General features: G+C 52.8%; 43 protein-coding genes and 2 pseudogenes (1 of these 45 running past the window's edge). 19 read left to right on the top strand and 26 right to left on the bottom strand.

Going from position 1 to position 57,671, the window contains the following annotated elements; genetic code table 11:
- The 5 genes from D8Y22_RS19970 to D8Y22_RS19950 all read right to left on the bottom strand — a co-directional run.
- Window positions 1-133 carry the 5' end (the start) of a hypothetical protein gene (locus D8Y22_RS19970; RefSeq protein ID WP_141466410.1) on the bottom strand. 341 nt of this gene lie to the left of the window's left edge, so the window shows 133 of its 474 coding nt (coding positions 1-133); the start codon lies at window positions 131-133; the stop codon falls past the left edge of the window.
- A 5-nt stretch (window positions 134-138) separates the two neighbouring features.
- The gene (locus D8Y22_RS19965) at window positions 139-663 is read right to left on the bottom strand and encodes a DUF7342 family protein (protein ID WP_246084532.1); all 525 of its coding nucleotides are present in this window, start codon (window positions 661-663) and stop codon (window positions 139-141) included.
- 299 nt (window positions 664-962) lie between these two features.
- Complete coding sequence (locus D8Y22_RS19960; protein WP_174811932.1) at window positions 963-1,403, bottom strand: hypothetical protein; 441 nt, start codon at window positions 1,401-1,403, stop codon at window positions 963-965.
- Between the two features lie 14 nt (window positions 1,404-1,417).
- A complete protein-coding gene (locus tag D8Y22_RS19955; protein ID WP_141466408.1) occupies window positions 1,418-2,329 on the bottom strand; it encodes a ParA family protein in 912 nt (303 codons plus the stop codon).
- A 459-nt stretch (window positions 2,330-2,788) separates the two neighbouring features.
- Entirely contained in the window at window positions 2,789-4,096 is a 1,308-nt protein-coding gene (locus D8Y22_RS19950; protein ID WP_141466407.1) for a tyrosine-type recombinase/integrase, read from the bottom strand.
- 352 nt (window positions 4,097-4,448) lie between these two features.
- Here D8Y22_RS19950 and D8Y22_RS19945 point away from each other — a divergent pair, with 352 nt between their 5' ends.
- The 3 genes from D8Y22_RS19945 (at window position 4,449) to D8Y22_RS19935 (ending at window position 7,845) form a co-directional block, all read left to right on the top strand.
- Window positions 4,449-5,471: a two-component system sensor histidine kinase NtrB gene (locus tag D8Y22_RS19945; protein WP_141466406.1), complete on the top strand. Its 1,023-nt coding sequence runs from the start codon at window positions 4,449-4,451 to the stop codon at window positions 5,469-5,471.
- Between the two features lie 82 nt (window positions 5,472-5,553).
- Window positions 5,554-7,353: a PAS domain-containing protein gene (locus D8Y22_RS19940; protein ID WP_141466405.1), complete on the top strand. Its 1,800-nt coding sequence runs from the start codon at window positions 5,554-5,556 to the stop codon at window positions 7,351-7,353.
- Between the two features lie 132 nt (window positions 7,354-7,485).
- Window positions 7,486-7,845 carry a hypothetical protein gene (locus tag D8Y22_RS19935; protein WP_141466404.1) on the top strand — a complete coding sequence of 120 codons (360 nt, stop codon included), beginning with the start codon at window positions 7,486-7,488 and terminating at the stop codon, window positions 7,843-7,845.
- 338 nt (window positions 7,846-8,183) lie between these two features.
- On the opposite strand, the gene D8Y22_RS19930 is transcribed toward D8Y22_RS19935, so the two are convergent.
- The 4 genes and pseudogenes from D8Y22_RS19930 to D8Y22_RS19915 all read right to left on the bottom strand — a co-directional run.
- Entirely contained in the window at window positions 8,184-9,353 is a 1,170-nt protein-coding gene (locus D8Y22_RS19930) for an ISH3 family transposase (RefSeq protein WP_141466403.1), read from the bottom strand.
- A 292-nt stretch (window positions 9,354-9,645) separates the two neighbouring features.
- The gene (locus D8Y22_RS19925; RefSeq protein WP_141466402.1) at window positions 9,646-9,933 is read right to left on the bottom strand and encodes a PadR family transcriptional regulator; all 288 of its coding nucleotides are present in this window, start codon (window positions 9,931-9,933) and stop codon (window positions 9,646-9,648) included.
- A gap of 56 nt (window positions 9,934-9,989) precedes the next feature.
- Entirely contained in the window at window positions 9,990-10,295 is a 306-nt protein-coding gene (locus D8Y22_RS19920) for a hypothetical protein (protein WP_141466401.1), read from the bottom strand.
- Window positions 10,296-10,520: 225 nt separating this feature from the next.
- A pseudogene (locus D8Y22_RS19915) lies at window positions 10,521-10,784 on the bottom strand (winged helix-turn-helix transcriptional regulator); the annotation flags it as partial.
- A 464-nt stretch (window positions 10,785-11,248) separates the two neighbouring features.
- Between D8Y22_RS19915 and D8Y22_RS19910 the strand changes: the two are divergent.
- Window positions 11,249-12,118: a hypothetical protein gene (locus tag D8Y22_RS19910; protein WP_141466399.1), complete on the top strand. Its 870-nt coding sequence runs from the start codon at window positions 11,249-11,251 to the stop codon at window positions 12,116-12,118.
- A 178-nt stretch (window positions 12,119-12,296) separates the two neighbouring features.
- Here D8Y22_RS19910 and D8Y22_RS19905 read toward each other — a convergent pair whose 3' ends face one another.
- The 3 genes from D8Y22_RS19905 to D8Y22_RS19895 form a co-directional block, all read right to left on the bottom strand.
- The gene (locus D8Y22_RS19905; RefSeq protein WP_160063644.1) at window positions 12,297-13,616 is read right to left on the bottom strand and encodes a homing endonuclease associated repeat-containing protein; all 1,320 of its coding nucleotides are present in this window, start codon (window positions 13,614-13,616) and stop codon (window positions 12,297-12,299) included.
- A gap of 4 nt (window positions 13,617-13,620) precedes the next feature.
- Window positions 13,621-14,451, bottom strand: coding sequence for a site-specific integrase (locus D8Y22_RS19900; protein ID WP_201293965.1), 831 nt, complete (start codon window positions 14,449-14,451; stop codon window positions 13,621-13,623).
- A gap of 392 nt (window positions 14,452-14,843) precedes the next feature.
- Window positions 14,844-18,263 (bottom strand): hypothetical protein, encoded by a 3,420-nt coding sequence (locus D8Y22_RS19895; RefSeq protein WP_141466396.1) that lies wholly within the window; start codon window positions 18,261-18,263, stop codon window positions 14,844-14,846.
- A gap of 444 nt (window positions 18,264-18,707) precedes the next feature.
- On the opposite strand from D8Y22_RS19895, the gene D8Y22_RS19890 reads away from it, so the two are divergent.
- Window positions 18,708-19,007 carry a phage repressor protein gene (locus D8Y22_RS19890; protein ID WP_141466395.1) on the top strand — a complete coding sequence of 100 codons (300 nt, stop codon included), beginning with the start codon at window positions 18,708-18,710 and terminating at the stop codon, window positions 19,005-19,007.
- 236 nt (window positions 19,008-19,243) lie between these two features.
- Window positions 19,244-19,567, top strand: a complete 324-nt coding sequence (locus D8Y22_RS19885) for a hypothetical protein (protein ID WP_141466394.1) — start codon at window positions 19,244-19,246, stop codon at window positions 19,565-19,567.
- 136 nt (window positions 19,568-19,703) lie between these two features.
- Here D8Y22_RS19885 and D8Y22_RS19880 read toward each other — a convergent pair whose 3' ends face one another.
- The 5 genes from D8Y22_RS19880 to D8Y22_RS19860 all read right to left on the bottom strand — a co-directional run bounded on the left by D8Y22_RS19880 (window position 19,704) and on the right by D8Y22_RS19860 (window position 22,179).
- The gene (locus D8Y22_RS19880) at window positions 19,704-19,925 is read right to left on the bottom strand and encodes a type II toxin-antitoxin system HicA family toxin (RefSeq protein WP_235920744.1); all 222 of its coding nucleotides are present in this window, start codon (window positions 19,923-19,925) and stop codon (window positions 19,704-19,706) included.
- Window positions 19,926-19,969: 44 nt separating this feature from the next.
- The gene (locus D8Y22_RS19875) at window positions 19,970-20,239 is read right to left on the bottom strand and encodes a type II toxin-antitoxin system HicB family antitoxin (RefSeq protein WP_160063640.1); all 270 of its coding nucleotides are present in this window, start codon (window positions 20,237-20,239) and stop codon (window positions 19,970-19,972) included.
- 477 nt (window positions 20,240-20,716) lie between these two features.
- Window positions 20,717-21,349: an HNH endonuclease gene (locus tag D8Y22_RS19870; RefSeq protein WP_141466392.1), complete on the bottom strand. Its 633-nt coding sequence runs from the start codon at window positions 21,347-21,349 to the stop codon at window positions 20,717-20,719.
- A complete protein-coding gene (locus tag D8Y22_RS23565; RefSeq protein WP_425438187.1) occupies window positions 21,346-21,489 on the bottom strand; it encodes a DUF7563 family protein in 144 nt (47 codons plus the stop codon). The genes D8Y22_RS19870 and D8Y22_RS23565 overlap by 4 nt, the downstream gene beginning before the upstream one ends.
- A gap of 432 nt (window positions 21,490-21,921) precedes the next feature.
- Window positions 21,922-22,179 carry a HalOD1 output domain-containing protein gene (locus D8Y22_RS19860; protein ID WP_141466390.1) on the bottom strand — a complete coding sequence of 86 codons (258 nt, stop codon included), beginning with the start codon at window positions 22,177-22,179 and terminating at the stop codon, window positions 21,922-21,924.
- A gap of 160 nt (window positions 22,180-22,339) precedes the next feature.
- On the opposite strand from D8Y22_RS19860, the gene D8Y22_RS19855 reads away from it, so the two are divergent.
- The 4 genes from D8Y22_RS19855 (at window position 22,340) to D8Y22_RS19840 (ending at window position 30,314) form a co-directional block, all read left to right on the top strand.
- Window positions 22,340-22,522: a hypothetical protein gene (locus D8Y22_RS19855; protein ID WP_141466389.1), complete on the top strand. Its 183-nt coding sequence runs from the start codon at window positions 22,340-22,342 to the stop codon at window positions 22,520-22,522.
- Between the two features lie 276 nt (window positions 22,523-22,798).
- Window positions 22,799-23,767 carry a DUF2800 domain-containing protein gene (locus D8Y22_RS19850; protein WP_141466388.1) on the top strand — a complete coding sequence of 323 codons (969 nt, stop codon included), beginning with the start codon at window positions 22,799-22,801 and terminating at the stop codon, window positions 23,765-23,767.
- Between the two features lie 652 nt (window positions 23,768-24,419).
- Window positions 24,420-26,465 (top strand): PD-(D/E)XK nuclease family protein, encoded by a 2,046-nt coding sequence (locus D8Y22_RS19845; RefSeq protein ID WP_141466387.1) that lies wholly within the window; start codon window positions 24,420-24,422, stop codon window positions 26,463-26,465.
- A 15-nt stretch (window positions 26,466-26,480) separates the two neighbouring features.
- Window positions 26,481-30,314: a UvrD-helicase domain-containing protein gene (locus tag D8Y22_RS19840; protein ID WP_342781904.1), complete on the top strand. Its 3,834-nt coding sequence runs from the start codon at window positions 26,481-26,483 to the stop codon at window positions 30,312-30,314.
- A 34-nt stretch (window positions 30,315-30,348) separates the two neighbouring features.
- On the opposite strand, the gene D8Y22_RS19835 is transcribed toward D8Y22_RS19840, so the two are convergent.
- From D8Y22_RS19835 to D8Y22_RS19815, 4 genes and pseudogenes are all read right to left on the bottom strand, one after another.
- Window positions 30,349-30,609 carry a hypothetical protein gene (locus D8Y22_RS19835; protein ID WP_141466385.1) on the bottom strand — a complete coding sequence of 87 codons (261 nt, stop codon included), beginning with the start codon at window positions 30,607-30,609 and terminating at the stop codon, window positions 30,349-30,351.
- A 968-nt stretch (window positions 30,610-31,577) separates the two neighbouring features.
- A pseudogene (locus D8Y22_RS23030) lies at window positions 31,578-32,344 on the bottom strand (IS1595 family transposase); the annotation flags it as partial.
- Between the two features lie 360 nt (window positions 32,345-32,704).
- The gene (locus tag D8Y22_RS19820; RefSeq protein ID WP_141466384.1) at window positions 32,705-35,074 is read right to left on the bottom strand and encodes an HsdM family class I SAM-dependent methyltransferase; all 2,370 of its coding nucleotides are present in this window, start codon (window positions 35,072-35,074) and stop codon (window positions 32,705-32,707) included.
- 132 nt (window positions 35,075-35,206) lie between these two features.
- The gene (locus D8Y22_RS19815; protein WP_217350912.1) at window positions 35,207-35,938 is read right to left on the bottom strand and encodes a M48 family metallopeptidase; all 732 of its coding nucleotides are present in this window, start codon (window positions 35,936-35,938) and stop codon (window positions 35,207-35,209) included.
- Window positions 35,939-35,995: 57 nt separating this feature from the next.
- On the opposite strand from D8Y22_RS19815, the gene D8Y22_RS19810 reads away from it, so the two are divergent.
- The 7 genes from D8Y22_RS19810 to D8Y22_RS19780 all read left to right on the top strand — a co-directional run bounded on the left by D8Y22_RS19810 (window position 35,996) and on the right by D8Y22_RS19780 (window position 48,846).
- Window positions 35,996-38,374 carry an ATP-binding protein gene (locus D8Y22_RS19810; protein WP_141466383.1) on the top strand — a complete coding sequence of 793 codons (2,379 nt, stop codon included), beginning with the start codon at window positions 35,996-35,998 and terminating at the stop codon, window positions 38,372-38,374.
- Window positions 38,367-39,383: a response regulator gene (locus tag D8Y22_RS19805; protein ID WP_141466382.1), complete on the top strand. Its 1,017-nt coding sequence runs from the start codon at window positions 38,367-38,369 to the stop codon at window positions 39,381-39,383. The genes D8Y22_RS19810 and D8Y22_RS19805 overlap by 8 nt, the downstream gene beginning before the upstream one ends.
- Window positions 39,383-40,168, top strand: coding sequence for a hypothetical protein (locus tag D8Y22_RS19800; protein ID WP_141466381.1), 786 nt, complete (start codon window positions 39,383-39,385; stop codon window positions 40,166-40,168). Before D8Y22_RS19805 ends, D8Y22_RS19800 begins: the two co-directional genes overlap by 1 nt.
- An 810-nt stretch (window positions 40,169-40,978) precedes the next feature.
- Window positions 40,979-41,125 (top strand): hypothetical protein, encoded by a 147-nt coding sequence (locus D8Y22_RS19795; RefSeq protein WP_246084531.1) that lies wholly within the window; start codon window positions 40,979-40,981, stop codon window positions 41,123-41,125.
- A gap of 2 nt (window positions 41,126-41,127) precedes the next feature.
- Window positions 41,128-45,348 carry an Eco57I restriction-modification methylase domain-containing protein gene (locus D8Y22_RS19790; protein ID WP_141466380.1) on the top strand — a complete coding sequence of 1,407 codons (4,221 nt, stop codon included), beginning with the start codon at window positions 41,128-41,130 and terminating at the stop codon, window positions 45,346-45,348.
- Window positions 45,341-48,304, top strand: a complete 2,964-nt coding sequence (locus D8Y22_RS19785; RefSeq protein WP_141466379.1) for a DEAD/DEAH box helicase — start codon at window positions 45,341-45,343, stop codon at window positions 48,302-48,304. Before D8Y22_RS19790 ends, D8Y22_RS19785 begins: the two co-directional genes overlap by 8 nt.
- The gene (locus D8Y22_RS19780; RefSeq protein ID WP_141466378.1) at window positions 48,304-48,846 is read left to right on the top strand and encodes a TATA-box-binding protein; all 543 of its coding nucleotides are present in this window, start codon (window positions 48,304-48,306) and stop codon (window positions 48,844-48,846) included. The genes D8Y22_RS19785 and D8Y22_RS19780 overlap by 1 nt, the downstream gene beginning before the upstream one ends.
- A 51-nt stretch (window positions 48,847-48,897) precedes the next feature.
- Here D8Y22_RS19780 and D8Y22_RS19775 read toward each other — a convergent pair whose 3' ends face one another.
- Together D8Y22_RS19775 and D8Y22_RS19770 are read right to left on the bottom strand one after the other, a co-directional pair.
- Window positions 48,898-49,248 (bottom strand): winged helix-turn-helix domain-containing protein, encoded by a 351-nt coding sequence (locus D8Y22_RS19775; protein ID WP_141466377.1) that lies wholly within the window; start codon window positions 49,246-49,248, stop codon window positions 48,898-48,900.
- A gap of 83 nt (window positions 49,249-49,331) precedes the next feature.
- Window positions 49,332-50,750 carry a hypothetical protein gene (locus D8Y22_RS19770; RefSeq protein ID WP_141466376.1) on the bottom strand — a complete coding sequence of 473 codons (1,419 nt, stop codon included), beginning with the start codon at window positions 50,748-50,750 and terminating at the stop codon, window positions 49,332-49,334.
- 566 nt (window positions 50,751-51,316) lie between these two features.
- Between D8Y22_RS19770 and D8Y22_RS19765 the strand changes: the two genes are divergently transcribed.
- Window positions 51,317-51,934 carry a hypothetical protein gene (locus D8Y22_RS19765; protein WP_141466375.1) on the top strand — a complete coding sequence of 206 codons (618 nt, stop codon included), beginning with the start codon at window positions 51,317-51,319 and terminating at the stop codon, window positions 51,932-51,934.
- A 161-nt stretch (window positions 51,935-52,095) separates the two neighbouring features.
- On the opposite strand, the gene D8Y22_RS19755 is transcribed toward D8Y22_RS19765, so the two are convergent.
- The 3 genes from D8Y22_RS19755 to D8Y22_RS19745 form a co-directional block, all read right to left on the bottom strand.
- Entirely contained in the window at window positions 52,096-52,461 is a 366-nt protein-coding gene (locus D8Y22_RS19755) for a hypothetical protein (RefSeq protein ID WP_246084530.1), read from the bottom strand.
- A 226-nt stretch (window positions 52,462-52,687) separates the two neighbouring features.
- Window positions 52,688-54,547, bottom strand: coding sequence for an MBL fold metallo-hydrolase (locus D8Y22_RS19750; RefSeq protein WP_141466374.1), 1,860 nt, complete (start codon window positions 54,545-54,547; stop codon window positions 52,688-52,690).
- A gap of 1,185 nt (window positions 54,548-55,732) precedes the next feature.
- On the bottom strand, window positions 55,733-56,641 hold the full coding sequence (locus D8Y22_RS19745; RefSeq protein WP_141466373.1) for an ADP-ribosylglycohydrolase family protein: 909 nt from the start codon (window positions 56,639-56,641) through the stop codon (window positions 55,733-55,735).
- A gap of 214 nt (window positions 56,642-56,855) precedes the next feature.
- Between D8Y22_RS19745 and D8Y22_RS19740 the strand changes: the two genes are divergently transcribed.
- The coding region (locus D8Y22_RS19740; RefSeq protein ID WP_217350911.1) for an endonuclease NucS domain-containing protein at window positions 56,856-57,671 on the top strand (816 nt) is incomplete at its 3' end.

Below are 57,671 nucleotides of genomic sequence, written 5' to 3'. Positions count from 1 at the left end.
TCAGCGGGTCATCTAGTTCTGCTGTTGCAAGTGGTTCTTCCTCCTGGAATATATCTCGGAAATCACATAGCGACTTTCGATCGATGCTCCCCCTCAGAGTATGTGATTCAGAATCTCCGTCTAGATCGCTCATAGAACCTATACCGCTGTTTTACGGATACTGTCTTCAGCCTGATCCAGCGCGAGTGCGACCTTCGCGAAGTTCAGGTTCCGTCGCGTTGTTCGCCACTGTAGCAGCGTCTCCTCGTCAATCTCCATGTCGTTCCAGGAGATATCCTCTGGGTCATCTAATCCAGTTTCTTCACGATATTCTTTGAGTTCGTCCTGCATCTTCTGTACCTGAGTGAGCAGTGTCTCCGAGTCCACGTTCTGTCTCATATCCTGTGCCTGTTCGAGAACCAACGACTCCCACGATCGCGAGTATAATGTCGCCCTGCTATCAGCGTCGGATACTGTTTCGACAAACCCGTCGTCGGCGAGTCCTTCCAAGTGACTTCGGGCTGTGGTCTCTGCCACCAGCGCTCGTTCAGCAATCTCCGTGGCTGGCTTCCCCTCGTATGTGCGACTCACTACAGACTTTACACGCTGATAGGGTGTCGTGTTGTCTCTCCATTCTTCACGGGCTGCCTCGTTAATATCGTCCACTGTTTGATCACCATCCATTTTAATAGCGACTACGGAAACAAGATATAATAATCTGTGGATTGCTATACTGAACTATGGGCTAGAATGGAAGCTCATGTTGGCCCTTATCCAGTTCGAGTTAGCAACTTGCTGGCTCACAGATACAACTCGCAGCAGAACACTCTTGATCCCGGTTAGCTGGAAAAGAGGGCGCTAAGCTCCCGTCCTCAAGGAGCCAGCTACTGCTGGCGAGTAGGTCGGAGTAGTCTGACCCCCTTATACTAATACGGGGGTAATCACACAGCATTCAAGATTCCGTGAATCAGTGAATCAGTGAATCACTGATCAGCGTCTTGCTTGGCGAGTTCGCGAATCATCTCCTTCGTTTCTTCCCGGTGCTCGCCGAACGCCACCTCGAAAACCCCGCGGTAGAAGTGCTTGTTTTTCTCCAGCGTGATATCCTCACGTTTGAGTTGCTTTTTCAGGCGAGTAAACGTGATCTCAATGTCCTCGCTTTGCTCCGGTTCAACATATATTGTGGCTGAATCCCAATCTTCGCGGATGTTCAGCGGTTCATCATCTGTCTCTCCTGCCTCACTGGTCGACGAATCAGTATCGGTCGTGGATGCGGTTCGCTGCTGATCTGATTGATCCTCGGTTGCTGCCGCAGTTTCACGACCCTGTTCTTCCGATTCTTCCGGTGTCTCTGTGGTCTCCTCATCTGCGACCGCGTCCTCCTCATCTACCTCGTCTGAGGGATCCTCGAACCGTTCGTCCATTCCCCGGGGCATTCTTATGCCTCCACCTGCGTTTTGTCAAACGCTCGTTCCATTGTCTCCGCAACCTCGAGGAAGAGGTCGTGCTCTACTTGCTGGTCGTTCGCGTCTTCCCATCCGAAAATATCTCGTCCGTTGTCCCACGCACGCTGGATTGCTACTCGCATCGGGAGTTTGAAAATCGGTGCCATCGACGCGAAGGATTCGTCGAAGGAGTTGAGGAACTTTTTCGACTGCCCGTCGTCCCGGTACATGTTCGCCAGGAGTCCAACGATTGCGATCTCGATCTGCTGGTTGTCCTCGATGGACTCCAGCTGGTCCCACAGATCGTCAAGTGCATCCCGTGATGTTGCTTGGGTCTGTGCAGCCAAGAAGACGTTCTGAGCCGCAATGAACGCCGCGTCCGTCAGGACTGAGAGGTCAGGGGGGCAATCGACTACGATAAAATCGTAGTTATATCCATCGTCAACCATCTCTTCGAGGGCGAGTTTCAGCGAGAGACGGGCATTTGCATCGTCCATCCAGTCTCGAGCAAGGCCCATGTCCTTGTGACTGGGAATCAGGTCGAAGTTCAGATGGTCGTACTCGTCGGCTTCGATCACGATCTCTGAAAGACTAGTATCGTGCGTGCGCGGATTGTCGACGAGTACGTCAAGCAGATTCTCGTCATCGGTGACTAGTGTGTTGGGGAGTTCGTTCTTTGGGCTTGATGGGTCGTTGTCGTCGCCCGGTCCCAGTCCAAGCCCTTTTGTCATGTCGGCTTGCGGATCCATATCGATCGCAAGCACATCGTGGTCGCGAGTGGCCAGCGCCGCGGCACTGTTGATCGTCGCGGTTGTCTTTCCCGTCCCGCCTTTCTGGTTGCCGAAGGCGATCGTAGGGATGCCAGTCGATGGTGTGACGCCCCATCCATGAGGTGATTCGGTCATAGTTAGATCATTGAATCAATGACTCATAAATCCATGTCAGACACTCAGTTGTATCTCTCCCAGTGTGATTTCATCGAATATTGGTGTTTGATGGACTGTATGTTGTGATTTGCTCTTTTTGAGTATCGTCTTTGAATCATTGATTCACTGACTCAATGATTCTTAACGTCAAAAATTCACTGATTCACAGATTCACTACCTCAATAATTTTGTGATTCAGAGGTAGTGTTTCTGAGTCCTCAATTCAATGCTTCAAGAACTCACTGATTCACTGACTCAATGATTCTCTGAGTTGGTGAATTAGCTCTCCTCGTAATGGCAGATAACGCTATAGCTCATTGACTCTTTAATTCTTGACTTCCAGAAATCGATACTTCATTGAATTTGTGACTCTGTGATTCAATGACTTAGTCACCAACCGAGGACAGACATTTGGAATGGCTCGATAGATGGGTAACATCAAGTTCTCTCTCCAAAGGCTGCGTTAAGTTGATCCTGCATGAACTCTCGTCGGACTTGACGAGAACGCGAGTCAGATAGGTAATTTTGCATCACTACCTGAGGATCGCTACTACCTTGCTCTGCAGCGATTTCGTTGATACCTTCGAGAACGCCTTCGAGGGCTACTGTATAGGTATCGTACCAGAATCGACGGCAGAGCTGTGGGCTTGGTCGTTTGCCCTCGATCCGCTCGGGAAGATCTGCCTCCGATGCAAGATTCTGGAACCAATTACGGATTGTATCTCGGGTCACGTACGGCATTTCTCCCTGCGAAGATGGGAACAAATATCTCGTCCACGTATCGTCTTCCGCTAGCTCGTCGATTCGGGAGTCGAGCACGTCCATTCCGTACAAGAGAGATACCTGGCCGGGCCCGTTCTTGCGACTTTCGAATGTGATGAAGGGGACGTCGTCTTCGGGAACGTCACGGTGGAACTGCGAGACGTGGAGTGCTGCGACCTCACTTGCTCGAAGTCCCCAGCCAGCTAGTGCTACTACGAGCAGCTGTTCTTGCGTTGTCTCCGACGCCTGCATTAGCTTCTGAATATGGTTTGCTGAAAGGGAAGGTGTCGGGGATTCTTCTACTTCCCACTTGAATTCGTCGTAGAGGCCGCTGGCAGGGTTCATCGAGGTAACTCGCCGACCGACCAGATGCTGATACCAGGCGTCGACGACGCGCCGCACACGCTGGAGAGTCTGGGCACTGTACTTGTCCTCGGTTCCCTCGTTCAACCAGTCGAACGCTGCATAGACCGCATCAACGGCTTCGTAGGCTGGATTCTCTTGACCTCGTAGAATTGGTGTAAGGAGGTCGCCCGTTCCATTTGCCTCTTGGTAAGCACGGACGTAGAGATTCAGCCGCGTTCGCATTGCTTCGATGGACGACGATGCCAGACTGTACCGTGATTTTCGTCGGTTGAGGAACTGTTCGAGGGCGTCGATTGTTGCCTCGTCCGTTGTTGCCCATGTGTAGCCTTCTTTATTGTCTCCAAGCCCGAGGTCTTTATTCCAGAACTCCCCGAATGAGCGGTCATGATGGCGGCGGAGAGCCGCAAGGAATGATCGTGCATCGTGATTCTGAAACCACTGGTGGGTCGGTTTCTCGCTTGTTGGATCGAAACCCTCTGTTTCGAGACAGGGTGCGATCTCGTCCCAGTACAGGTCCGCGAAGTCTTCGAGCGAACACGAGGTCCATCGAACACCATCGAATGATAGCGCCTGCTCAACGTTGCTCTCGCTCTCCTGTTCGGCATCTGATCGACTCATTGTAACGATCTCTGGGAGATTCGACCATCCGAAATTGGATTGATGTAGAATTCGGATAGGAGCCTGGTCACGGTCCAGTATGATTGTTCTAAGAGTGGCATTTTGGAGCAGTTCAGCAGTTCAGTTGGATTCTTTATTAGTTTGTGGGTTTTGCTGACCGGAAGAGTCTGCTAAACCCACGACAATTTGGGTGAGAAAATGCGCTAACCGAATAAACTGTATGGCGCAATACCTTTTTCGCAGGCTGATTCCCCAGATTCACCTGAATATATCTATAAACAAGAGGGGTTCAATAGAGCTGTTTCAGCATATCAGCAACGATTAACTGTCAGCCACTCTAATTAGATTGAAAATGAACTCTCCTCCCCCTACACTCTGCGAAGACGATTTCTATCAGACACTCGTTGAAAATGCTGCCGAGGGGATGTTGACTATCGACCAGGAGAGTAAAATCGTCTATTCGAATCCAGCGGTCGAAGAGATTCTTGGATACTCTCAAGAGGAGTTGATTGGGAGTTCGAAGATGAAGATTATCCCCGAGCGGCTAGAATCTGTCCACGCTGCGGCTCTTGACGCATATGTCGATACTGGCGAGCGCAATATTGACTGGGACGGAATGGAATTGCCTGCACTTCACAAAGAGGGACACGAAGTACCGACACTGATCAGCCTTCGCGAACATGAACACAACGGTGACCAGTATTTTACAGGCATTATACGGGATATTACCGAGCAACAAAGGCGAGAAGAACAACTCCAGGAACAACGGGATCGGCTGAACGAATTCGCAGATATTCTCACCCACGATATTCGTACCCCTCTCTCTGTCGCCCAAGGCTATACTGAGGTCGCACAAGAAAATCACAATAGTCCAGAACTCGACGAAGTTTCCGAGTCACTTGATCGAATTGATACCTTAGTCGATACTGTCCTTGAACTTTCGAAATCGGGGCAGTTAATTGGAGAAACTGAACCTATTGATATCGAAGCGTATATTCACAAATCCTGGGATAGCGTCGAAACTCAAGAGGATACGTTACAGATCGATGATGAACTGGGGCAAATAGTTGCTGATACAAGCAGGTTCCAAGAACTGTTGGAGAATTTGTTCCGGAACGCAGTTGACCACAGTGATGAGGCTGTCAGAATCTCTGTGGGGAGCCTTGCTGAAGAACCAGGAATATATGTTGCAGATGATGGCCCTGGAATTCCGAGTTCAGTTCATACAGACGTATTCGAACACGGATATTCGACAAATCAAGCGGGAACCGGCTATGGCCTCTCGATTGTACAACAAGTCGTGCAGGGTCACGGGTGGGAGATCGATATCACAGAGAGTGCTGAAGGTGGTGCCCGATTCGAGATTAAGTGGTAGCAATACTGGTCCCGATCGGCATTCACTGCTTAGCCGCACATGTGACGGATATTTATTGTGATTGAATTTCAATCAGGGAGACATGACCTCAACCTCGCCTCATCTAACACTCGAGGATGCCTTAGATGAGCATGCACTTCTCTCCGACATCGAAGACGGCGTGACAGTACTCCACATCGAAGATGATTCGAGCTTTGCTGATCTTGTTTCGACGTTCTTAGAGCGTGAGCGCGAGTTCTTCGATATCCACACAGAGACAAATCCAGTGGAGGGTGTGGAACTTGCCAAGGAGGGGGAAGCAGACTGTATTGTCTGTGATTACGACATGCCGGAGATGGATGGGTTGGACGTTCTCGAAGCCATCAGATCGGACATCCCTGAACTCCCGTTTATTCTGTTTACTGGGAAAGGGAGTGAAGAGATAGCAAGCGAAGCGATTTCCGCTGGCGTTACCGAATATCTTCAGAAAAGGGGTGGCACAGAGCAATACGAGGTCCTCGCCAATCGCATCGAACAGGCTGTTGCTCGACGCCGAGCAGAACGGCAGGTCACGCGAGGATTCCGTGCTATCGAAACGGCACACGACGGAATCAGTCTGCTCGATCCTGATGGTAAATTCATGTACGTTAACGAGGCGTACGCAGAGATTGTTGGGTACGAGCGAACAGAATTAGTCGGGCAACATTGGGATATTCTGTATCCAGAGAAAGAAGAGAAGCAAGTCCACGAAGAAATACTTCCCGGAGCAAGAGACGAGGAGTGGGTCGGCGAGACAGATTACATCCGCAAGGACGGGAAGGCGATCACTGTCGATCACCGACTGGTGTACACCAAAGAGGACACGCTGGTCTGTGCGATATCTGCGACCGATGATATCGAAACAGTCCGCGACGAACTCTCACTGAAAGAGCATTCAATGGACGAGGCACCGATCGGGATCACTATCACGAATCCAACACGGCCTGACAACCCAATCATTTACGCGAACAGTGGGTTCACCGAATTAACAGGCTATGCTAGAGAAGAGGTTCTTGGTCGCAACTGTCGATTCCTACAGGGAGACCGAACACAGCCGGGACCAATCACCGAGCTAGATCGGGCTATTGACGCTGAAGAGCCAGTGAGTGTGGAACTCCGGAACTACCGCCAGGATGGGGAGTTATTCTGGAATCGTGTCACGGTTGCTCCCTTGACAGACGAGGACGGGGACGTGGAGTATTTTGTGGGGTTCCAAGAAGATGTAACAGCCCGCCGAGGACTGTTAGAAGAGTTCGGCGCACTCGCGGACGTACTCTCACACGATATGCAAAACCCGCTTCAAACGGTTCGTGGACGAGTGAGGTTAGCGCTGGACACTGGAGATGTAGACCATGTCGAGGAAGCTCTCCCCTCCTTGGATCGAATGGAGCAACTGGTCGATGATGTCGCCAATGCACTAGAATCGGGTACAATCGTTGGCGAACACCATCCAATCGACCTAGAAGAACTTGTCGAGACGACGTGGGAGTCATTAGACCGACACGGTGAAACCGGGTCCCTCAAAATCGATGACGCGCCGATGGTCCACGGCAATCCGGAAGCAGTCCGGCGAATGTTCGATAATTTGCTCGGAAACTCGCTAGAACACGGAGAGGCACCGATCAACATTCGAGTTGGTGCCTCAGACGATGGAATCTTCCTCGAGGATAACGGGCCTGGTATCGCTGAGCCGAACCGAGAACAAGTGTTCGAGCAGGGCTTTTCAACGAAATCCCATAACGGTGGGACTGGAATGGGGATGGCGAGTGTCCGGCAGATCGTCTTAGCTCATGACTGGCGGATCGATATCACTGAGAGTGACGAACTCGGTGGTGTGAGGTTCGAAATTCAGACCCGCCAGTAATGATGTCCAACAGTACTTCAGGTGGGCTAGACGACGAGGCTTCCCAGCTGTACGGGCAGTAGGAAGCTGCCGACTTTCACAGATACGCTACTATGCCAACATCTATTGTGTCATCGACACAAAAATTCGGACATGGACGACGACAGTGATGAAGACACGCTACAAGAAGCGCTAGACCGGGCACAAGATGTAATGTTGCCAGCGGATGATTCTGATGAACTCCAGCCAAATTATCCAGCTGACTACACTCCCGAAGAGCGTGTTGAACACGTTCTTCGAGGAGAGTACCCCCGGTGGCGAAGTGTAGAATGGATTACAGCGGCTGCTGATACGGATTCGGACGTCTGCTGGTCTGTTATCCAGGATCGACTCGGTGAAGGGGAAGTCGAAATTTCTTCGGAGGGTGTCCGGCGGAACCGATATCACGTCTACTTTGAGAAGGTAGAAAAGGCCACAGAGCGTGCTCGTGAGCGTCCACGTCGGCTATTGTGAACTCGGTCGCTGGCACGACACGCCACCTCTCCGTCCAGTAAGGAGAACGTCTCATGGGTCCGTTCTCGAGGTCACTTCTCAGTGCTGCAGGGTCGCCAATATACCTTTCCGGAGGCGATCTGTTTTGATTCCAGTTCACCCAGAAAGACAAGATCAGTACCTCACAAATCAGCCTCAGCTAACTGGCGCTGAAGCGTGAGTTGCCGACGAATCAGAGCAGAATCTGTTCTCCATAGATCTACCCGACAACAAGAGACGAGAGGCTGTCGCAGTCGGCGGCAATTAGCCGCCGACGCGACGGTGTTGCCACTGGTCGATAGGGCGTCCCCGGTCACCGGTTACCGGTGAAACCGATCATCCGGTAGCCGGTTCGCGGGGACGGCCCGACGCACCGCGAGGGCCGTCCACGCTGCCCGAGTCACCATGTCGACGAACTCTTCGAATGGCCACCACCAGAGGCGACGCCCGCCTCGACGGGGCGTCGCCACATACTCCCAGTGCAAGTACCGCCAGACGTTCTGAATCAACAGGCTGAGTACGACGAACAACAGCCGTCTCGTGGGATCTTGCGTCGTCGTCGAGATGATCGTTGACTCGGAGAGACGGTAGCTCGCTTCGATCCCGAACCGCTTGCTGTAGTGGGATCGGGCCTGTCGAGGTTCATCGACGAACAGCGCGTCGACGGCGTAGCCGTGACGCGCCACCCCGTGCTCACCGTAGCGACCGTTCTTGTAGGTACAGTCGATCATCACTGGAAACTCGACGGTCCACTCGTTCTCGCCGTAGGACGTCGTGAGATCGTGAGTGATCTCACGACTCCAACCGGTGCTGAGTTCGTTCTTGATCGTGCTGCCCCACTTGATCACCGGAACGATGTACGCGAAATTGTGTGCCTGGAGCAACGTGAGACACTTCCCGTCGTAGAAGCCGCTGTCGAGATAGACCGCTTTGACGTCGAAGTCAAAGTTGCTGACCAGTCCGAGGAACTCAGAAAGGACATCGCTGGCGGTGTCGCCGTCGGTAAGACGGCGCACCGCCAAGGTGTAGCGTTTGTTGTTCACGCGGGCGTAGAGTGTGGCGTAGGCGTGGAACGCAGTCGTTCCTGCTTTGGCTTCGCTGTAGTAGAGGCCGTCAGTCTCGTCTTCGTCACCGTAGTAGGGCCGCAGGTGGAGGTCAGCGACGACCTCCACCTGCTGGGGAAGCGTGTCGAGGACATCTTGTTGGAGAAGCGCGTTCCCGGTTGATTCGACGGTTTCGAGGTCGAACTTGGTGCGTAGGTGATAGAGAACATCGTTCCCAGAAGGCGCATCCTCACTCTTCTCGCAGAGTGAGGAGATCGAGGTCCCGTCGGCGGTCGCGCCGACGAGGACCTCGAAGATGTCCTCTGGATCGATTTCTGCGTTCTCACCGAAGTCCAGCGTGAATGCGCCGGTGAGAACGTTGACGAGAAAGTTAAGGAGCTGGTCTTCGTGGATTTCACTGTCCGCTTGTGGCTGGTTGTTGGACACAACTCAGCAAGCGGACTTCTCAACTAACGGCTTTGTGAAGTACTGAACCTATATGTGTTTCAAGCAACTAATTCTGTTGCTGGGCTGAATGCCACCCTCCAGGCACGCCGAGCAAGTGTCAGAGGCACGGACGGAACGGCAGAAATATTCCTTTTGCTGAACGAAGAGTGTACCCGAGCCAGTGGCTACTTTGATGGGTCCTTGTTACTGGTCTCGGCGTCGGACGTCTTATCATCAGTATCAGTGTCTGACTGGTGTTCCAACAGCTCAAACGGGCCACGAATGAGGTCGATCATCCGTCGAGCAACTCACCAACGTACTGATTTTCCCACTCTCGTCGTGCTTCAATCTCGCGCTGGCCACGTCGGGTAACGCTGTAGAAGTTCGTCCGACGATCTGCTTCCCCTTTCTCGACGAGACCTTTATCGACGAGCGTATCGAGGTTCGGATAGAGTCGCCCATGGTGAATTTCTTTCTCGTAGTAATCCTCGAGTTCGTCTTTGATCGCGAGTCCATGGGGATCATCCTGTCCGGCAATTGTATAAAGAAGGTCCCGTTGAAACCCAGTAAGATCGTACATAGACACTAATTGAGGGTGTTAGTTGTTAAAAACGTCGATATTCCTAGGTGAATAGCTCAGGGCACCGGAGACAGATTACCCCCAGCCATTTCGTCGATCTGGTCGATAACTCTCGTGATCAGACCATATGGATCATTGATACCACCACTTGGATCGTGATCAAGGACGGTTACCTCGAGAGCATCAGCGCTCTGGATATCACCCGTATTCACGTCGACGTTGAGAATCGATCGGGCGTAGATGATGAGCACGCGCTGGTCAGAGACGGTCAAAAATTCGATATCGAGTGCTGACAATGCCGATAGAAGGTCGACACTTGACGCCGCATGGTATTGTTTCTCTGCCTGTTCGCTATCAGCCATTAGTCTTTCCACTACATGCTACCCGAAAATTCTACGGATCAGTCGCTCGTTAACCAACAGACACCTCCTTGCGGCCGTCTGTTGGTTAATTCTCTGCGCCGGTGTCGGTCAACGGGTGAGGACTGCCTCTCAACCTGGGGTCTTCATTGGGCTCACCAGATCTTTTCAAACACGGCATGTGAGATATTTCCGTCTTTTCGAGGATCGAACCGGTCAGGTGCTTGCAAGCAAATCCTCAAAATTTTCGTTCTCATCGTATTGTTCGCGGTAGCGAAGTGCCCGTTCCCCAAGCGATGTAATTTCATAAAGCCCAGAGCGATCGGCAGGACCAACTTTCTGGACGAGTCCATAGTCTGAGAGTACTGGAAGACGGGTATTGATATTTTGCCGTGATTTGTTTGTATGATGCGCAAGATTCGTTGCTACGTTTCGACCAGTCTCCTCGAGTGCTTCAAGGATAAGAAAATCTGTTGGCTGTCGCAGTTTCATTCCAATCCCCAGTCATGAGTTGCGATGGTGACAAAATATCTTTGTTGGCCATTGTATACGATGGCGGTTATTTCCACAGACGAATCTGTGTAGAATTGTGTTTTTATTTCCCGGAAGCAGTGAAGGAGAGTCAGTACAAAAAGAGCCGGCGTCGGCCTTGTAGTTGACAGCTGGTAGCCACTGACTGTTCTGTCTTCAGTTATGATCGAACCCCAAACCCATCATCCGACCAGTAACAGCACAGCAACCGAGACAGCATTCGTTGTGTCGTTTTCGGAAAGCACAAACAATCAGGAACGGCGCATCCGGTACGTTAAACGCCAAGACAACTCGCAGTTCTGGCGCGTCGACGAATCGCGCCACGATGGCAGCTGGCAGGTCGAGACTGTCGAGCCGATCGAGAACCTGCAGTGCCAGCAGCCAGACATCACGGATGCCCTAGCCCCTAAGGCGGAATCGGCAGTATGACACACGCAAGATCGTGTCCACCGCGTGACGACCTCGTAGCAACACCCCATCATCCGACGACTCCCAACCACCCATATGGCGATCGAGCGGCTGTCTTGCTCGAGGCAAACGACCAGCATGCCCTGGCCGAGACACCGACCGCGATCTGCTGTCCGAACTGTGGCGAGGCCGTCACCGTCTACGAGCAGGGGCTTCCAACAGTCGTCCCGCATCTCGACATTGCCTGTGGCCAATGCGACGTTGAGTTGCGCGTCTGGTGTGTTGTCGCGGTCGATGCTGCGTATCTCTCAATTGTCGAGCCCTCGACGCTGACAGCGATGGTCCAACGGTTCTGGGACGACTGGCTCTGGGGTGGCATTACGAACAGCAAAGGCGAGCCGCGCAACGACGAGTACACGAGCCGGTTAGCAGAGAAAGCCTCAGCCTTTGGCTGGGACTGGGACGTCTCCTGTCCGCTGTGTCGGCGCTCACTGACGACTCTCAACCACGACGGCGCGATTGCAAACGGGAGCCTCGACTACCACCATTGGTCCCATAATCCCGATCAGGGGATCTGTCTCTGCCGTGAATGTCACGACATCATCGGCTTCGATACCTACGATACCGAACTCGAGGATCGCGCTGAAGCCTGGGGGTTTGACTCGCGGCATGATCTCCAGATTATTCGGCTTGGGCTTCGCCACGCTGCTGTTACTGGGCGGCCACTCGAGTCGTGGCATGCCCCAGCGCTTGTCGACCGGTACAATCTCCCCCAGTCGGTCGAGCGAATCGACGGACTGATCCGATCCATCTGTACCGACGACCAACTCTGCGATGCGTTCATCGACTCGCGGCTTGTTGCTGGAATTGAGTCTTCTACTAAATAGCCAACTCTACAATTACGGCCGATATTAGTTGAGATTCAGTAGATATATTCTCACATGTAGGATTCATACGGCAAAATCGTCGGAATAGGGATGGATTTTAACTAATTTGAAAGCATACAACAGCTATGTTACTATCGGGTGATTCAGATCGTTGGTGAGAACAGCGGTGGAATCAGGACTAAACTGGATCAAGGACAACGTTTGGCGGGTCATACTGGTTGTGAGTGATGTCTTCGTGAACGTACAGCCACAGGAAGAAGTCCTCAATACTTGCATGCCAGTTGGTGTGCTTAATACCAAGATGGCGACGGATTCGATGAACAGGAACACTGTTGCGCGCCATTCTAATACCACCGGTTGCTCGCAGATCACTTGCTCGCACTAACGGGACTGGCTGATTGAAATTGGGATGCCCTGGAATAGTTTGTTCTCTTTCTGTAAGCTCGGCCTTCTCTGCTGTCTTCATTATTGCGCTTTGATATAGCATGGAACTTCTGCCAGAGAGTGATCGGTTCGACTGAAACCACAAGGTATGACCGGGGAGCTGTGTATCAATCTTTCTTCCACCACTAGACCACGACTCAGGAAGTCGAAACTCCCATCTCTTTCCTGATACTGTCTGTTCTGCTGGAACAGTGACGATGACATCGTGACGCCGCTCTTCAACCCACTCGCTTTCGAGATCATTGAATAACTGACCCGTGAGCCCAGTGAACATTGCGAGAAGCACAGCTAACTTCCAGGCCGAGTTCTGGAGCTCAGTAGCGGTAGTATGGAGCTTTTTGAATTCCGAGGAGCTGAGGGGTCTTCGGTTTCTTGGTAGAAGTCCAGCCTGAACGACAGCCCGCCACCAACTCCCAAATCTATATTGATATGTCGAAGCGCCAAAGCCGGTTTTACTGGCTGATTCTTGCGGTGGTGCGACATCATCACCATCCGAAGCCTCCCGGAGCGCAGTAAGTAGCTGTCTGTCAGAGACATTCTGTTCCCTGTTCGGGCTATAGCCCGCAGCTCTTACGGCAGCATTCCAGCTCCCGAATCGATCTTTGTAAGGACCTACACTGAATTTTCCGTTTGAGTTCATCTCTGACATTGTTGGTTGTTTGTCCCCACTGAGTCGGCGCATTTCGTCGAGGAGTTCATCTTCAGTGCAGTGGTCGTTTGGGGTGTAGCCGGCAGTCTTTAGAGCGGCATTCCAACTCCCGAAACGGCGCCGGTAGATACTAGGCCAGAATTGTCCATCTGACTTCATATCTGACGTTTCCGGTGCTGAGTCTCCACCTACCCGCTGCATCTCCTCAAGGAGTTCCTTCTCAGTAGGTGAGCTGTTCGGGATGTACCCGGCGGCCCTCACAGCGGCATTCCAGGATCCAAACCTGCTCTCGTAAGGAGTTCTACTAAATTTTCCGTCTGACTTCATATCTGTGATTGACGGTGCTGAGTCCCCACCGAGTCGGCGTAACTCATCGAGGAGTTCTTGTTCACTGATTCGTTTCATTGACTCAGTACATGTGTGTTTCTTCCTGTTTGTCGATCTCTCCATTTGCGAACGAAATGTAGGGGGCCATACTCTGAGCTGTTTTGTGGCCGGTTTTTTTGATGGCTTTGTCAGGATTCGTGTCGGTACGCATCAACTGTGTACAGAACGTTGCACGGAGATCGTGGGAGATAATATCCGGTATCTCGTTCCCCTTGTCATCTGTTCCAAAATTCTTGATTTGTACCGTTTCACGGTCATTGGAATTGTCGATAGGGTCTTTTATTTCCAATTCCTGGCGGAGCCGATCTTCGCGGAACTGGGCACTAATCTCGGTGTAAGCACCAATGTCACGGTACCATTTGTTGAGGGTACCCTTGGAAACGCCGTCCCCACCGATCATCTTTTCACCGTGCATGGCATCGTCAGGGGCGTGGGTTCCTGTATGTGCAAAATAACGTCTAACCATATCTTTGAGAGGGAAATATTCACGCTCCTTGGTGACTGGGTTCGTCCAAGTGTCGTCGATAAGGATTTCACGGCCTTCGCCAGCTGGAGTCTTCGGTTCAAACTCGCCGTGGCCTAGCATGTTGCAGTCGCCGCACGGTTCATGAGTTCCATACTTTCGACAGGGATCGCTAGCCGGCACTTTCAGGTAGAGCGTGGGCTCTCCGTCTCGTGTTGGTTTCCAACGAAACCAATTGGTATGAACATGGCCTATAGTGTCAGGTCGAACACCTGTTCCGACGTGAAGGACTCCTGAAAGCCCTTTGTCAAAATTAGGGTAGTCAGCTGCACCTCTGACGAAGGCCACGTGGCGAGATTTGTAGAGCGGGATCGCGGTACGTCGGGGCATTTGGCTATTATTAATGTAGTAACAACTTATGTCTTACCAAGAATGTAAGGTAATTCTTATAATGTATATGGCATTATTTTAAAAAGGATCTTTATATTGCGGAGGAAAGTTCGCGGAATCTCCACATTATCATTGAAAACGTAGAGTCCTCGTTTCATTTTAGTCAGTTTTCTTATGTTGGTCTCAGCACGGTTATTTCACTCGATTTATTTGAGTTTTTACATTCCACCTTCTCTTCCATCAATCAACTCTTGTTGAATACGAGTCCCAATCCGGACAGAGAGTGATCCAGTTATAATCGCTGTACGAACGTTTTTGTCAGCTCCCGGTTCGGAGCTGACTTGGACGGACCAGTAGCTAATCGTGAGTGCGCTTGTCACGGAACAACCCAGTCAGTCGATGGAATCAGGCGGTCGATCACCTCCGGTAGCCGGCTCAGATGCCAACCTATCAATGTCGTTGAGCGAGTCTGCCGGATCGGAAGTGAGCTCACATGGGGAGTTGCGGAAATCCCACGTATAGATTGTTTTTCTACGTGCTATTTCTTCAACTTCGTTTGCCCCCTCAGCTCCGTCAAGCTCGACTGGCTCGAGTTCGACATCGCCGTGGTCATTGATCCTGTGGAGGCCGTCATCGTACCAAACATACCCTCGCCCATCGCTTTCTCGCTGCAGGTAGCCGTGGTCGGCGAGGTCGTTCAGGATGTTGAACACCTGTCGCTTGCCCACGTTGACGATTGGGTGTTCGGCGATTTCGGCGGTCTGCCAGCTGTGGAGGTCGGTGGCGGCTTTGATTACTTGCTGTTCACCCTCGCTCCGGGTCCGGATAACGCGCCCCTCAGCAGCAATCACGGGCTCGACCCACTCTGGGAGCGTATCGGTGTGCACGTAGACGACCGCCCCCTCCCCGTCGCGCCCGAAGCGCATAACGCTTTGTAGCGTCGTGTGTTCTCGCATGTGCTGGAGGACGTCGTCGCCGAACTCGCCGTAGGAGAGCTCAGCCCCCTTCTCGTCGTTTCGCTCGACGGCTTCGCCGGCGTAGGCACCCCACTTCTGGATGAACCGGTCCCCGTAATGGGTCGATCCGATAACCGCCCCGACACGCTTGTGCTTGAACTCGTTGCTGCCGAGGACGTTGCCGTACCACCTCACCTGGTCGGCAGGGCCCTCGAGCACTTCACCGGTGTTGTCATTGTAGGAGAGCACCCCCTCGCACTCGTACTCCTGAAGAGCGGTCATCGATGTAATCACGCTGGGATCCTCGTCGTGGCGCTCGGTGATTGCCTCTAAGAGGGCAGCGTCGTCGTTGACGGCGACGTGGTCCGCCGAGTTGTACGGCTTGACGTACTCCGACGTTCGCACCAGATTGAGGTCTAGGGCGTCCCGGAGGTAGTCCCGCCGCTCGTCGTCGGTCAGAATCTGGCGGTGGTTAAGTCGCTCGCCGAGCACCAGCTCCCACATTGATTTAGTCGGCGTCCCGTCGAGCGCGACCACGCCGCGGGCGTAGGAGAGGTCTGGTGGAGCAAGGACGCGGACGGTACCCTCTTCGCGGTCGTGAAGGCCGACACGTGAATCGTCGTTGTCGTGGCCGTCGGCAGCGAACTCGGCGCGCTCAAGCCCGTTCCCAAGATTGTTCTCCGCGGCAGCCAACAAGGTGAACGCAGCTAGCGGAGCAGCGGCGTTCGCAGCGTCGTCCTTAAGGACTGCTCGCCCGTCTGGGTCGATTCTGTGATCGAGAAGTTCGGTGAGTGCGTTGGCTCGTCGGGCGTCGTCGTCGCGCCCCTCGAGCAACTCGGTGTAGTGGTCAAACGGGATCGCGTCGTGACTCTGCAGGTAGTAGGTGACGGCGCCTTCGATGCCATGGTCAAGGGTCCGTTCGTAGGCTCCGCCGGGGAACTCGTCGAATACCACGGTCCGGCCGTGGACGACCTTGTCTTCGCGATGGGCGTGTGTGTAGTGGCCGATGAGGACGTTAATCTGTAGATCTTCATCTGGGTCCGCGCTCCCGTCTGTCTCGGGGTCAAAGTCCCACTTGCGAGCATAGGGGCAGTCAACGTGGTTCTCATCATGGCCAACTTGGCACGGGAGCGGTCGATCGAGGATGTCCTCGGCGTATTTGTGGATGTCTTGGGGAGTTGCACCGCGGTTGTACCAGTCGAGGACAGTTTCCTTCCAATCCTCGCCGTGTTCGCCGCTAGCGGTCGGACAGTCGCGGGTGAACGCTGGAAGGATCTTGTAGGTAAGACCGTGTTCTCGGCACCACTCGGCGATTTGGTCGTACTGTTCTTTTCGCCCTCGGCCGGTCAGATAAGTGATCGGCTCACTAGTTCGTGCGGCGGCCTCGATCGAGCCGAAGGACTTCCCACCGGTCGGGAGGACCTCAACGAGCCGGCGGTCGCCTCGTTTGTAACCGTCTGCAATCGTCTCGACAGTGCGCTCTCGGACATCATCGACGTCGAGTGTGTCTTGCTCCGGAAGCTCTCCATGAGCCGCTCGAGCGCCTGCAGCCTCCCAGTCCCAGGCAGTCACGGGTGGGAGGATATCCTCACTGGGGAGGACAGTTGTAGGCTCGGTTGCTTGCTGCCCCACCGATCGATCGAGTTCTGGAATCGGTGCGCCGCGATCGCGAGCGGCCTCGACGGCATTCCACCACTCAGCGCCGGTGAGGCGGTCCCATGGGTTGGAAATAATGTCCTCCTCAACGGCGATCAGCCCGAGGACACCGAAGGCCTCATTTTCTTTGTGGTCGTGGAACACGCCTTCGCCATTGTAGTGGAGGCTCTCACCGCTCGCAGACGCGCGATAGCTGGGATCCCACGTACTCCACCCGGTTGACTCTTCACCTGTTTGCCGGGTTCGTAGACGAACATCGGACGGCTCCAAGTTGTCGACCGTAGCGAGGACATCCCGGATGTCGGCGGTAGTTTCGTCGGCACTAGTCGAATCGGGGTTATAGCCCTTGAGTTCGGGGCGTTCTCGGTCGGTGTCGTGCTCGACCGACTCCTGATCCTCGTACCCATTGACTTTGAGAATTGTCCGAAGCACGTCGGTGTCCCACTTGGCCACCTCTAGGGGCGTCTCCTCAACGTGTTCCCCGGTCGCGACGTTGACATGCTTGTTGGCGTAGATCTCCACCGTCGGTACATCGTCATTCTTGCCCCACGGGTCACTATCGAGAGCGAACGTTGCTTGCTCCGTTCCGTCGATAGGCAGTTCCCCACGGTAGTAGGCGTGAACGCCGGATCCAGAGGTCGATACGTCGGCGTAGGTCGCCCCGAGGTGTTCAAGGATCGCCACGAACGCCGGATGCACCTCGCCCGTTTCAGGACAACGAATGTCGTCGCCGTCGACGAACGCATACGGGTCGTCCTCGAGTTGGATGAACACGCGCCCGTCAAGGCGGGGGTCATCCTCGGCGATTGCGACCGTTTCACCGTCGACGTAGTTCTCCTCGAGCCCCCACTTCCAACGGGCGTCTTCGTCAGGGTCAGCTTCCGGGTGGTCGTAATCTCCCCAAGGAGCGAATGGTAGCTTATCCTGGCGCCCCATCCACTGCTCGCGCTTGTGGAGCGTAGGCGGCCAGGTGTCGCTGTTCGTCTCAGTGAAATCAACGTCCTCCCATCTATCGGCAAGTTCGTTAGCACATTCTGCTAACGTCGACGGATCCACATTGTCTTCGTCGACGCAATCAGTACTGTTTGGTGTTGCGCTGTTGTTCGGCGGAATCGTGGGCGTAGTAGACTCAGCAGTCTGTCTGACATAATCACCCCAGTCATTAGGATTGAGCTCAAATCTGCCGAGAATCTCGCTCACGCCAGCGTTGGGGTGGTGGCTGAGATAGCGGTCAATCTGTCTTTTGAGGCCAATTCTTTCGTCTATCTGCTGTCGTTGTTGTCGGTCAGTGTTTGGCATATCGTTGGTTTTGCAATCGACTTCTACCGTCCGAAGGCACCACCAATGACAGCGCAGCCGCTCCTCAAGTGTAGCGGAGCGCTGAAGCCGTTGAGTGGAGAATTACTACCTATATTAAGGGATTGGGCGGCAACAGGGCCACACTGTGATTCTCCCAGAGAGTTGGACTCTTAGCCTTACGTGTGGTGTTTGCGGATTCGTTGATTGTTTATTGATGTCTGAGTCTGTCTGTACGGTGTTCTCTTCCGCACCATGATTTCTATGCAGGCCTATGATCTAAATGTACATACTGGACTATTATATCTTATGGGTGCATTTATGTCCAAGGAGTACGGAAAGGTTTGTATGGCAGAAGACGATGTACGAAAAAGAGCTGAATGGACTACCCAAGCCGATGAGGTTATTATGGAATGGCTGCGAGGGGCAGGAATCCACTCATCATCTGCAATTGGCCATGCATTAAATGATATCTGTGATGGCATCGATTATAGTCGGCCACACATCTCTCGAAGGTGTAAAAACTTGAGTGAATATGGCCTTTTAGATAGAAATTACAAAAATTACAATCTAAATGAGCAGGGAGAACAGTTCCTTGACGGTGAATTAGATGCTTCAACGCTGGAAAAGACACAGTTGGATGATTAACTCACGGTCCGAACCCACAGTGAGAAGCCGTTGAACTGGTAGTGACTGGTATCTGTTTCGACGAGACCACGGTCTCGGAGTCGCTAGAGTACTCAATTGGCGATGTTTCGATAGTTGTCATCTGAGAAGGGGTTTGCGACGAATTCAAATGATATTACAGAAAGCCGGTTCCTACTCCAAATTAACCAACAGAACTTTGGATTGGGGACACGTGTTGGTTAACACGGGGATCGCTGATGTCCTACGAACCACCAACCCCACCGGCTGACCTCGCTACGGAGTTCGTTAACAGCCTCAACGAATCCTCCCCAGAACGGCTTCAGGACATTGCCCGCTACGCCGAAGCGTTGGCCGAACACAAGGAACGCGAAATTCGTCTCGAGGAAAAGTCTGATGAGGACGACATCGAGGACCGACCAGACGATCTTCCGGACGACGTTCCAGCAAAGGCGACGATCACGATCAAAGAGATCAACGACAATCGCTACTACTACTGGCAGTGGAGAGACGGGGACAAGGTAACCTCGAAGTACAAGGGCCCGGTTAACCCGGATGAATGAGTTCGACTGGGAAAAGACCCACACTACGTTTCTGTCGTAACTAATGATGAGTGAAGGGGAAAGAACGAGCAATCAGAACCGACTCATCGAGGATCTGAACGTCGTCCGCGAAACAGTCACTCGAAGACGGCTGTTCCTACAGGTTTCGATCGAGCCAGTCCAGAAATTGCTGGAAATCTTTCATCCCAGCTTGATCACCGATTCGCTTGAGCGTTCCCGTACTGATCTCGTCGTGACGGGGCACGACAACCGTTCGTGCATCTGAATCATGATCTTCGGGAGGGTTCCAGCGAAGAATGAAGTGGTCGCCATTAACGCGATCGACGTAGAACGGCCCATGGTTGACTAAGACGGTCATCACATCGTCGCCAGAATACGTACCCCTCGCCATCCTGAGTGTACTTACTTAAGCGCGTCTGGGAGTGTGTCTCCCGACTTGTTGTTTTCTGGGTTGATCCCAATCTCACGGAGTTCTTCGTTGGTTGGCTCCCGACCGTCTCCTTTATGGAGTTCAACGGCTTCGTCGAGGTTTTCCAATGCCTCTACGCGCGTCCCCCCCTGGCTGGTGACACCTGTTTCTTCGTCGGTTGCGACCCACCACTCATCTTCCTCGGTGAGCGTGATCCTCGTTCGGATTTCTGGGGCGTCTTTCCGATCGGTGTCGGTACTCATTAGATTCGTATACACGGAGCGGGTGGATAAGAGTTCGGTCACCTCACCTCAGTCTATGATGTCCCGGGCAGCAACCGATTCGTACCGTCAAGTGGCATCCTCCGCGCCCTGAAAGGCACGGCTTCCCGTACCGCAGGTGGGATATTTGCCGGTCTACGACTCGAGGACTTTGCTGCGTTCTGCGAACGAGAAAACGTCGATCACGTTGGGACCCTCGCATCGAACGATCTTCGAGAGTACGGCTTATACCTCCGTGAGAAGCACATCGACAACAGGATCGCCGGTTCGACGGCAAACAGCTACTTCACGTACGTCCGGGCATTCCGCATCTCTACTGATCGTTGCGAACGATTCTATGACACGCTCCAAGTTCCAAAACCCAACTCTCCCTTAAGTGCTTCTGGTCATAAGGTGAAGCTATGACGGGAAGTCGGGTTCTCTGGGTTCGCTACCAAGGTCGAATAGAGATATCGTAAGTCATGGTCCAAATCGCGAGACCTTCCGGTACATCCGCTTCCATCGTCGGAAGGCCGTTTTCGCAGACTTGATCCCGGCAAGCACTTCAGCGAGCGTCGAGGGTTCGGCTTCGGCGTCCGTAATCGCCGTCGGTGCAACTGCGTTCCTCGAGTGAACGGCGTCGTGACATGATTTACACACCGTGACGAGGTTCTCGAGGCGGTGAACCCCACCGCGTGACTTTGGAACGATATGGTGGGCGTGCAATTCGACGTCACCATACGGGCCGCCTCGGCGACGGCAGTTTTGACACTGGTGGTCGTCCCGGGCATACACTTGCCGTCGACGGCGATCCCAATCAGGCGGGTAGTCCTGTGTCGATTGGCGAACGACCCCCGCTGGAGTCTGGTTCTCTTCAACGGTGACAGGGGCATCGAGGACGTCCGCCAGATCGACGTCGTCGGGATCAACTGTCTCACCCTCAGTAGAGAGGTCCAGCTCGACGACATCCTGCAGGTCGTCAACACTCTCGAGGTCGGCAGGGTCGACACCGATCTCTTCAAGCAACTCACGAACTGTGGTGGAATCGTCGTCACCAACCTGTCCATCCTCGGCGTGAGCGCCGGTGGAACCGCTAGACGGTTCGTCGGTCATGGTCCTCTGGTTGCTTCACCGTTTACGATTTCTGTCGTCTTCATACACTCCCGGCATCCGTGTACGTCGCCGTCGTTATCGCCGAAAACTCGCTCAAATCGCGCCGTAACGTGTGATCCACAGTTTTGACATTCAGGCATGGTTGTCTTTCCAGACACTCGCAGTGTCCGCTTGTTCGAGTCGGTCGTCCTCCTCAGTGAAGTATTGTGATTATTTGTACATACAAGTAGCCCATCACGAATGGCTGCGCCAGCGTCGTCTCTCTGAGCAGATTGGTGGGTTACATTGGACACCTCTCGCCGCCATTATCTAGACAGTGTCGAACCTAGGATACAATGGGAAGGTACCTGAGGTACGACATTAGCAATGGATCTAATACTTGTTGGTATGACAGTCGAAAAGGAAGATTTTTCTACACCAATCCATAGGTTCTATCTGCGGATGACAGGGCTTAGCGAAGATGCGAAGACACACCTAGAACAGGCTCTCCAAGCGGAAGATTCCAGCGAGAAAGATTTCCACATCCGGAACGTTCTACAGGCTCACGTCGACACGGATGTGGATTTAGACGACTAGTTGCCTTCGCAAGCCCGCTCCATGTATTCCCTGTCTTCCAAGCAAATCCGACTAGAGTCAACTGTAACGACCTCGCCAGCATATTCGAACTGAACCACAACGTCAGAACCATTGCCTACCAGAGAATCCAAGGCATCCGGTTCTACAGATTCGTAAATTGGCTCCAATTCTTCGTGATGGACTCCTTTGTGGTCAGCAACAGCTTGGACAACAGCGATGGCTGTGGATTCGTCGCTGTCAATTTGGTATTTCATTGTGAGTGGGGAAAGTGGAGGATTCCCCCATCCCCCGGCGAAACTTATCGCGTGATAGGTATAACGGTGTCGGATAAATCAACTCTCCTACTATTTATGTACATATCAAACATAATGTCTAAAAAAGTGCTTTTGGCCATCTTACGTTGCCATTCGCACGATGACGAAGAAGACTGTGAAGGTGCGTGGTCGGAAGGGCACGGCAACGATGGATATCTCTATCCCTGCATCTGTGACCAGAGAACATGATATCGAGCGAGGAGATGTATTTGCAATTGAAACTGAAGAGGATAACAAGGGAAGGACGGTGCTGAAATACACTTGTGTCTATGATGGGGACTAGATCAGCGTTCTAATTCAGATCTAAAACAAAATTCCTCTGTTACGTACCGAGAAATATTGCGCCGCCGTCAACGCATTCCCCTAAATACCGAAGAGCGTGATTGTTTGTCGGGCAGTCGCGGAGACGTGTTTGAACTGTTATATGACGATTTATTTCAGTAGCTACTATATCCACCGTTAGAAAATCATCCAAAATCCTCTGCCACTCAAATCTGGCTCTGAATCAATTACGTCTCGCAGATCAGTGTTTTACGCTCGGTCGCCGTTATTACCAGATATGCCGTTCATCGTCAGTTGGCACACGCTTCTCGAGGAACTCGAGGATCTCCCCGACGATGCAGGGCTCGTCACACCGTTGTCACACAAACGGTTAAAGATCGGTGACGTTCAAGAGCACCGTGTCATCATCGAATTCACCGAGAGCGACGAGAAACGACCACTCCAACGAGAACAGTTCGAGACACTGTTCCAGCGGATCAAAGGCAGCAACGGACGATTCAATCTCGATCGGCTTCCACCCGACGGCGATCCATACCCTGCGGTACTCAGCCTCCACCCCCGCTTCGAGATCAACGAAGACGCCGGCGTGATCATCGAAACCGACGAGCCGACTACCAGCTCCCAAGTTGATGCTGACTCGACTCCAGCGTCCAACGACCGTACCGAACCGGATCTGGATGTTTACGCTGATACGCTCCTCCTCGTTGATGCACTCGAGCGCTACGACGTGACGACCCCTGAAGAACTGGAGACAGAGACGCTCGTCAACCTCTATACACTGCTTTCGGACGTCCAGCGCAACGCGAACGACCTCCGCCAGACGGTCGCCGATGTGTTGCTGGGACGGCTTCATCACGATCGGCCTGTCAGCGGTCCCTACGGCTCCGTCCAACGGACGACACGTCGAAATCGGACACTCAAAGACGACGAAAAGGTCCTTGAGACGCTCGAAGACGCGGGCATCGATCGCGAGCGAGTGATGGGGCTTGATCGCAGCAAGGTCGATGACGCCCTGGAGGTCACAGAACTGTCCGAATCCGATGTCTACGAGGTCGACGAAAGCGAGTACGTTCGAAAGGCCGACGTCGATGAAGAAGTAAAAGAGACGCGCCTCCAGGGACTGAAAGACCAACTTACCGCAACCGACGGTGACGAGGCGGAGGAGCTTCGCGAAGAGATCGAAGATCTCGAGGATCGCATCGACGAACTCACGAGTTTCCGAACCGGCACAGAAGTTGGAGATTGAGGGCAACTGATTCCTTCCGACAGATGGACAAGCCGGCCACACGACTGAGTGTGAGCGGGAACAGGTCAACCTCAAGAAGGTGAGTCCGAACAAGCGTAAAGAGCCTGACCTCGGTACTGCTACAAAGAAGCGTACGGCTGCTCTGTCTGGCTCAAGTAGGGAGACAGAGAGCTGTTCGCAACCTTTCATATTAATTGTGTAGGACACCACCTCGACAACGAAAGAGTGTCAGATGCTTCGTGCAGATCAGATCAAATCTGGTGATAGGAGACTGTAGTCGCGTTGATATTCCTGATAGAGGGGGTGCCTCTGACCACGACCAATATCAGAAGCGAAATGAGTGTCAAATCGCAGGTTTTGTCCGAAAACCTTATCCTTATTATGAGTTTTAAATCTAGTCATATATTATGACTAACTTGATGTCAATTGCCGGTTGGGGAACGGTATCACCGAAGCGATGACAAGTACCAACCCACTCACCGAAAAGTCCGATGGATATGCTGAGAGGGTTAACCTGCCGTTCGATATCTACATCGGCGAATCAGAGCGAATCTGGCGCGAGTCGATCCGCAGAGAGCAGGCCACCCAGTTGGTTGTGACTCCTGTCCAACTTCACCGACGAAACATACAGCGACGTCTTCGTGAGGAAGCAATGCCACAGAGCGATTTTTTATTTGCTCGGTTGGTTGATGTCGCTCGTGAAATCAACGGCACCGCCCGCGTCGCAACCGAGGCGGAGCCTGCGGTAGAGTCACTCGACCGCATAGATCGGCTCAAGCACACTCGCCGTATCCTGTCCGAGGACGACAGCGACAGTAGCCCACTGGCTGCGCTTTCGACTGTCGTCGGCTCGCCAGTCACCGATCACGTCGAGACGATCGAGCGGGCCCGGACCAGCCTGGAGATGGTGACTGGATTTTACCCTGACCGACTCGAGGCGTTTGAATCGATCGCCGACGATGTCGGCGGCGTCGTGGGCACGGACGCCCGGGACCTCGCCACGGCACTGTACACGCTGCAAGAGCGACTCCAACAACGAGCCGATTCTGCCGTCTCAGATACAGAACTACTGCGAACCGCCACGGATATACTCGCCGACAAGCCAGCGATCTGGGACGAGGCGTATCCCGCGGTCGAAACGCTGACCGTCGGAGGGATAAGTATGCTCACGGCGACGGTTGAGGAGTTCATATCAACGGTCGCGACGGCGACCGGGGGCGGGGTCGACGTCGACCTGCATCTTCGCCGAGGTACCGGGCCGAAGATCTGTGAGCAACTCCTTGCGTGTGAGTCTACCGACGAACTCGAAGAAGGGCGTACTGTGACTAGGAGTGAGCCTTCCCCCGCTGCGGCAGTTTCCGGGGTATCCGCCCCAGCATTCGAGGCGGTCGCTCAAACACGGGAAGCGGAAGCCCGTCTTGCGATGGCACTGGTGTCCGCGCTGCTCGATCAAGGAGTCTCGGAGAGCGACGTGACGGTGGTGGTTCGGGACATCGACGATTACGAAGAGCCCCTGACGCGAGGGGGACGCCGGTATGGCGTCACCCCGACGTTCTGGACGACGCTTCGGCTGAAACGAACCATCCCCTACCAGCTCCTGCAAAGTCTCTTCGACCTGCTGCAGGCCCGCGAAACCGATACTCCCGTCACTGCGGAGACGCTCTTTTCGCCCCTCGAGTACGGCTGGGTCGATCCACAAATCGACGTCGAGAAACCGATACCGCTTGGCGAATCCGTCGAAACCAATGGATGGCCCGTCCCAGTCGCGACCGTTCGCGACGGTATCCGACTCGCCGCTGAGGAGTCTTATCGGATCGGGCAGTGGCAAGAGCGACTCGGCGATCTCGCGACCGCAGCTGGTGATACGGAGGCCGACGATATCGCTGCCGAGACGGTGAGTTGCGGATCGAAGTTCGATAGCTACCTCGGCTGGCTGGACAACGTTGCGAGGACGCCCAATCCGACAGACGTCAGGCAAACCCTGCTTCCGGTACTCGACGCCTATGCCGTCGGAGCACTCCCGGAGCGACAGGCAATCGATGACGACACGAAGCTCGATGTCGCCCAGAGTGTGAGAGCGGTCGACCGACTGGGGGCTCACCCGGATAGCACTCGGTTCACCGTCGACGGCCGCTCGTTGCACGCACACGACGGAATGGTCACGGAACTCGCTGAGAAGTACGAACAGTGGCTCGACGCTGGCTACGTCGACCCGTCTTGGAGGTCGGTCGCTGACCTATTCGATCAGTTGGCCACGGTCGTCCCCGGACGGCGCGAGCATCCGACTGCACACGCGATTGACGTAATGGAGGCCAACGACGTGTGGGGACTTGACCTGCCGTACGTCGTCTCGGTCGGCCTGGTCGACGGAGAGTGGCCACAGCCGCCCGACAGCGTCGTCCCGGCAGCGATCAGGCAGCGACTTCGCGGCCTTTCGAAACCGGAGCGGCAGCTCCGACCGCGATCAGGCTGGACCGAAAGCCGAGAACTCGACTTTTTCGCGGACACGGTGGCGGCTGCCAGCGAAGCGCTCGTTTGTACGCGATATCGGCGCGATACTGACGGCGTCGAACAGTCGATGTCGCCGTACCTGCGTGTCCTCCCCACACGAACAATCGCTCCCGACGACACAGATCAGCTAATCAGCACCGGTAGTCTCCCGGCGGCTATTGGTACAGCGGTCAAGCAAGAGAGATGACTGACAAATACAAGAGTGAGTAACGTGACCGGAAACGACTCCGAATTCGATTCCGATCCCACTGTCGATCCCGACAGCACAGCGCCAACCGAAACGACCGACCATCCGGATACGAACTCGAACTCGGAGGATTCAACGGGAGACCCCGTTCCAACACCGGATGTTCCGAAACTAGATGATCAGCAGAGTACCATCGTCGACGAATTCTGCGATCCGAGCGTTGATTCCGGGTTGTTCGTGCTAAGCAGTCATCCAGGTGCAGGAAAATCGACGGCGAGTGGCAAAGCCGCCGCCACACAACTATACCGACATTACCTGGCGGGCGACCACACACCCGAGCGGCGGCTGCTTGCGACCTCCTTCTCGAAGGAGGACGCCGCAGATATTGTCCCCGATATCGTCGACTGGCTGTGGGCGCTGTACCATCGCGACGAGATACCGACGAACGAGACAGTGTCAGCGGATGAGATCCGGAATATCGAACGCCGATTACGCCAGGGAGCGTCCATCGGGACGGTCGACGGTGTTCTTCGCTCGGTGTTCGACTCCATCGCAACCGACGTCGGCTTCGATGGGATGCCAACGGTCGGCAACAAGGCACTGCTAACCCGTCTCCGGATCGACTGTTACGAAGAACTCGGCGATGACCCCGAGTACGGCCCTCTCGTCGATCAACTCGAGGTCGCGTATCCTGACTCCAATGCGCAAGAGGTCTCGGAGTACGTTTCCTCACTACGAGAGATGCTCGAAGAGGCGTTGTTGGCCTGTCGCGAACGGAAACTCTCGATCGAGGAGTTTCGGACGGACCTGTACGCGACCGTCAACGATGTCTATGCCGGGCAAGAGGCAGGCTCACCCGCTGCGATCCATGATGCGGTCGAGCGGGCGTGCGGCCCTGATGCGACGGCCGAAGTCGACGCCCTCGAAACCGACGAAATGACAGCCTTGACCGATGCCGACGAGCAACTGCACAACGAGTGGCTCGCGGCGATCGATCAGTTCTGCGAATTGCTGGGTGCATACCGTGAACGGTACGACGACCTAACACGCCAACGAGGCGTGATTGCGCACGTCGACTGTGCATATTGGGTTGCCGAGTACTTCACTGCCGACGACGACCACGATCTCGACGTTGACGACGACCGGCGGGAGCGAGTCCGAGAGCGGTTTCAGGACCAGATCGAGAGTGTGATCGTTGACGAAGCTCAAGACGTCTCCGAGATTCAGTACACGGCACTGGCCGAACTCGTCGCATCAGACATGAAGCTGTTTCTGGCCGGGGACCTGAAACAGTCCATCTACGTTTGGCGGAACGCCCACCCAAAACGCTTCCAACAGGCGATCCGCGATGGCGTGTACTTCGGGATCGACTGGGACCATCACGTCCACGAGCAAGCGAGACAGAACTATCGATCCCGGCCAGACATCGTCGCCGCGATCAACGCCGTCGCCGAGGAGACGCTTCCGGAACCAGACCGCGGAAACCTAGGGGAACTCGACATCACCTTCTCGCCGTTGCAGGCGAGACGCTCTAGCACCGAGCGGACAAACGTCCACGTCGCACAGTTTCGGAGACGAGAAAATGAGTACCCTGGTACCGAAGATTGGGTAACCGGAGAAGGGAACGAAGCTCAAGCGGTAGCGCGGGTGCTTGCAGGGGGAGTCGAGGACGGTACATTCGTTACCACGGATGATACCAATGCGAAGCAGGATACGGACGCAGACGCCTCGATATCTGACCCGACGGACGAAATAGACGACGAGGAGACGACGGATGCGGAGAAAGCGTCCCCACCCATCACAGTCCTCTTTCCTCGGACGAAGTACATGGGTGCGTACGAGCAGGCACTGGAATCACGTGGGTTCTCTGTCGGGAACGAACGGATTCCGCTATTCGAGACAACTGCCGTCCGGATGGCAGTCGCAGTACTGGAGTGGCTCATCGACCCGTTCGATCCGGAGCGAACCAAACGGCTCGTGACTACATCTCCGCTTTCAGACGGCGATGAAGGGCTTAGGGCAGCATCATCGGCCTTTCAGCGCCACGGTTGGGCAATTGAGGATGTAGCGAGAGCGCTCGGCTTGGCGGCCAGTGACGGTGGTGATGAACTCGAACACGAAACCGGAAGTGGAATTGAAACTGAACCAGAAACCAGGACTACTGAAGGCGGCACCGAACCACTCCCAGAGGGTACTGTACGTGTTCTCGAGGGGCTGGCCGCACTCGCGACGGATCTCCCCCGTCGGCGGGCTGATCCAGTAGCTGTCGTCGCCCGTGACGTTATCGATGTCCTCGGCCTGGAAGCTGACCCGCTCAACTGTGATATGGCCACCACAAAGGCACAGCGAGTGGCCAACCTCGATGCGTTCGTGGCCACGGTTGAGGAGTGGGAGGGCGATGATCGATATAGCCTTGAGCAGTTCACGGAGTTGTTATCGCCGTTCATAGAGAACCCCGATGATGGTCCGGACCGCCCGCTCGTCGATGACGATGTCGACATCGTCTTCAAAACCGTTCACCAGATGAAAGGCGATCAGGACGAGGTGATCGTCCTCGCAGATCCAGCACGCTCTATTGGGCTATACAAGCGTACAACCGACCGTCTTATTACGACCACCAACAGGATCGGCCTCGCACCTCCGTGGAACGGTGCTATCGAACGTGTTGATGTTCCAGGGTTCGACAACGGATTGTACAACCCGTTTGCAGATTCGGGCGATGATATCGGGCTTCGATGGACTCTCGAGAGGTGGCGACCATCGACCGACGGGTCTGACGGTCCCGACAGTCTGGCAGGACCCGAGCTGTTTCAGCGGGCGTGTGCCGAGCGACGTGCTGAATCGTGGCGACTTTTGTTTGTCGCTATGAGCCGTGCTCAGAGTCACCTCGTTGTACCGCTTCCCTCTACGTGGCACCCAGAATACTGGAACCTTCGAGATCACTGGGCTGGTGTCCTCCACGATGCATTTGATGTCGGACATGGTGCACCAGGAGGTACCCATACGGTCGCCGATGAACACGACGCCGAGGAGGCCTCGTTCGCGGTCGCCGTTAACGACGTTGGTTGGGTTGAGTCCACGACGATCGGTTCGGATCCCGTCGAAACGCCACGGCTTCCGCCGCTCGAATCGACATCGGAATCGTGGCTTCCACGGTTCGTGAGGCCAAGTACCGTCCACCCGCTCTCGGACGACCCCGAACGATACGCACTGGACCATCTGATGGGACAGGCCTTACACACCGATTCGGCGTCGCCCGAGATCGATCTCCCGTATCATGCCCTCGGGCCGGACCAGATCGGACAGCTAACTCACGACCTTGTAAGGAGGATAGCGACACGAAACGTCACGACAAAAGAACTCGAGACGGTTAGCGGCCCCGTCGCGTCGATCCTCGAGAATTGCCTCGACACGTACGCAGGGCATCTCAGTGACGGCGACAGGGCGGTAGTGCACTCGTTCTTGGCCGAGACCGTCATCCCTCAGTTTGCGATGTCTGCCCTCCGCGAACGTGTGGACCGTGCAGAGGCCGTGTACGGCGAGACCAAGCTTGAAGGAGTGATTACAGTAGACGGCGTCAAGATAGAGGTTCGTGGTCAAGGCGATATCGTGTGTCGGCACCCCGATGGGTCGTGGACAGTCGACGACGTGAAAGTTGCACTCGCAGCGATTACCGATGCCCCACGCTATCAGGTGCAGTTAGCGACCTACGAGTGGGTACTGCAGCAGCAGCTCGGAGAGGACGTGACTGTCAGGAGCTACTTGACGTACTTCGGTGTGGGCGACACAACGGTTGAGCAGAAGACTGCGGCGACAAGCCTGAAGTTTTGTCTCGAAAAGCTCCTTTAGTCGTAACCACCCTCCATCGGTCAGTAGAGGTGAACTACTGATTATTCTCAACCACTGCTAAATCATGGTGACGGAATGGAATTGGGAGCTCCTCATCTGTTTCTACATCTCTGAGTCTGTATGAGTATGCATCTGTGGCCCGATCAGTTTCCGAATCAAGATCATCCGTGAGAACTTCGACAACCTCGCAGACGACACCATGATACTGCGAATCAGGGTCGTCAGAACCAATGTAGATTTGGACCTGATCACCAGTTGAGTACGAGTCACGTGACGGTTGCGGGATGTCTTCCATTGGTTTATTTTGAGTCTGCAAACTGTATCAGTCCATCGTTGCATTCGCACACGTAGTTACCGAATTACCCAACTAAATTTCAATCTCAATCATAAATCAAGAAATCGGATTACTATCTACTGGAGGTTAATCAGAGTCGGCAGGTTCGCGGTCGGCGTTCAGCATAGCCTGGGTGGCACCTTCGCTCCAGTCGCTCATGTCGAAGCCGGCGGACCGGCCCACCTTCTGGCGCGATATACTCGTGGTGTGTCGTCACTGTTGCCGGTCATCAATTCCTCCTGCGGTGTCGGCACGTAGGGCCAGTACTTCGATTCAGCGCTATAGTGACTGGTCCGATGCATTGGTCACAACTTGAAAGGCGCGGAGAATAATTCACAGTATGGAGTGGAACCAGGTTAGAGAGGACACCCCTCGTTTCCGCTCCAAACCACCGTAAAATGACTTATATCTCTGGTTTAGAATATTCTTGTCCAAAAACCGATGTAGAAAAGGCGTGCAGTTCTGTGTGTATCACACATGATATCTTGGCCTGTTCGAGATTGTTGTAATCAGTACAGGAAAACAAGTTATCATTTGGTTTTTTCAGTACTGGCAACACCACTTCGTCGATATTATCCTTCGCGGGAACGCGGAGTGGATGTCAATGTATGATAAATCCCAAAGAAGTGGTTCCCGAGCACTGTATGCGGGGGGTATCAGAGTGTATCAGTTGACATGTTCTGGAAGGGGACCCTGTCAAAACGGGATGGATTGGAAATATCTGAGCGTCAGTTGTCCAGTCAGTTTCGGGCGAAGCTAAAACGTAGACGATGGTTTTATGTGTTTCTTTAAGTTCTCTAACGCTGGTATACCTCTTCCCTGTACAGCACGCAGTCGCGTTTACGGATCGAACTCCTCGCCCATGTCGGTCGCAGTCTGGGCAACACGATCGAGGGGATCAAAACGAGTGAAAATAGGCACTCAGCCTAATTGATGTGGACGCCGTCGGGCGATACATACCGCTCTTTGTGGACGACCGTTCGGTGGTCACGATCCATCTCGCGGTACGCTTGGAGGCCGTCTGTCCAGACCTCTCCTAGCGGCTGGGAGAGGTCTTTAGCCTCCTGAATTACTGAATCAAGATCGCCTTCGGAGTTGATACCCCGCTGTCCGCGAATCACACGAAGTGAGTCGCGGCACGCCGCGACGAGCGTCATCTGATCACCGTGGTGTCCTCGCCAGCGTGATCGGTCAGACTGGGACTAGCCGCCGGTAGAACGGCTGTTTCGCGGCGGCTCTTGACCCTTGTAGCCTGAACAGACTTTACCAGATTCGTCGACCTGTGTCGGTCCATCAATAGTCTGGTTTAGCAGCTCCCAGACGACGGGGAAGCCGCGCTGAACCGCGGCTTCCACTCCCGGATCGCGGTGTGAACGGTTTTGTAGGCGCGATCGAGCAACGGCGCGATTTGGTTGATACTGAGCAACGTATCGGCGTAGAGCGTGAACGTGAGAAGTACCTCGCCGCAGGTGAGGTGCTTCTCGTGAATGGCGTTCCGTAGGTGTAGACCGGCTTGAAGTTGCAGTCACGGCACCACACGCGATCGAGATGCGGCCACGTTTGAACGGCGTTGTGTCCCCACTGTGGACAGGACGTATGCTTCCAGAATTCCTTGACGCCCGATACCGATCCCGACGATGTCCAACTCGATTGGCTCTCGAAACATCGCGCCGAACACCGGCTGAGCAGAAGACATATCGTCAAATTAGCGCCGGCTCAGTGTAACTACAGGGTCTTTCCGCAGTTCTACATAAGAGCGTCGTTCAAAGCTCCTCCCATCGTAGCGTTGATTCCCCTGTACTCCCCAGTCCAACACTATGCCGTCGCTCTCAGTAGGCAATAGAGTCCGCGTCGACATTCCCGATGAGCGTGACCCGGACTACGAACAGTTCCATGGGGCCACGGGGAGATCGTACGCATACTTTCAGATGACCTTGGGGCGTCCACCGGCAGCGATGAAGACTCACAGATCTATCGAGTCGAACTCGACTCTGGCGAGCAAGTAGACTTTCGGGCACGAGACAAATGCCACCCCATTGAGGAACAGTAGCTACCTCTACTCTTCGGACGGCTGAACGGAGATGTCTAGAATATCCATGAGTATCTCGTCGATTTTCCCTATGGGTTCAAAAATATCTTCATCACCACGTTCTGCGGTCTCCAACTCATCGAACAGCGTAGCGAGCTCCTGAACGGTCTCAGCCGCTAATTCCCGAGGATCGATCACTGGTGAGGACTTCAGCGCACCGAGCTCTATCTTCTCTAGGCCACTATACGACCGACTTACTTTGCTGATCTCCTGTTTGACGATATTGCTGTTCAGGTAGGCAAGCAGCGCTTTCACCTGCTCCTCATTCTCCTCGAAGTCGGGGATGATGTTGTGCATGTTATTCAGCGTTCTCACCCCGGCTTTGTTGTGGATGAACTGAGATCCTGTTCGGCTCATGTACTTCGCTAGTATCGGTGCAGGCTCGCGTTCGTCGACGCAGTGCCAGGGGTTTCGCTGATCCAGCAGCTTCCGGTCGGTGTCGTACTCCTTTTCGCAGTAATCCAGATACTCAGTGACACCTTCTGGATCCTGGATTTTCACCCCATCATCGTCATAACAGTACAGGAGCCAGACATCTCTCCCTTTTCTATTCCACGAGAACCAGTCCTCAGAGGTGATTTCGTACCCGGGGATGTCTTTCGCTGTTCGGATTATGGGCCAAAGGTACTTCTTTGGAAGATTATGCTTCTCAATATCGTCCTTCGTGAGGCAGAATATCTGGTTATTCCCTGTGGCGATCCCACGCTTGATCGTAGCAATATCGCTAAATTCGCTTACACCGGAGATCTCCTCGGTGTCCGTTGGCGCGAAGTAGTGGAGCCACTTTTCTTCAGGAGGGAGTAATCGCTGTGCGATATCTACCCGATATCCCTCCGGACCATCTGAGTCCTCGAAGTCCTCATCAAGAAGGTCAGACAGCGACTCATAATCTGGCCATTCTGGGAGATTGATGAACGTAACATCGTGATTCTGATCTGGGGCTCCCTTCGTCAAGAACAGGAGACTCACGGTGGTCTTCACCCCCTCAAACGTCCCTTCTTGGTCATCAAGGTTAACGACGGCCTCGATCTGGAACTCCTCTTTGAGATATTGCTTGAACCCGACTCCGAAGTCGGTCTGCATGAATCCGGACGGGATGACGAACCCTAGTTTTCCACCCGGCTTAACGAACTGCGTTGCATGGATAAGGAAATACACATACAGTGGCGACTTACCGTGGAGGTCGATTCCAGCTTCTCGGGATATTTGGGTGTTTACCGCGTCCTTTTCGTCTTTTGTCAGTAACTGTGACCGGGAGTAGGGCGGATTTGAAACAACAGCGTCGGCGGGATCTGATTGGTCTCGTCCCTCACTAGTCCACTCGTATGGCTTCAGGTCTAGGAAATCCTCGATATTCAGCTCCGGGCTCCCGGCTCCATCGATTGACTTCAGCGAGACTGCTGCCATTGAGACGGACAGACCGTCGACGTCGATGGCCTTGATGTCCTGAATCGGGGTACTGTCTCCCCTCTCTGCTTTCTCACGGACAACTGCAGATGAGAGCATGCCGGCACCAACGCCGGGGTCCAAGACAGTATCAGAGTCCTCAGAGACGGCCCACTCTGCTAGGAGCGAACTGATTCTGTTAGAGGTGGCGAACTGTCCCAGCTCTCGACGTGCTTCCTGTGTAAAGAGGCACTCATAGACCGAGCTGAGGATAATAGCTGGCTGATCGCAGGCACGAAGAGCGCTCCGGAGTGCTAGGATCCGCTTCTGCGCATCCTCAGGGAGATCCCCCGATAACTGACCTGGTGGCGTTGGAGAGAACCCTTCGTTACCGGTGAGGTTTCTCGCAGTTTCGAATGATTGGGCATGATCGGCCTCGACGTCTAGAGGCTCTAGCTTTTCAACCTCCGGAACGTACAGTGAGTGGAGCGTGCTCTTCAGATAGAAATCGAACACAGCGGCGCGGGAGGTCGCTTCTGAGGATGATTCGGATGCATCCATTCCTCTGTCGTTGAGCCACCGTCGAACCTCGTGAGGAGGGTTCTGCACAAACGAAGAGGAAGTTTTGAGCTGCTGTGCCGCATCATCAACAGCTTCAAGCATCAGAGCCGCCAGCTTCTCCCGTGTCAGTCTTCTTAGGTTCGCCCCTTCTGAACCAGTGTGTCCGACATTCATAGACCATACCAGGGGGTTACTGTCTTCGCGACATTGAATTATCCCGAGTTCCGAGAGGGCTCGAAGCTTCTTATATGCTGTTGGGTACGAACAACCGAGTTCAGACGCGACCTGCGATGTTTCCGCATGGCCGAGATCAGAGACAGTATGGAAAAAATCGGCGAGTGGGTATTCGATTTTATGGGGACCCCCTCTCAGTTCCCGCCCTAGTGACATACGCCAATAAATACAGTCGGGTATATTGGAGCTTTTGGAACGCTGTTATTCGCAATCAGAAAGTTCGATGCGGAATCGTCGAGGGTGACTGTGTCTATGGATGCTAATAGGTTGATCACAGCCGACAGGCCTCTACGCTCTTTTCAACAGTTCCTCCCAGTTCTCGTTGCGATGGAGCGCATACCAGAACATCTGTAGCTCACCTCGATACTGATCATACTCTGGAACCATCGACTCCACAAGGTCCCAGAACGCCTCCGAGTGTTCCGGGTGCCTTGTATGTGCCACTTCGTGGGCGACCAAGTAGCGCAGGTGGTCATAGGGAAGGAACGCAGATCTAAGGTTAAAATTGAGCGTGTGGCCAGACGAGCAACTCGCCCATTTTGTCTGCTGGTTTCGGATCGATATTTGCTGGACCGTCAACTCGTGGGTCGCACACATCGAGTCAGCTATCGTGGTAACCGCCTCACGGACTGCCTCCCTCGTCTGGTTGAGAAGAAAACGCAGGTGGTCACCGGACTGTGGCGTCTGTACTTTTACCGTGTTCTCCTCAATGCTGATGTCGTAAGAGCCGATCCACCTTTCCAAGTCATATTTCTGCCCCCAGAAGACGAAGCCAGACGTAATATCGCCGTACTTCTCGGTGACGATCTTTACAGACTCCTCTTGCTCATCGAATTTCTCCGAAATCCAGCCGGTATTCCTCGCAACGATTTCTCGGCCCGAAGCGTCTGAAGAGACTGTAACCGAGAGGGAACCATCGGGATTGAGCGTTAGCTTCGAGTTCTGCACGTTCCGCTGCTGGACAGAGTATGGTATCCGGTCCCCGGACCGAAGCTCCAGTATCTCTCGCCCTGCGCTCACAATAATGAAGGGGACTTTCCCAAGTGCTTTTAAACTTACCACCGTATCCTGTAGTCAATGAGCAGCTCTCCAGATGACGTTTCATTCACTATCGATAGTCGGTTATTGGAGGAGCTGGGAGAGAACCTCGTCACTCGAAACCACGTCGCTGTTAGTGAACTCATCAAGAACGCATACGACGCTGACGCGACTGAGGTTGTTCTAGAGTTTGAGGACACAAAAGCAGATGATACCACAGACAGTGAGATTCGAATCCGCGACGATGGGACTGGAATGTCCCTCGCTGAGGTGCGGGATGACTTCATGCGGATCGCAACGACAGATAAGATTGATAATCCGAACTCGGATAAATACGGACGCGAGAGGGCGGGATCGAAGGGGATCGGCCGGTTTGCTTGCCGCCGATTAGCCCATGTGTTGGAGCTTACTACTACAGCATACGTTGAGGCTGATGGCGAGTATGAACGGACATCTCTAACAATCCCTTGGCGGAAGTACGAGAGTAATCAAGAAATCGACGAGGTCACATTTAGCCCAACAGTTGAACGGTTTCCCGCAGATGGAAAAGTGCAGACAGGGACAACTATTGGACTACGCGATCTCCAAGACAAGTGGAATCAGCAGGATTTCAACACTCTTCGGCGAAACGTTTCGATGCTTGCGGTTGTTCAGCCGACAAATAGAGGCCCGGAGTATGAGCCCGACCCAGGCTTTGAGATTCGGTTTGACGCACCTGAGTTCAAGGATGGAAAAGGAGCTCTTTCAGAGCAGGTTCACGACGCTAGTTGGGGCTGTCTAGAGGGTAGTCTGTCTGAAAATGGAGAGGTTTCTCTCTCGTTGGATGCTAAGTTGATTGGTAATCGGATGTATTCTTTCAACCATACTGTCGACAGTCTAGCTGGGACAGAATTCAAGATCTCATACATTCCACGAGACACCAAGGAACATTATCGAGATCCTCAAACGCTGAGTTTGGAACGTGCTAATGAGATTGCAGAGGAGCAAAGCGGTGTTCGAGTATACAAAGGTGGGTTCCGGGTGTTTTCATATGGGGGGCCAGATGACGACTGGTTGGGAGTCGACAAAAGAAGGACCACAAACAGGGGTCGAAAGCCTGATGACCGATTCGAAGACCTCTCCGACACGCTCGATCTACACACAGAGTTTGAGGATACCTTGCTGTCATTCCCGAACAACCGGAATCTGATCGGACGTGTAATGATTAGCTCTTCCGCAGAGTTGAGAATGGCGTCCAATCGAGAAGACTTCCTCGACAATGACCTGATAAAGCAACTGAAAGAAATTGTCGTCCTAAGTCTCGAATGGATGACTCTCCAGTATAGCCACTACAAAGCTAGAAAGGCCCAAGAAGAGCTACAGGAGGAGACTGAGAAGTTCCTTGAGGAAACCGGAGAAGATGATGGCTCCGATAGGAAAACAGAATCTGAGGGTCAGACACAATTGGGTGACCTGAACGGTGGGGAATCTGAAGATGACGACTTAGGTGCGGAACAGACGGATACACCGGATGAGACCGTAGACAAAGCGATTAATCTCTTGGAGGGTGTGGCAGATACAGCGACTGAGACGATGCCAGAGGAAGATAAGCAAGTCTCTGACGAGGCAGTCGAAACCGCCACTAAAGTCATTAGAAACTCCATCGATAGAAAAGAACAGGAAATCGACTTCTTCAGATCTGCGTTTTCTGTCAATCAGGTCGTCTTCTCCTTTTCGCATGAGCTTCGGTCCATGGTAAGTAACCTGGAAAGCAGTGCTTCCCGCATTGAGGCAGTCATCGACGATTTACCTGAGGAACAACAGCCGAGGTTTTCAGATGTTATAGACGACCTTCGAGATATGCAAGGCCGATTCGAAGACCAGATGGAACTCTTTGGCATCTTCATGGAGACTGGTACACAGAAAGAGATCTCTCCACAAAACGTTGCAGATACCGTAACAGACGTTACAGACGCAGTTGAGTACATTGGTGATTATTATGGAGTGGACATCTCTACTGACATTCCTGACCTGCTTCGTACTCCGCCGATGTATGAATCAGAACTCTATTCGGTTATCGTGAATTTAGTGACTAACAGCATAAAAGCCGTGGGAACCATCTCTGACACTGAAAAAGCAATTTTGGTCCAAGGAAGTTCGACTGATAATGGAGTTCGAATCAGAGTGTATGATGACGGGGTTGGTATTCCAGATAATCAGCAGGGTGCCGCGTTTGAGCCATTGGTCTCTGACCCGGCTGAGAACATGTATGAGGGGCTTTCTGAGCAAATGCCCGAAGAATTGTCTGAACACCTAGGGAAGGGCAGTGGGCTTGGACTCAGCATTGTGCGGAACATTGCTCAGAAACACGACGGTCATGCTAAGTTTGTAGATACAGATGACTGGTCTACGTGTGTAGAGGTGACGCTGAATGAATGACTATACTGTCTGGTGGATTGATGATCGAGACAATCGAGAAGAAAATTTTGCTAACGTTCTAGAGGAGCAAGCAGACCCTCTCTGTGTTGAATTCACCAACCCCGAAGATGCTACAGAGGACCTTCAATCAGACAACGAACCGGATGCAGATCTCGTTTTGATTGATTGGGTTCTGCATCAGAACGGGGACTATACTGGGAAAGGACTCACAATGGCTGGTACAGTCAGAGAGAACCTCCCCCAAGTCCCTATCTATGCCTTTAGCGGGGAAGCGATAGAGGAACTCCAACAGCCTGTAAGTAAGAGCCACTTCCAGTGGACATGCGAAGTTAAAGACTTAGTGAGTCAGGACGGAGCTACCAAACTGGTTAACGATCTATCTGATTATGACGCCATAGAATCGGTTAGGGGAGAAGGGTTTGAATCTCTGGTAGAAACTTTGAAGCCTCCAGAGACTGCTATCGAAGAGGTAGAAGCTGTTGTCCCGAGGGAGTTCAATTCTGGATTGAAGAAGGATTCAACGGTGAAGGGAGGAAACAAGCTTGCGTTTATGGAATGGGTTTGTCACCGCTTCCGTGAGACTCCCGGGCCGCTCTGGAACAAAACTTGGACTGCTACAAAGGTCGGACTAGAGGTAAATGTCTTTGATGACTATCTCGAAGAACTATACGATACGTCGTATGGGGAATTCACCTACGATGGGGTCTTTTCGCACTGGTCTGGGGAGCACTGGTGGTCTTCTGAACTGATTGGGGTTGTCGTTGAGCTGAATCAAGAGCGTAATGAGCCGGTCGGAGAGATATGTCGGACCACTCCAAAGATACTCGATGTACCCGAGGACGGTATCGCAGAATGTAGAGTATGCGATGATAAATATCCGGAAACGGTCGCTGCTCAAACAGAGGGCAAAGATGCTAGATTCCCAGTTCATCTAATCTGCAGCAATGTCCATCACTCACGGGAGGGAAAATTTGAGGATTATCGATTAGTTGATGAGGGCTCAAAATAGTGTCATTTGACGATCTACTGCCCGAGGCTAACCAGCTGTATGAGCATCTGCTATCCGAACTAGATTTCCTCCGAAATTATGAATCGGGGGCTTTCGAGCGAAATTGCGAATACGTCACAACTGCCTATTTCTCCATGAAGAGTCAAGAACCCAACAATTGGACTCTGGATCTTTCTCCGAATTGGGTATTAGATATCGGCGGGGAAGATTTTGATACAGGAGAGGCACGGGATTTCCAGGAGAACATGGGGAAGGCGATTGTTGGGGGCAAAATATCTGTCGCAGATAGGGATTTTGAAGAGTACTCTCTCAATCTCACATTGTTGGCCCAGGAGGATACAGAAGCGCGTGGTAGAGATGAGAATAGGCACCTTGGGGCTCCTTGCTGTTGGAGTGCTGAGGCCGCAGAGTTCGATTATCGGGTGGCTCGTCGATATCACTTTGATATTGATATGGGAAACAATGAGGATGAGCGAAAGCCTGTCTCACATCTTCAGAATGGGGGAAAATTTGAGTCAGGACATATCCAGTTCGCAAATCCGCATTATTGTTCAAGTCCATTGGATAAGCCTCGGCTACCTCATCCGCCGATGGATCCCATTCTGATACTCCACATGCTTGCAAAGCAGTATCAAACGCTCAGTCAGATGATACAGAGCGAGTGGGGTAACAGAGTACGTAGGGCTGAACGACACCTCTGGCAGCCATACCACTCCACGATCAGTGACTGGTATGATGTTGGGGCAGGATCCGAGACATTCGCTACTTACATCGAGAATGACTGAACAGCCTACTGGTACCTGCACTGGGGTTTCCGAGCTATTCCTCTAATGGCGAACTCGGGGTTCAGGCAAAATTCCACCAATCAGAAAATTTTTCTACCCGATATGCTCGACGGGAGTTCGAAAATCGCCGGACACGAGCCTATCTATCCTCACATCACCTGAAAGGGAGGTACATATCATAAGCCAAAATCCGAAATTCTGGGGCTTCGAAGCTTCGGATACGTTGCGAATGCCGGTCAAAACGTTCGCGGATTCCGGCTGTTCGTCCGATCTCGGTGAGAAACAGCGAATTTTACTGTAGCGAAATTATTCAACTTATCGAAATTAACCCGCAAGTGACTGCAAATTCGCTCCAATCTACGAACACAAATAGTGATGCCTCTCGGGGGGGGCCTACCCCGGATCGAGATCTATATCAGTGCGATCAGTTCCTCGTTCAACCAATCGCCATGTACGTGACGTGGGGGAGTATCAGTTTAATGGAAGTTCTGCGTGGCCATAAGAAGTACTCGAGCGTGCTCGCCATGCGGGTGGTTCGGATTGGAGTAGTCTTCGGCACCTCTCTCGTGGAGAGCGTCAATAGCTTCAAAATTGTATTGACTTCACATGTGCGATGTCGTCGTTGTATGTCGTGTCCGGGTATAAGAGTAGTTATGTCACTTCTGGCGAGTATAACACACCGTGGTGCCGCAGATGGTAGACATCTACACGGAATAGTCTAAGAAAAGACTATATGGAAAGGCTCTAACAGTCATAGCATCTGAAATGACCCGGAAGACAATCGCTCGGAATGCAGGTGACTCCGGGCGAGTGAATATCTCTGGCTCCGAGCTCGAGAAGCTCGAAGCCGAGATCGGCGACGACGTCGACGTCGACATTGCCGACGCGAAAGACATCGCTCACGCTATCATCGACAGCAAGGACACAGATCAGTTCCTCATCGTCACTCCACTGTAATCATGCAGACAGCACTTTCCTACCGAACGAATCGCGACCTGTTCTCGAACCACTACCTCAACGAACATCTCCCCGAAACGGAAGCATGGGACGAACTCAGCAAGGAGGAGCTCCGCGAGGCGAAGGACGACATCATGGAGTTGTGGAAGCGCGAGAAAGAGACGGCTCCCAAGCGAAACGAATCTCAGCTCGAGGAGAAGTTCATCCGGCCAATGTTCCGGAAGCTTGGGGTTCCCTTCGAAGTTGAGGAGAGTACCAGCCGGACGCAGCGCCGCCCTGACTACGGTTTCTTCGAGTCTGATGACGCTGCACGTGGTGCGTTCGAGCGCCGCGAGGAAGGTGGCGATTTCTACAAGGACGCGGTCGCCGTCGCGGACGCCAAGCGCTGGGGCCGTCCACTCGATACCCGTGGGAGTGGCGAACACGAACGGGACTTCGAGAACCCGAGCTACCAGATTCACGTCTATCTCCAAGAGACGCCGGCGCGGTGGGCAGTCCTCACCGACGGGAAGAAGTGGCGGCTCTACTACGGTCCAACGAGCCACCGGCTCGACTCCTACTACGAGATTGACCTGCCGACCGTCCTCGAAAAGGGTAATCTTGAGGACTTCAAATACTTCTACCTCTTCTTCAGACACGGCGCATTCCTCGAGGATTCCAGCGGCGAGTGTTTCCTCGACGACGTCTACGACGAGTCCAACGTCTTCGCCCAGGAGTTGGGAGAGGACCTCCAGGATAACATCTACGAGGCAATCAAGGTCCTCTCCGAGGGGTTCATGCAGTACCCGGACAACGACCTCTCCGAAGACGATCTCGACCTCATTCACGACAGCTCCCTCATCTACCTCTACCGGCTCATATTCGTGCTCTACGCCGAGAGTGAGGGGCGTGACCTGCTCGACACGAACAACGAGATCTACGAGGAATCCTACAGTCTGAATACACTCAAGCAGGAGGTAGCAGAGGAATTAGACAGTCCGAATCCGAAGTATCGCGACTGGCAAGACAACCTCTGGGACCGACTGGACGAACTCTTCAAGCTGATCGACCAGGGGAGCAAATCGCGAGGCATCCCTGAAGAGGATCTCTACATCCCGGCGTACAACGGCGGACTGTTCAGAACTGATCCCGACGAGGACGATAGTGCCGAAGCCCAGTTCATCGCGAATCACCAGGTGGGGGACGCCTACCTCGCCGAGGTCATTGAACTGCTCACCCGGAGTCAGAACGGCAACGGCGAAGGGAAGATCTTCGTCGATTACTCGTCGCTGGATGTTCGCCACCTCGGGAGCATCTACGAGGGGCTTCTCGAATATCAACTCGACATCGCCGACGAACCACTAGCACTCGAAGACGGTGAGTACGTCAGCGCAGGCGAGGGTGATGAGGTGATCGTCGAAGAGGGAGAAGTCCACCTTTCGACCGGCTCAGGTGAACGGAAGGCGACGGGGTCGTACTACACGCCGGAGTACGTCGTCGAGTACATCGTCGAGGAGACGCTCGGCCCGCTCGTCGACGATATCCGGAGTAGTCTCGTTGGCCAAAGTGCGTTCGATGAAGGAGGATTCGCTGAGGAGTTTGCTGAGGAGGTGTTCGACCTCAAAATCCTCGACCCTGCGATGGGAAGTGGCCACTTCCTGACAAGCGCTATCGACTACTTGGCACGTGAAATCATCGACGCACAGGAGCGGCAGGCCGCACAGCAGGGTATCGAGACGGTTGACGAGGACCACGATATCAACTGGGCCCGTCGGCAGGTCGCCCAGCGCTGTATCTACGGTGTCGACCTGAATCCGCTTGCTGTGGAACTGGCGAAGGTGTCTCTATGGCTTCGGACGCTCGCAGCCGAACAACCGCTTGCGTTCCTTGACCACCACCTGAAGACCGGGAATTCGCTTGTCGGGAGCGACATCGAGGAAATCGAGGAACTGGAATCCGATGCTGGTGGCGACGGACAGAACGCAACGCTCGCTGACTTCGGTGTAGCTCGAAAGGGGACTATCGAGCAGTTGATGCGAATCTATCAGGACTTCATCGCCATCGAGAATCAGGATCTCGCCGACGTCAAGGAGATGGAGGCCAAGTACGACGAGTTCGAGCGGAACAAGCTTCGCCAGCGGCTCGAGGCGATGACAAACGTTCACACTGCCGAGGAGTTTGGATTGGACAATCTCCCGGGCGATGCCTATGAGCAGATGGCAGCAGCGTTGGAAGATGATGACCAGTGGGAACAGATTGAACAAATGCAGTGGTTTGCAGATGCTCAAAAGTGGTCAGAGGATAATGATTATTTCCACTGGAAGTTAGAATACCCCGAAGTGTTCTACGATGAAGACGGTTCAGGAGTTGATGACCCTGGATTTGATGCCGTTATTGGAAATCCGCCATACGTCCGTATGGAACAAATTAAGCCTTTGAAACCGTTCCTCGCCTCAAATTACGACGTACACGATACTCGGGTTGACCTCTATGGGTATTTTGTTGAGCGTAGCCTTGAATTGACGTCTCAACGATACGGAGTCGTCGTCTCCAACAAGTGGATCAAATCAAAGTATGGTCAAAAAATACGGGGTGTGCTAGATGACCATCAAATAGAACAGATTGTTGATTTCGGCGATTTGGAGGTGTTTGAAGGGGCAACTGCATACCCTTGTATACTAACTGTTGACGTCAATCAATCTCTTGAAAATAGTGTATCTGTTACCAGAATCAACAATTTAGAATTTGAGTCGCTCCCAGTGGAGATCACTGAGAACAAGGCAGAAATTCCTGCTGAACTTTTCAAAGGAGATGACTGGACCGTCACAAACCCAGGAGTTGCCAACATTAGCCAGGAACTTAAAGAAAAGTTCTCAAGCCTTTCAGAGTACATACAAGGAACTTGCGACACCAGTATTACTGATGGGATGGGACGCGGTGTAGTAACTGGCCTTAATGAAGCTTTTTTAATAAGTGAAGAACAAAAAAATGAGCTTGTTGGTTCCGATGAAAGGTCTTCCCAACTCATTAAGCCGTACATCAAAGGTACTGACATTTCTCGGCACCATGTTGACCACAATCAACAGTATATCATATATTGTCACTCAGGAGTGGATATTGATGAGTATCCCGCAATAAAATCTTACCTGAGCCAGTACAAAGAGAAACTGGAGGGCACCGCAACTAATGAAGAATGGTATGAGTTGCAACAACCACAACAAGAATACACAGGCATCTTCTCTGAACGCAAGATAATTTACCCAGACATAGCAAAGCATTCCAGATTTGCCATTGATACAAGAGGTGATTATATAGACTGTACGGTGTTTATGATTCCTTCAGAGGACTTTTATCTCCTGTCTTTGCTGAATTCGACACTTATTGAAGTACTCTTCAAGATGAATAGTCCCAGTGTCAGAGGTGGCTATCATCGATATAAAAATGAGTACGTGAAGAGTCTTCCAATCCCTCTAGTTACGCCAGATGAGGCTTCTTCAAGTTCTAATGACTCTGTAGAGTCACTTCTTAATGAATATGAAGAATACCTTGCGGGAGGGGCGAAGCCCGAAACTGGGGATTCCAATGGTGTTATCCGTGAGTTTTTATCTGAATTGTCTAATCGAATGTTAGAATACAACCAGAAATGTCAAGATTATAACACCAATCTGTTAGATTATATCGGTAATTATCAAGAAGGCGAAAATATCCCTGATATCGGGCTCTTTCAGCCAAATAACCCCGAGATCCTCAATGCAACCACAGAGCAGTACGAGAAGTTACGAGTTGGTAATGTCAGAACTGAGCGCAAAGGGCATAGAGTCACAATTTATGCAAGCGCTCGTTACAAACCGGAAAATGAAGAGGGACATGAGACTGATCAATGGGGATACACTGAAACGGGATATTTTGAGGCATTTTCTCTTACTGATCTCTCAGAGAACCAAGCTGCACTTATAGAAGCATTCGTTCCTGTTGCTGTTGAGGAGGCTGATGGGTTCGGTGGTTTCCGTGAGAATGCCACGAAGACCAATTCACCGATTGACCGATTGAAGGCAATTGTTCTCCCCGACCCTGAGAGCATCAAAGACGATCTTCGACGTTACACTAAGACGAAAGAACGCGCAGATGAAATTGACAATAAGATCGCTATGACTGAACATCTTATCGACGAAATCGTCTATGAACTCTATGGATTAACAGAGGATGAAATCGAGATTGTGGAGTCTACGGCTCAGAATGACTGACTTTGAGGTCGGCGACCACGTCAAGTTCGCCGGCGGACGTGGAGAAATCACGAAAATCGAGGAACGGCCCAACTGCGGTCACCTCCTCCACGTCTACACGTCGGAGGGACAGCTCCGCAAACTCCCCAGCGGCCTTCCCCACATCGAGAAACTCGATTCGGTCGTCGACCGTCTCGCAGCCGGCCAATCCGACGCACCGCTCCACTACGACCTTCGGGAGCGAGCGATTCAACTCGATCTCGCGTACCGGTACGACCGCTTCCTCTCGCTGACGAACAACCGAATCGAGATCGAGCCGTACCAAGTCAAGGCAGCCTACGAAATCTTGAACTCCTACGACCAGCGGTATCTCATCGGCGACGAGGTCGGGCTTGGGAAGACCATCGAGGCAGGTATGGTCATCGAGGAGCTTATCGCTCGAGGCCGTGCCGATCGCGTCCTTATCGTCGCGCCTGCGCCGCTGACTGTCCAGTGGCAAGAGGAAATGCGCGAGAAGTTTGACCGAAACTTCGTCATCTACGACCGCGAGACCGTCGAGACATATCGCCAGTCCCACCCGAACCAGAACGTCTGGGAACAGGAAGATTTCATCATCACCTCGATCGACTTCGCGAAGCAGACGACAGACAATCCCGACGATGACAGAGTTTCCGTGCTCGATGCACTCAAGAATCTCGAGCCGGAGTGGGACGTTGCCGTCTTCGACGAGGCCCACCACTTGACGGCGCGGCGCTCGAGTGACGATTCCATCGAACGAACGCAGCGATATCTGGTCGGTGAAGCGGTCGCCGATAACTCCGATTCACTTCTGTTGATGACTGGAACGCCCCACAAGGGAAAATCCGACCAGTTCTACTTCCTTGTGAGTCTGCTCGATCCCTACCGGTTCAGCCACGAGTCTCAGATCCATCCCGACGGCCTTGAGGAGTTGATGATCCGCCGGCTGAAAGACGAGATGTACGACACCGACGGAACGCGGATGTTCCCTGAGAAGAATATCGAGGCCCTAGGCGTCGAGATGTCCGATGCAGAGCAACAGCTCTACGACGATGTCACTGAGTACATCCGCGAATACTACAACCTGGCGCAGCAGGAAGAGAACCAAGCCGCCGGTTTCACGATGGTTATCTACCAAAAGCGGCTGGTCTCGAGCGTCCATGCTATCAGAAAATCTCTCGAAAACCGTCTGCGGGCGATCCAGAACGATGCAATAGCCGAGGATCTCCCCGACGATGTCCAAGAACTCATTCCCCGCTACAGCACCGAACCGGAGACGCTGACCGAGGACGAACGAACTCAGGTTGAGGAGGCTCTCGAGACGGTCACAGTCACGCTGAACCGTTCGCAGATGCAAGCTGAACTCGACCGTGTCAAACAGCTCTGGCAGCAGGCAAAAGACATCGAGACCGACTCCAAGGCCCAACTGCTTCGCCAGTTCGTCGACCGGATCCTGCAGGAGGATCCAAACGAGAAAATCCTCATTTTCACGGAGTATACGGACACGCTCGAGTACCTTCGCGATCAGGTGTTTCCTGAACACGACATTGCACAGGTATACGGCGACCTTGACCAGGATAGACGTCGGAAGGAGATGGAGAAGTTCGAGGAAGAAGCGAACCTGATGCTTGCGACCGACGCGGCTCAAGAAGGACTCAATCTCCAGTTCGCCCACATTATGGTGAACTACGATCTCCCCTGGAACCCGATTCGTATCGACCAGCGTATGGGTCGGCTCCACCGATACGGGCAGGAACACACGGTCGAGATTCGGAATCTCTTCTTCAAAAACACTCGCGAGAGCGAGATTCTCAATCTCCTCGTTGAGAAGACAAACCAGATCGAATCCGATCTCGGGATGCGCTCCGACGTGATGGGGCGCGTCTTAGAGGACGTTGACCTGGACGAGACGATCATGGCCGCCATTGCCGAAGGAAGACCGACAGACGAGGTTGTGGCAGACATCGAATCGACGATAGAGGAGCGCAAAGAGGCCTTGGAAACCGTCGAGAACGAGTTCCTCATTCGAGATCGGTTCGACCTCTCCAACGAGGACGACGAGGTACTCGAGGTCATCGAACGCAGTCAACACGGCGAAGTAAGCGAAGCCGACATCGAGGTTCTGGTTCGGGAGTTCTTTGACGAGTTCAGCGGGACAATCAAGGGCGTTCGGCCCGGCCCTGCACGCTCTGATGGCGACGTCTACCAATTGGACGTTCCCGACGTTCTGTCCGGTGATCAGGTAGCAGGACAGTACGACAGTGCAACCTTTACGAAACAGATCGCGATGGAAAAGGACGATGTCGACTTCATTGCGCTCGATCATCCATTGGTCCAGTCGCTCATCGAATTCTGTCTCAACTCAGACCGTATACAGGGACAGGTCGCTGTAAAAGTCGCTCCCGAAGACGAGCCGGCACCAGGGATTCTCTTTACTTACCGGTTAGGATACGTCTCAGGAGCAGGTGATGTAGTCACTGAGAAGCTTGTTCCGCTGTATGTTACTACCGATGGCGAGGTCACTACCAGTACCCCTGAAATAGCCGATACACTTCCGCCAGAAGAGACGGCGTCCATCCAAAGTCTCGAGACCCTGGCGTCGATTGGAGACGATCTGCATGAAGAGGCACAGATGGAAGCCTGGACTCAGGTCGAATCGTTTGCGGACGAAGCCCGTGAAGAGCGTGAACGTGAAATAGCGATCAAGCGCCAGCATGCAGAACGATACTTCGAGGAGGAAATCAGCGAGTGGGAGGATCGACTCGAGACGTACCGACAGCGCGATAAAGAGGGCACAGATATGTCTGCTCCGATCGGAAACGCCAAACGAGAGCTCGAATCACTCCGTCGGAAACGCGATACAGAGTTGGACCGTCTTGAAGAGGAGAAACACGTCACACCGGAAGAGCCAGACTTAGTGTCCGCTGCGTTCGTCATTCCAGACAGCGAGGTGGAGTGATGGTCACAATCACTAACGTTGTTGGGTCTGGTACGCTCGGCCTCGAGTTAGACGTTGAACAACTCGGTGCCGATCTCGATGTTCCGTATACGGAGCACGATCCAGAAAATTACCACGGGCTCTACGTTCGGTTAGAGGAAGACGGGCCGCTGATCATTGTTTATCGAAGTGGGAAGTACATCATCACTGGTTCTTCGAGTCTCGACGAACTCGAGGAATCAAACGATGTATTCTTGAATAAGCTGTCTGCGTTGAACGGGATCGATATTCCCGAGGAGACTGGATTTTCAGTCCAGAACGTCGTCAGTACTGCAGAACTTGGAATGGATGTTAACCTAAACGCACTCTCGATTGGTCTTGGCCTTGAGTCCACTGAATACGAGCCAGAGCAGTTCCCAGGACTTGTCTATCGCCCTGAAGAGTACACTGCTGTGATCTTGCTATTCGCGAACGGCAAAGCGGTTATTACTGGTGCACCGACTGTCGATGTCGCAACGGATGCATTTGATCATCTCCAGTCTCGAGTCAACTCACTGCTCTAGAAACTGCTCTTCTGGTTCGAACGCCTGTTCTGGGAAATTATCGATCGTATCTCAGGTGTCTTCAGACTCGTCGTCACCACGGGCGAAACTCGCCTGACTCTCACTGGAACCATCACCGTCGGTTGCATTAGGACCGCGGATGAGTTCCTCGAAGTCATCCACTTCATCGTACTGATCTTGGTAGACCAACACGGCTTTTCCGAGAGATGTGATCTCGTACAGTCCAGATCGCTCAGCCGGTCCAATCTTTTCAACGAGCCCGTAGTCCTCAAGCACCGGCAGTCGGGTGTTGATGTTTTTGCGGGACTTCCCGGTGTGAGCGGCCAAGTTCGTCGCAACATTCCGTCCTTTGTCTTCCAGACCTTCAAGGATGAGAAAGTCGGTTGGTTGACGTAGTTTCACGGGTAGTACTCTGTATTGAGAAAGTAGTTATGGTGACAAGTAATGCTTTTCGGCCAGTGAAAAAGGAATCTCTCGCTGTACCGTCACGGTGTAGAAGATGTCGTGTAGGTATCTGATGAGAGTTTCTCAAGTTCTGTTTCGGCGGCTCGTTGAAGGTCTTCTTCAGCAGTTGGTCCTGGACTCGAGTCAGATACCGCAAGAGCAGCAGAGACCGCGTCTCGATCGGCTTCACATACTCGTTCAAGGGCATCTTCGGATATTTGGCTCTTCTCGTCGGAAACTTCATTTGGATACTTCGCTCGAGCAATTTTATTATCCAAGATTTGCTTTGGAATAGTTTCAATATCGAAATCGGAAGTCTCACAGAGTTTTGAGATATGGTCAGCAGCGCGGTCGACCCAGTTATCCGGCGACGAATCACAGTCAGTTACTGCCGCAGATGAATCCGGGTCAAAGTTGGCGTATGCAACGATTTCTTCTGCTAACTCAGGTTGTTCTTCTGCAAGCCGAACAAGATTCAGTCGGAGGTTCTCACGCTTGGTTTTGACTGGGTAGTTATCAACAACAGCGGCAACAGTTCGACGTGCCGTTGCAGGTGAGACAGCCTCATTCAAAATCTCCTTACAGACAGCTGATTTTTCGATTCCAATACGCCCGTTCGACGCTGCGGCTTGCTTCCCGAGTTCGAGAACGACGCGACGAGCACGGGCCTCTGGGTCGCCCTTGAGATACTCGACAGAAACCCAGCATTCCCACGGGTAGTCGTCCGGCCGGTCTGGGAGTTCAGCGACCGGCTTATAGAGCTTTGGTGTTTGTGGATGGCGACCAAGATTGAGCGTTTCAACGACTTGATTACGATATTTACGCATCGTTCGTTTCGTTGGTTCCCCGTCGCCAACAACTACTTCAATCGCTTCATCAAGGTCGTCACGACTGATTTGGTGACTTTCGCACGACATCTCGGTTTCGAGATAGTCGACAATCGCCTCGGTTTTTTCTTCGACTGTCCGCGGTTGTTTGTTGACACCATCCTGATCGTTGATGGTGTCCTCAGGGGGTTCATCCTCAGTATCATCGAGAGCAGTCGACAATCGATCAGCTAAATCGGCAACCCACTCATGGAAGGGGTTGGTTCGGTACTGACGGAGCGCACGTGCAAGTTCAACACCATACGAATTTTTCGACTCCGAAACTGCGTTTCGGAAACCGTCTTTTGAATAGGGGGCAATACGGACCCGGACTTCAGTTTTCGAGTCAGTAGTGAGGTCGTCACCCACCAAACTGTGTGGTATATCCGTTTCTTCTTCGGTGATGACGTCGTCGGCAAGAGTCTGTAGCTTCTTAACAGCGTCAGCAAAGCGGATATAGTCCTCTATTGCTTTCTCGACGTACCGGCCGAGAGAACCTTTGTACCCGCCAGTTACATCACGAACCCATTCTTTGAAGGGTTCCCATTCAGACGTCGGGACAAGCCAGCCAAGATGTTCCAGACCAGCACTCATGACGCAATCACCCCGGAAAGAACTTCGAAGAAACCACCCAAGATGGGTGATATCAGATCATCATCACACACAGTATGGGAAGAAGGGTAAGGGGGTGTATTCCGTCGTGACGGAAGAAGCGAGTCGTGGCTAGATCGTGTTTCGGTTAGAGAGGTGCTCTCCCATGACTTTTCCCTCCAGCAACTTCCTATGGGGACGTTTGGAGCAGGCTTCATCACCGAAGAACCGCCCCGTACCTCACACAGGTTGGGTGGTGAGATACGCCAAACTATTGTTTTGGTATCTCCTCTATCGGTTAGAAGTTCAATTCCTACTTCTAACCGACACTTAGATAGTGCTTTACTTCTAAAGTAAAGCCGTCGGCACAACGGGGATTCCCTTACCAAGAGTGTCCCGTTGATGTCGATGGATAGCTTCCTTTCCATTTCTGGTGTTAGTAGTACCGTCTGTCGCCGATCGATCGTATGTTCTGGTTGTCGGCAGGGAGTACTGTTGTTTTCCTATTCACACAAACTCCTATGAGATTGCGTAATAATAAATAGTTCGGCGATGCAGATATACAACACATGGACTTAGATCGCCCAGCAGCATTACTGACAGATGCACAACGAGAATATCTACGCGGTGAAAAGGAATTTAAGCGGCCTGTTCACGAGCGAAACCTCCGGTCACGGATTCGGGAGCGTCTTGTGGCAGCAACACACGATCTCACATTACTGTATAATGAGTTAGATCCAGAAGATCGAAAGATGGTGTATAACGTTACGGGGTATGACTTAGCTGATCGTGTTGATGACGAACTTGAAAGGGATCCTGAGCTTGTTGGTGCAATTAGAAGTTCAATAGCGTTCTTTTATGAAGCCGCTCATGATTCCGGGAGAGATGCCGAATCAATCGTTGAAACGGCAGTTGGGCAAGTTGAACAGCGTCGTAACTCATCCACAATAGTTGATGTCAACCTCGAAGTCGAGAAGAGTCGGCTCGACTATCTTGCAGATCGCGGTCGCAGTAAAATGGAACAGATGGATGATCTTTCGAATGCCGAAGTGCGTGCGTTACTCGAAGCAGAAACGGAGGAAATCGATCCAGACGATGTTTCCATGTATCTCCGGGATAAGTGGGAATGGTCAATACAATCAGACAAGCATACCGATGACTTTGACGACACCGACACTGAAAAGTGAACTACCCCGGCCTACCCGCCAGCAGAAGCTGGCTCCTTGAAGCAAGGACTTCCTGCTTCGACGATACGACTTGCAGACATCCTAGTTGCATCCACAGCGGTCGCAGTCTTCACAGGTGTCCTCTTGGAGTGAATCACTCCTAGTTTCTAAGACCGCTGAAATTAATCGTGTTTCGCAGTATCTCGTATCCCTGCACTGGTCCGTTCGACGAATCCGTACTGCTCGAGATAGTCATATCGACGTTCGATTTCTGTTTCTGAAACGTCTATCGTCGACGCGAGTTCGCTGACGGATGTTGCGGTGTCCTCGTCTAACCGCACTCGGAGTTCGTACCCGTTCATGTACCGTTGGTAGTACTCTCGGGCGACATCGTCGAGGGGTGTTTGGATACCATCGTTTTGGTCGAGCCGCTCCAGCAATTCGGAGATTACTGTGGCAAATTGCTCTCCTCCCAGGAGGTCGACCAGGCATTCTATTTCGTCTTCGATCACATCGAAGTTAAGATCTGTTTGGACGAGTGTCGACATGTCTCCGATATCGTCCGGACGCTCTGCGACGGCCTTGAAAAGAAAGATGTCCTCGAACGAAAACGAGACCGACTGAGAATGACTCGTCGGCAAGAAACGCCTCACTCCATGTTTGCATTCCGTCACTGAAACTTTTTATAAACCTCTTTCGCTATTTGAGACGGATTGAGTGCACGGTGACCATGGGGTTGATCACTTTTTCGTGGTAGCTATACTGGAGGTGATGTCAGTCAGATTGGTTCTCTTTGACTGCCTCGCGAACAATATCATTCATTTCGTCTTGAACAATCCGTCGGATATCCTCTTCCGAGAAGCCACTATCATGGCGCTCAACAGCTAATTGGCCACTAAGCGAACGAAGGGCTAATTCTAGTGCTTCGATTTGGTCACTGAATTCCGATAGTGTTCCGTGGACCGCATCAGAATTGAAGTGGCTCTGATCGCTAACCTCAATATCACCACCACGTTCGTTCAGAATCCGTTTTGCAGGTCGGTCCCCAACGACTTGTTCATCGGGAAGATCGGGGCTAACCGATACCGGATTCATCATTCCAGTTAACTGGATTGTAGAGACAGAGTCAAGATTTCCTGCAAGGTGATTGGCCATCTTTTTCTGTTGATCTTGCTCACCGTGAATGAGATACACCTGCGATGGAGACACTTGACGTGCAAATTGAAGCAATTCGTTCCGAGCAGCGTGTGCCGACAGCCCGTGGTATCGACTGATCCAACTCACTGGAACTTTAACACGTGTTCCGTCGCCCTCATCAGGAATACCTCCGTTCAACCCATTTGAGGGAAGGGTGAGAGCGATTTCGTCCAAGTCATCCTTTAACGCTTCCTCTAACCGACGGCCAGGTGTTCCCTCGGCTTGGTACCCACAGAGGATGATACGGGCATCATCATATCGCTGGGTGAACTCGAGTAAGTAGGTCGGAGAAAAGCCACCAGACAACATCCCAGAGGGTGCAATTATAATGGGTGTTTCGTCAGCTTCCAATAATTCTTTTCGGGACAAGGGCATTCGTCTCGCAGATGATGTCTGATCAAAGAGGAATGGCTGTTGGTCACCCGAATTGACAATGTAATTGCGAATCGATTCAGCTGCAAACTCTCCTCGACAATGCTCATTATATGTGTTTGTGGCGCGTTGGGCCATTCCATCGTAGACAATGTTGAGTTGCGATTGATCTTCCTCTGGGAGCGTATGGATACGGTTTTTGAACATATAGAGCAGTTCCTGGGATCGCCCGACGCCAAAGCAGGGAATGAGAACTGGTTTTCCGTTCGTGGCCGCTTCAATAGCCTCATTGTAAATATCGGTTCGCGTATCAGAAGCGCTAGTGTGAGAATGTGTATCCCCGTATGTTGACTCAAGAAAGAGCGCATCCGCCTGTGGTGGTTCATCGATATCTGGAAGGTGATTCGATCGTCCACCAATATCTCCCGAGAAAACCACTCGGGAGCCATCAACAGTTAGAGCGAGCCACGCACTCCCCAGCAAGTGAGCAGCATTCCCGAACTCGAAGTGAAGTGTCTCAGTATCATCAATATGTGCAATATGGTCACTCAGATCGGCTGCCTGGTATCCACAATGTCGGAAACGATCAACGACCTTTCTTAGATCCGTTTCAGTGTACTGCTGTTCTCTTCCCGGTTTTTGAGTCACACGACGATGGATCTTCAGTGAATCTCGAAGGAGTGTATCCGCCAGTGCTGCTGTTGGCCTTGTCGTAATTACAGGTGCCTGATCTGATAGAAAATTGTGGCTTTCTAATAGCGGAAGCGATCCAATATGATCGATATGGGCGTGGGTGAGAAATACTGCATCTATTTGACCTTCGTCAAGACCTCTGAGATCGGGAAACAGTCCTCCATCTCCCTGGTTTAGTCCGGCATCGACAAGATACGTTCCCGTCCGAGTCTCAACTTGGTAACAACTTCGTCCAATCTCTTTCGCACCTCCTCGAGGAATGACTACAAAGGGAGATTCATCACTGACCGAAAAATCAAATTCTGCCTCCCCTCCGATTCTGGGAACATACTCATTTTCTTCCTCACTAGATTCCTGAACAGCACCACTCATCGGGACAACACCTCATTTGCGTAGAACCGCTCACTGCTTTCAGTTCGGCCACGTAACCGAATAAACTCGAGTAGATCTGTCTCACTTAGTTGTGGGAAGAACTGGTCAATTTCAGAGAGAATTGGGTTTAGTGATCGATGGCCGCTGGTGGCTGGTGCCGCACGGTCTAACATCCAATTAGCGGGTGTCGCGTCAAGTTGGTCTATACGCTCTGCTTCACCCTCTGTGAAGTATTTATGACGGCCAGCTGGCTGCTGTGTCTCACGGCTGGATCGCGCTGGTTTTGCAGTTGCCTCAGTAACCTGGATGAGTTGTGGTGGAGATCGTGTTTCTCCAGGCATTGCAGTATCAAGCGAGTCTCTGACTTGTGTCGCTGCGAGACTGCCCTCTCGACGAAAGTACCCAAGAGTGATGTCTGCTTGGTCTTTGTAGAGTTCTGGTGTAGCTACTGTGGCTCCAGTATCTGGATCATTAGTTGTGTAGCGAGGGGCAATCTCAGCTACACAAAGATCTGTGAATTGAAGGCGATCTGTATCAACGTAAGGAGAGCTATCGATTTCCGTTAGAAGTTCGGATAGAGACTCGATGAACTCACTTGGTCGCCATGCAGTCGCATTTCGAGGTGGTCGTTCTGCAGGATTATCGAAATAGACTGTCGACTCTGGAATGTATGCTCCTTGTGGAATCCGGACGTCAACTGGATAATCCGGTGTACGAAGTTCTTCATGCGTTCGATCACCAGTCGTTGACTTTCCTAGGGAAAACCGAATCATTACAGGAAAGACGGTACTGGGGAGACACTCGATAACAGTACGTGGATCGGATTCGTCTAGGATGACCGTGCCCCGGTTAGTAATCTCAGCAGACTCGATATCCGTGTCGTTCGTTCCCATGGACCAATGGAGAGTCGTATACACACTAAATGTCATCCAACCGCAGTGGAAGTGAAACTAATAGATAGGATGCGATTTCGACACACAAACGCAGTCCGTCAGAAGAGATTCGGAGTTGCGTCGGTATCAGACCAGGCTGGTTCTACATACGACTGGAAGCGACTGCGAAAGAAGACGGATTTAAAGTCTGGACGACCGACCGAAGGCGTCATAAAACTCTTCATAAGGGGGTTCTCTCGCGCTGAATACCACTAAATAGCTATTCGATCTCAGTCGAACGCAAGTACGTACATCATGCCACCTCGACGAGATCAACCGCCAGTGATTCGAGTTCGTCTGTTTCATCAATGGCAGAGAGCCAGCGGTCAGGAAGCTGTGACGCACCGAACCGTGCACCAGCAACTGCGCCCGCAATCGCCCCGATCGTATCAGTGTCCCCACCACGATTAACTGCAGTCACAATCGCTTCTTCAGTACTACTGGCGAGTAGTCCGTCGTGGAGGGCCGTTTGCAGCGAGTGGACGACGTACCCGGACGTTTCGAGCGTTCTTGGCGAGGTCCCGTCGGCGAGGGGATCGAGTGCGGTCACGAGCTCGTCCGGAGCATCATCTGGGACGTACTCGAGGGCGTCCTGCAGCGGCGTGTCGACGTCCTCGAGCAGACCGGCCACCGTAAGGTTGAGAATCGCACAGCCGTACGTACACCGCGGGTCAGCATGCGTAATCTGAGAGGACTGTCGGCTCACGTCCACGAGCTGGTCCCAATCAGTCGCGTACGGGATAGCAAGCGGTGGACACCGCATCACACTCCCGTTCCCGGCGTTCGAACCTTCTGGGCTGTCCTCCCAGACCTCTTGCCCTGCCTGGTTCCATGTTTCCCCTTTCTCGAGGCGACTGAGCGAACGCAACGTCATCCGCCCAATGTCAAACGGATCGCTCTCGTACCATGCGACGAACCGATTCGCCATATCAGCAGGATCGAACTCCTGTTTCTCGACGAGACTCCGCGCAATACAGAGTGCCTGCTCGGTGTCGTCAGTAATCGTTCCAGCCGGCTTGTTCCACGTTCCGTACCCGACCATCTCGTCGAGGTCGCCGTACTCAGCAGTAATCGTAGACGCTGTGTCGAACTCGACTGGTCGTCCAAGCGCGTCCCCACACGCTAACCCTACCAGAACACCACGGGCACGATCAAGATCCATAATTCATACGATGAACACATTCCAGAAAAGTGTAGGGACGTAAGTATCTATCAGAGTCCATCCCCGTTCGGAGCTCCCCTTGGGGTGCTACTGTAGCTAAAATTGAGGGTACTAAACGCCCGTTCGCAAGGGGCGAGTGCAAGCAACGACTAAGCAGGGATTGTTTACTCGGCAGAATGATATAAGGGACTAGCGCAGAATATGACACCCAACCATGCTGTTTTCTGTTGACGAAGAGAAGGATTCGCCTCAGCAACTCGAGGAACAGGAGTTTGTAGAACTAGATATCCTCGAACGATCTGACTTTCAGGAGTGGGCACTCGAGGAGCCAGCATTACTGGGCGAAGATCTGCTCATCATCACATCGGAGTATGCCAATTTCGAACAAACACGTGATCGGTTGGATATTCTTGCGCTGGATCCGAACGGGAAGTTGGTCGTCGTCGAATTAAAACGAGATGAAGCAGATAAGACAACCGACCTCCAGGCGATCAAATACGCGAGCTATTGTGCAACCTTGACCGCCGAAGAGATTCAACAAGATTACCGCGAATTTTGGAATGAGAGAGGTGAGAAGGACCTGAGTCCAGATGACGTCGGAGAAGAGTTCGCTGATTTTCTGGATGAAAGTGTTGAAGAAGGAGTGCCAATTACGGACGATGGCTGGGCGGATTTCGACCTTGATGACAAGCCACGGATCCTTCTCGTGGCTGGTGAGTTCGGGATCGAGGTAACTGCCCCAGTAATGTGGCTCATCGAAGAGTACGATCTCGATATCACCTGTGTTGTCGTCCAAGCCTACGAACACAACGATGAGTTCCTTCTCAGTAATCAGCAGGCCATCCCAGTAGCTGAGGCAGAGGAGTATATGACTCGCCGGCGGGAGAAACAGGAAAAACAACAAGAATCCCAACGGCGAACACGAGCTATCGAAGTCCTACTTGACCGTGGGGTGCTAGCCACTGGAGATATCGTTGAATTCGATGAGGACGCGAAACCAAATGAAAACGAATGGGAACACGATCCGTCA

The sequence above is a fragment of the Salinadaptatus halalkaliphilus genome, assembly GCF_006543045.1.
GTDB lineage: Archaea > Halobacteriota > Halobacteria > Halobacteriales > Natrialbaceae > Salinadaptatus > Salinadaptatus halalkaliphilus.
The sequence above is the reverse complement of the archived record's forward strand: the minus strand, read 5'-3'. Positions and strand labels throughout refer to the sequence as shown.

Bases quoted from the DNA above. Each gene is read 5' to 3' on its own strand.
- D8Y22_RS19965 (WP_246084532.1), bottom strand. From the start codon at position 663: ATGGATGGTGATCAAACAGTGGACGATATTAACGAGGCAGCCCGTGAA.
- D8Y22_RS19960 (WP_174811932.1), bottom strand. From the start codon at position 1,403: ATGGACGAACGGTTCGAGGATCCCTCAGACGAGGTAGATGAGGAGGAC.
- D8Y22_RS19955 (WP_141466408.1), bottom strand. From the start codon at position 2,329: ATGACCGAATCACCTCATGGATGGGGCGTCACACCATCGACTGGCATC.
- D8Y22_RS19950 (WP_141466407.1), bottom strand. From the start codon at position 4,096: ATGAGTCGATCAGATGCCGAACAGGAGAGCGAGAGCAACGTTGAGCAG.
- D8Y22_RS19945 (WP_141466406.1), top strand. From the start codon at position 4,449: ATGAACTCTCCTCCCCCTACACTCTGCGAAGACGATTTCTATCAGACA.
- D8Y22_RS19940 (WP_141466405.1), top strand. From the start codon at position 5,554: ATGACCTCAACCTCGCCTCATCTAACACTCGAGGATGCCTTAGATGAG.
- D8Y22_RS19935 (WP_141466404.1), top strand. From the start codon at position 7,486: ATGGACGACGACAGTGATGAAGACACGCTACAAGAAGCGCTAGACCGG.
- D8Y22_RS19925 (WP_141466402.1), bottom strand. From the start codon at position 9,933: ATGTACGATCTTACTGGGTTTCAACGGGACCTTCTTTATACAATTGCC.
- D8Y22_RS19920 (WP_141466401.1), bottom strand. From the start codon at position 10,295: ATGGCTGATAGCGAACAGGCAGAGAAACAATACCATGCGGCGTCAAGT.
- D8Y22_RS19910 (WP_141466399.1), top strand. From the start codon at position 11,249: ATGACACACGCAAGATCGTGTCCACCGCGTGACGACCTCGTAGCAACA.
- D8Y22_RS19905 (WP_160063644.1), bottom strand. From the start codon at position 13,616: ATGAAACGAATCAGTGAACAAGAACTCCTCGATGAGTTACGCCGACTC.
- D8Y22_RS19900 (WP_201293965.1), bottom strand. From the start codon at position 14,451: ATGCCCCGACGTACCGCGATCCCGCTCTACAAATCTCGCCACGTGGCC.
- D8Y22_RS19890 (WP_141466395.1), top strand. From the start codon at position 18,708: ATGGCAGAAGACGATGTACGAAAAAGAGCTGAATGGACTACCCAAGCC.
- D8Y22_RS19885 (WP_141466394.1), top strand. From the start codon at position 19,244: ATGTCCTACGAACCACCAACCCCACCGGCTGACCTCGCTACGGAGTTC.
- D8Y22_RS19880 (WP_235920744.1), bottom strand. From the start codon at position 19,925: ATGACCGTCTTAGTCAACCATGGGCCGTTCTACGTCGATCGCGTTAAT.
- D8Y22_RS19875 (WP_160063640.1), bottom strand. From the start codon at position 20,239: ATGAGTACCGACACCGATCGGAAAGACGCCCCAGAAATCCGAACGAGG.
- D8Y22_RS19870 (WP_141466392.1), bottom strand. From the start codon at position 21,349: ATGACCGACGAACCGTCTAGCGGTTCCACCGGCGCTCACGCCGAGGAT.
- D8Y22_RS23565 (WP_425438187.1), bottom strand. From the start codon at position 21,489: ATGCCTGAATGTCAAAACTGTGGATCACACGTTACGGCGCGATTTGAG.
- D8Y22_RS19860 (WP_141466390.1), bottom strand. From the start codon at position 22,179: ATGAAATACCAAATTGACAGCGACGAATCCACAGCCATCGCTGTTGTC.
- D8Y22_RS19855 (WP_141466389.1), top strand. From the start codon at position 22,340: ATGACGAAGAAGACTGTGAAGGTGCGTGGTCGGAAGGGCACGGCAACG.
- D8Y22_RS19850 (WP_141466388.1), top strand. From the start codon at position 22,799: ATGCCGTTCATCGTCAGTTGGCACACGCTTCTCGAGGAACTCGAGGAT.
- D8Y22_RS19845 (WP_141466387.1), top strand. From the start codon at position 24,420: ATGCCACAGAGCGATTTTTTATTTGCTCGGTTGGTTGATGTCGCTCGT.
- D8Y22_RS19835 (WP_141466385.1), bottom strand. From the start codon at position 30,609: ATGGAAGACATCCCGCAACCGTCACGTGACTCGTACTCAACTGGTGAT.
- D8Y22_RS19820 (WP_141466384.1), bottom strand. From the start codon at position 35,074: ATGTCACTAGGGCGGGAACTGAGAGGGGGTCCCCATAAAATCGAATAC.
- D8Y22_RS19810 (WP_141466383.1), top strand. From the start codon at position 35,996: ATGAGCAGCTCTCCAGATGACGTTTCATTCACTATCGATAGTCGGTTA.
- D8Y22_RS19805 (WP_141466382.1), top strand. From the start codon at position 38,367: ATGAATGACTATACTGTCTGGTGGATTGATGATCGAGACAATCGAGAA.
- D8Y22_RS19790 (WP_141466380.1), top strand. From the start codon at position 41,128: ATGCAGACAGCACTTTCCTACCGAACGAATCGCGACCTGTTCTCGAAC.
- D8Y22_RS19785 (WP_141466379.1), top strand. From the start codon at position 45,341: ATGACTGACTTTGAGGTCGGCGACCACGTCAAGTTCGCCGGCGGACGT.
- D8Y22_RS19780 (WP_141466378.1), top strand. From the start codon at position 48,304: ATGGTCACAATCACTAACGTTGTTGGGTCTGGTACGCTCGGCCTCGAG.
- D8Y22_RS19770 (WP_141466376.1), bottom strand. From the start codon at position 50,750: ATGAGTGCTGGTCTGGAACATCTTGGCTGGCTTGTCCCGACGTCTGAA.
- D8Y22_RS19765 (WP_141466375.1), top strand. From the start codon at position 51,317: ATGGACTTAGATCGCCCAGCAGCATTACTGACAGATGCACAACGAGAA.
- D8Y22_RS19755 (WP_246084530.1), bottom strand. From the start codon at position 52,461: ATGTCGACACTCGTCCAAACAGATCTTAACTTCGATGTGATCGAAGAC.
- D8Y22_RS19750 (WP_141466374.1), bottom strand. From the start codon at position 54,547: ATGAGTGGTGCTGTTCAGGAATCTAGTGAGGAAGAAAATGAGTATGTT.
- D8Y22_RS19745 (WP_141466373.1), bottom strand. From the start codon at position 56,641: ATGGATCTTGATCGTGCCCGTGGTGTTCTGGTAGGGTTAGCGTGTGGG.